Annotated in this window: 42 protein-coding genes, 1 tRNA gene and 2 pseudogenes (1 of these 45 running past the window's edge); 17 read left to right on the top strand and 28 right to left on the bottom strand. The window is 60.5% G+C overall.

Translation table 11 applies throughout. The features are described from left to right. A pseudogene (locus tag NKI10_RS26605) lies at positions 1 to 425 on the top strand (IS256 family transposase); the annotation flags it as partial. Positions 426 to 518: 93 nt separating this feature from the next. Here the strand turns inward: NKI10_RS26605 and NKI10_RS26600 are convergent. Beyond that, positions 519 to 1,103: a nitroreductase family protein gene (locus NKI10_RS26600; RefSeq protein WP_352862307.1), complete on the bottom strand. Its 585-nt coding sequence runs from the start codon at positions 1,101 to 1,103 to the stop codon at positions 519 to 521. A gap of 165 nt (positions 1,104 to 1,268) precedes the next feature. Between NKI10_RS26600 and NKI10_RS26595 the strand changes: the two genes are divergently transcribed. Both NKI10_RS26595 and NKI10_RS26590 read left to right on the top strand, forming a co-directional pair. Further along, complete coding sequence (locus tag NKI10_RS26595) at positions 1,269 to 2,231, top strand: RgsD C-terminal domain-containing protein (protein ID WP_352862306.1); 963 nt, start codon at positions 1,269 to 1,271, stop codon at positions 2,229 to 2,231. Between the two features lie 156 nt (positions 2,232 to 2,387). Continuing rightward, complete coding sequence (locus tag NKI10_RS26590; protein ID WP_352459103.1) at positions 2,388 to 3,278, top strand: ankyrin repeat domain-containing protein; 891 nt, start codon at positions 2,388 to 2,390, stop codon at positions 3,276 to 3,278. Between the two features lie 84 nt (positions 3,279 to 3,362). Here the strand turns inward: NKI10_RS26590 and NKI10_RS26585 are convergent. From NKI10_RS26585 to yidD, 5 genes and pseudogenes are all read right to left on the bottom strand, one after another. Further along, positions 3,363 to 4,300, bottom strand: a pseudogene (locus NKI10_RS26585) (lysophospholipid acyltransferase family protein). Between the two features lie 85 nt (positions 4,301 to 4,385). Further along, positions 4,386 to 6,359, bottom strand: a complete 1,974-nt coding sequence (thrS, locus tag NKI10_RS26580; RefSeq protein WP_352862305.1) for a threonine--tRNA ligase — start codon at positions 6,357 to 6,359, stop codon at positions 4,386 to 4,388. Between the two features lie 221 nt (positions 6,360 to 6,580). Then, positions 6,581 to 8,344 (bottom strand): tetratricopeptide repeat protein, encoded by a 1,764-nt coding sequence (locus tag NKI10_RS26575; RefSeq protein ID WP_352862304.1) that lies wholly within the window; start codon positions 8,342 to 8,344, stop codon positions 6,581 to 6,583. 134 nt (positions 8,345 to 8,478) lie between these two features. Continuing rightward, positions 8,479 to 9,294: a class D beta-lactamase gene (gene blaOXA / locus NKI10_RS26570; RefSeq protein WP_352862303.1), complete on the bottom strand. Its 816-nt coding sequence runs from the start codon at positions 9,292 to 9,294 to the stop codon at positions 8,479 to 8,481. A 154-nt stretch (positions 9,295 to 9,448) separates the two neighbouring features. After that, positions 9,449 to 9,817, bottom strand: coding sequence for a membrane protein insertion efficiency factor YidD (gene yidD / locus NKI10_RS26565; RefSeq protein ID WP_352787228.1), 369 nt, complete (start codon positions 9,815 to 9,817; stop codon positions 9,449 to 9,451). Positions 9,818 to 10,199: 382 nt separating this feature from the next. Between yidD and NKI10_RS26560 the strand changes: the two genes are divergently transcribed. Beyond that, positions 10,200 to 11,117 carry a LysR substrate-binding domain-containing protein gene (locus NKI10_RS26560; protein WP_352862302.1) on the top strand — a complete coding sequence of 306 codons (918 nt, stop codon included), beginning with the start codon at positions 10,200 to 10,202 and terminating at the stop codon, positions 11,115 to 11,117. Positions 11,118 to 11,204: 87 nt separating this feature from the next. Here the strand turns inward: NKI10_RS26560 and NKI10_RS26555 are convergent, their stop codons facing one another. Beyond that, a complete protein-coding gene (locus tag NKI10_RS26555) occupies positions 11,205 to 11,651 on the bottom strand; it encodes an iron-sulfur cluster assembly scaffold protein (protein WP_023821420.1) in 447 nt (148 codons plus the stop codon). A gap of 240 nt (positions 11,652 to 11,891) precedes the next feature. Between NKI10_RS26555 and folE the strand changes: the two genes are divergently transcribed. The 3 genes from folE to NKI10_RS26540 all read left to right on the top strand — a co-directional run bounded on the left by folE (position 11,892) and on the right by NKI10_RS26540 (position 14,077). Then, positions 11,892 to 12,527 (top strand): GTP cyclohydrolase I FolE, encoded by a 636-nt coding sequence (gene folE / locus NKI10_RS26550; RefSeq protein WP_023667622.1) that lies wholly within the window; start codon positions 11,892 to 11,894, stop codon positions 12,525 to 12,527. Between the two features lie 35 nt (positions 12,528 to 12,562). After that, the gene (gene hisI, locus NKI10_RS26545) at positions 12,563 to 13,021 is read left to right on the top strand and encodes a phosphoribosyl-AMP cyclohydrolase (protein WP_023821421.1); all 459 of its coding nucleotides are present in this window, start codon (positions 12,563 to 12,565) and stop codon (positions 13,019 to 13,021) included. An 84-nt stretch (positions 13,022 to 13,105) separates the two neighbouring features. Further along, positions 13,106 to 14,077, top strand: coding sequence for a patatin family protein (locus NKI10_RS26540; RefSeq protein ID WP_023667624.1), 972 nt, complete (start codon positions 13,106 to 13,108; stop codon positions 14,075 to 14,077). Between the two features lie 15 nt (positions 14,078 to 14,092). On the opposite strand, the gene recJ is transcribed toward NKI10_RS26540, so the two are convergent. The 4 genes from recJ to NKI10_RS26520 all read right to left on the bottom strand — a co-directional run bounded on the left by recJ (position 14,093) and on the right by NKI10_RS26520 (position 19,211). After that, positions 14,093 to 15,877: a single-stranded-DNA-specific exonuclease RecJ gene (recJ, locus tag NKI10_RS26535; RefSeq protein WP_352862301.1), complete on the bottom strand. Its 1,785-nt coding sequence runs from the start codon at positions 15,875 to 15,877 to the stop codon at positions 14,093 to 14,095. Positions 15,878 to 16,128: 251 nt separating this feature from the next. Continuing rightward, entirely contained in the window at positions 16,129 to 17,442 is a 1,314-nt protein-coding gene (locus NKI10_RS26530) for a homoserine dehydrogenase (protein ID WP_023825674.1), read from the bottom strand. A gap of 50 nt (positions 17,443 to 17,492) precedes the next feature. After that, complete coding sequence (locus NKI10_RS26525) at positions 17,493 to 18,710, bottom strand: LL-diaminopimelate aminotransferase (protein WP_023681615.1); 1,218 nt, start codon at positions 18,708 to 18,710, stop codon at positions 17,493 to 17,495. A gap of 90 nt (positions 18,711 to 18,800) precedes the next feature. Continuing rightward, positions 18,801 to 19,211, bottom strand: coding sequence for a hypothetical protein (locus tag NKI10_RS26520; protein WP_023667627.1), 411 nt, complete (start codon positions 19,209 to 19,211; stop codon positions 18,801 to 18,803). 97 nt (positions 19,212 to 19,308) lie between these two features. Here NKI10_RS26520 and phaC point away from each other — a divergent pair, with 97 nt between their 5' ends. The 4 genes from phaC to NKI10_RS26500 all read left to right on the top strand — a co-directional run bounded on the left by phaC (position 19,309) and on the right by NKI10_RS26500 (position 23,915). Beyond that, complete coding sequence (phaC, locus tag NKI10_RS26515) at positions 19,309 to 21,144, top strand: class I poly(R)-hydroxyalkanoic acid synthase (RefSeq protein WP_352862300.1); 1,836 nt, start codon at positions 19,309 to 19,311, stop codon at positions 21,142 to 21,144. A 360-nt stretch (positions 21,145 to 21,504) separates the two neighbouring features. Next, a complete protein-coding gene (locus tag NKI10_RS26510; protein WP_245275043.1) occupies positions 21,505 to 22,626 on the top strand; it encodes a D-Ala-D-Ala carboxypeptidase family metallohydrolase in 1,122 nt (373 codons plus the stop codon). 322 nt (positions 22,627 to 22,948) lie between these two features. Further along, positions 22,949 to 23,023, top strand: a tRNA-Glu gene (locus NKI10_RS26505). Between the two features lie 97 nt (positions 23,024 to 23,120). Beyond that, positions 23,121 to 23,915 (top strand): hypothetical protein, encoded by a 795-nt coding sequence (locus tag NKI10_RS26500; RefSeq protein ID WP_352862299.1) that lies wholly within the window; start codon positions 23,121 to 23,123, stop codon positions 23,913 to 23,915. A 443-nt stretch (positions 23,916 to 24,358) separates the two neighbouring features. Here NKI10_RS26500 and NKI10_RS26495 read toward each other — a convergent pair whose 3' ends face one another. Beyond that, positions 24,359 to 24,748 (bottom strand): hypothetical protein, encoded by a 390-nt coding sequence (locus NKI10_RS26495; RefSeq protein ID WP_352862298.1) that lies wholly within the window; start codon positions 24,746 to 24,748, stop codon positions 24,359 to 24,361. After that, positions 24,745 to 25,224: a hypothetical protein gene (locus tag NKI10_RS26490; protein WP_352862297.1), complete on the bottom strand. Its 480-nt coding sequence runs from the start codon at positions 25,222 to 25,224 to the stop codon at positions 24,745 to 24,747. The genes NKI10_RS26495 and NKI10_RS26490 overlap by 4 nt, the downstream gene beginning before the upstream one ends. 674 nt (positions 25,225 to 25,898) lie before the next feature. On the opposite strand from NKI10_RS26490, the gene NKI10_RS26485 reads away from it, so the two are divergent. Then, the gene (locus NKI10_RS26485; protein ID WP_352862296.1) at positions 25,899 to 26,057 is read left to right on the top strand and encodes a hypothetical protein; all 159 of its coding nucleotides are present in this window, start codon (positions 25,899 to 25,901) and stop codon (positions 26,055 to 26,057) included. Positions 26,058 to 26,061: 4 nt separating this feature from the next. Here the strand turns inward: NKI10_RS26485 and NKI10_RS26480 are convergent, their stop codons facing one another. From NKI10_RS26480 to NKI10_RS26425, 12 genes are all read right to left on the bottom strand, one after another. Next, the gene (locus tag NKI10_RS26480; protein WP_352862295.1) at positions 26,062 to 28,533 is read right to left on the bottom strand and encodes a hypothetical protein; all 2,472 of its coding nucleotides are present in this window, start codon (positions 28,531 to 28,533) and stop codon (positions 26,062 to 26,064) included. Then, the gene (locus tag NKI10_RS26475; RefSeq protein WP_352862294.1) at positions 28,533 to 28,910 is read right to left on the bottom strand and encodes a hypothetical protein; all 378 of its coding nucleotides are present in this window, start codon (positions 28,908 to 28,910) and stop codon (positions 28,533 to 28,535) included. The genes NKI10_RS26480 and NKI10_RS26475 overlap by 1 nt, the downstream gene beginning before the upstream one ends. Beyond that, positions 28,900 to 31,836: a hypothetical protein gene (locus NKI10_RS26470; RefSeq protein WP_352862293.1), complete on the bottom strand. Its 2,937-nt coding sequence runs from the start codon at positions 31,834 to 31,836 to the stop codon at positions 28,900 to 28,902. Before NKI10_RS26470 ends, NKI10_RS26475 begins: the two co-directional genes overlap by 11 nt. A 7-nt stretch (positions 31,837 to 31,843) precedes the next feature. Further along, positions 31,844 to 32,194, bottom strand: a complete 351-nt coding sequence (locus NKI10_RS26465; protein ID WP_352862292.1) for a phage upper tail fiber protein — start codon at positions 32,192 to 32,194, stop codon at positions 31,844 to 31,846. An 8-nt stretch (positions 32,195 to 32,202) separates the two neighbouring features. After that, positions 32,203 to 32,991 carry a hypothetical protein gene (locus NKI10_RS26460; protein WP_352862291.1) on the bottom strand — a complete coding sequence of 263 codons (789 nt, stop codon included), beginning with the start codon at positions 32,989 to 32,991 and terminating at the stop codon, positions 32,203 to 32,205. Between the two features lie 14 nt (positions 32,992 to 33,005). Further along, positions 33,006 to 34,508, bottom strand: coding sequence for a terminase large subunit domain-containing protein (locus NKI10_RS26455; RefSeq protein WP_352862290.1), 1,503 nt, complete (start codon positions 34,506 to 34,508; stop codon positions 33,006 to 33,008). Next, positions 34,505 to 34,897: a hypothetical protein gene (locus NKI10_RS26450; RefSeq protein ID WP_352862289.1), complete on the bottom strand. Its 393-nt coding sequence runs from the start codon at positions 34,895 to 34,897 to the stop codon at positions 34,505 to 34,507. Before NKI10_RS26450 ends, NKI10_RS26455 begins: the two co-directional genes overlap by 4 nt. 351 nt (positions 34,898 to 35,248) lie before the next feature. Then, entirely contained in the window at positions 35,249 to 35,758 is a 510-nt protein-coding gene (locus tag NKI10_RS26445) for a hypothetical protein (protein ID WP_352862288.1), read from the bottom strand. Positions 35,759 to 36,074: 316 nt separating this feature from the next. Next, the gene (locus NKI10_RS26440) at positions 36,075 to 36,269 is read right to left on the bottom strand and encodes a hypothetical protein (RefSeq protein WP_352862287.1); all 195 of its coding nucleotides are present in this window, start codon (positions 36,267 to 36,269) and stop codon (positions 36,075 to 36,077) included. Next, a complete protein-coding gene (locus tag NKI10_RS26435; RefSeq protein WP_352862286.1) occupies positions 36,266 to 36,466 on the bottom strand; it encodes a helix-turn-helix transcriptional regulator in 201 nt (66 codons plus the stop codon). The genes NKI10_RS26440 and NKI10_RS26435 overlap by 4 nt, the downstream gene beginning before the upstream one ends. A gap of 92 nt (positions 36,467 to 36,558) precedes the next feature. Then, entirely contained in the window at positions 36,559 to 37,077 is a 519-nt protein-coding gene (locus NKI10_RS26430) for a hypothetical protein (protein WP_352862285.1), read from the bottom strand. After that, positions 37,077 to 38,354, bottom strand: a complete 1,278-nt coding sequence (locus tag NKI10_RS26425) for a tyrosine-type recombinase/integrase (protein ID WP_352862284.1) — start codon at positions 38,352 to 38,354, stop codon at positions 37,077 to 37,079. The genes NKI10_RS26430 and NKI10_RS26425 overlap by 1 nt, the downstream gene beginning before the upstream one ends. Positions 38,355 to 38,866: 512 nt before the next feature. On the opposite strand from NKI10_RS26425, the gene NKI10_RS26420 reads away from it, so the two are divergent. The 3 genes from NKI10_RS26420 to NKI10_RS26410 are packed head-to-tail and all read left to right on the top strand — an operon-like array spanning position 38,867 to position 43,180. Next, complete coding sequence (locus NKI10_RS26420; protein WP_352862283.1) at positions 38,867 to 40,738, top strand: AAA family ATPase; 1,872 nt, start codon at positions 38,867 to 38,869, stop codon at positions 40,736 to 40,738. Further along, positions 40,735 to 41,199: a hypothetical protein gene (locus NKI10_RS26415; RefSeq protein ID WP_352862282.1), complete on the top strand. Its 465-nt coding sequence runs from the start codon at positions 40,735 to 40,737 to the stop codon at positions 41,197 to 41,199. The genes NKI10_RS26420 and NKI10_RS26415 overlap by 4 nt, the downstream gene beginning before the upstream one ends. A gap of 4 nt (positions 41,200 to 41,203) precedes the next feature. Beyond that, complete coding sequence (locus NKI10_RS26410) at positions 41,204 to 43,180, top strand: hypothetical protein (RefSeq protein WP_352862281.1); 1,977 nt, start codon at positions 41,204 to 41,206, stop codon at positions 43,178 to 43,180. 88 nt (positions 43,181 to 43,268) lie between these two features. Here the strand turns inward: NKI10_RS26410 and NKI10_RS26405 are convergent, their stop codons facing one another. The 3 genes from NKI10_RS26405 to NKI10_RS26395 are packed head-to-tail and all read right to left on the bottom strand — an operon-like array spanning position 43,269 to position 45,856. Further along, entirely contained in the window at positions 43,269 to 43,961 is a 693-nt protein-coding gene (locus tag NKI10_RS26405; RefSeq protein ID WP_352862280.1) for a hypothetical protein, read from the bottom strand. Positions 43,962 to 43,994: 33 nt separating this feature from the next. Beyond that, on the bottom strand, positions 43,995 to 45,440 hold the full coding sequence (locus NKI10_RS26400) for a terminase large subunit domain-containing protein (RefSeq protein WP_352862279.1): 1,446 nt from the start codon (positions 45,438 to 45,440) through the stop codon (positions 43,995 to 43,997). After that, on the bottom strand, positions 45,437 to 45,856 hold the full coding sequence (locus NKI10_RS26395; protein ID WP_352862278.1) for a hypothetical protein: 420 nt from the start codon (positions 45,854 to 45,856) through the stop codon (positions 45,437 to 45,439). The genes NKI10_RS26400 and NKI10_RS26395 overlap by 4 nt, the downstream gene beginning before the upstream one ends. Before the next feature lie 616 nt (positions 45,857 to 46,472). Here NKI10_RS26395 and NKI10_RS26390 point away from each other — a divergent pair. Both NKI10_RS26390 and NKI10_RS26385 read left to right on the top strand, forming a co-directional pair. After that, entirely contained in the window at positions 46,473 to 46,883 is a 411-nt protein-coding gene (locus NKI10_RS26390) for a hypothetical protein (RefSeq protein ID WP_352862277.1), read from the top strand. A gap of 278 nt (positions 46,884 to 47,161) precedes the next feature. Further along, positions 47,162 to 47,202, top strand: the beginning of a protein-coding gene (locus NKI10_RS26385; RefSeq protein WP_352862276.1) for a hypothetical protein. The gene runs 505 nt beyond the window's last position; 41 of the gene's 546 nt are visible here — the first part of the coding sequence; it begins with the start codon at positions 47,162 to 47,164; the stop codon falls past the right edge of the window.

Here is a 47,202-nt window from a genome sequence, read left to right as displayed (position 1 = left end):
TGCGGGTTCCGCAGGACCGGGCCGGGCGCTTCTCCACCGAGCTGTTCGAGCGCTACCAGCGTTCCGAGCGGGCCTTGGTGGCGACACTGGCGGAGATGTATGTCCAGGGCGTGTCGACCCGCAAGGTGAAGGCGATCACGGAAGAACTGTGCGGCCATGCCTTCTCGGCCTCGTCGATCTCGGCCATCAACAAGCGGCTGGACGAGAGCCTCGCTGCCTTTGCCAGGCGCCCCCTTCAAGAGCCGTTTCCTTACCTCATCCTCGATGCGCGCTACGAGAAGGTGCGTGAAGCCGGTGTTGTCATGAGCCAGGCGGTGCTGATCGCGGTCGGTATCGACTGGGACGGAAGGCGCCAGATCCTGGCCGTGGAGATGCCCAATCGCGAGAGCCGCTCGGCCTGGAGGGACTTCCTCGTCGGCCTCAAAAAAAAATCCCCATGGTCGATGCGCCGACCCCAACGCATCGCCGAAGCCGCTGTCTTAGCCTGTGTTTAAATAAAGGGGAATCGCTTTCGGGTGTCAGTCGTTCCACGGCCCCGCATAATCGGCATAGAGCTTTGCCGGATCTGGCCGCGGCCGTTCCGGCGCCGGTCCCTGATAGGAGCCAATATGGATAAACCCAACAACACGTTCCTGTGGCGCCAGTCCCAGCAGCGCCCGGCCCTCCGCCACGTCGGAATACCAGTTGCTGATCATGTTGGTGCCGTAGCCCAGCGCATTGGCTGCGATCATCAGGTTCATCGCCGCCATGCCGCCGGACAGGAACATTTCCCATTGCGGGATTTTTGGATTGTCCTTCGGAACCGACACCACGCCGATCACCAGCGGCGCGCGGGAAAACCGCGCCAGTTCCTGATTGCGGCGGTTTTCCGGCAGCGGCCCTTCGCACTGTTCGGCGAGCGCCGCCAGCTTCCTGCCGATCTCGAATCGCGCCTCGCCGCGATAGAGGATGAAGCGCCACGGCTCCAGTCGGCCGTGATCGGGCACACGGCTTGCAGCCGCGATCATGATCGCGATATCGGCATCGCTGGGCGCCGGTTCCTTCAATTCAGGAATCGGTGCGGAGTTTCGGGTCAGCAGGAAGTCGATGATCGGCGACGCCATGGGGGCCAGGTCTCCTAAAGCACTCGATTCTGAGCTGAAGCGCGCCATTGCGGATCGGGGCGGCTCGGGCATTGGCGCGGGCGCGCCGGACGAAAGAACCTGTTGCCAAGGCGGTCGGACTCTTAAGCCTTGAAATTGCCACCGCCTTGGGCTTCAACGCAAGGCATGTTTGAGGGGACATCGCGCCTTTTCCTGATTTGGCTCGCCGTAGCGCTGATTGCGCCGGCCTCGATGGCCATGGCGCAGAATGCCGACGGCATCGGCAATCTGAAACTCCCCGATATTTCGAGCTATGCACCGCCCAAGGGCGAGACGCCGCTGGCGCTCAGTGGCGGCGGCGCCATAACGCTGTCCGCGCAGTTGACCGACAAGGGCGCCGACATCACGCGCGGCATCGTCTGGCGCGTCTTCAAGCCCGAGGCCGCCGGCGACGGCAAGCTGCCGATGGTGGCTTCCGCGCATGGCGGCAGCGCCGTGTTCCAGCTCGAACCCGGCAGCTATCTGGTCCACGCCGCATACGGACGCGCCGGCGCCACCAAGCGCATCACCGTCGGTAAGGACGCCAGGCGCGAAAGCCTGGTGCTCGATGCCGGCGGCCTCAAGCTCGACGCGGTGCTGTCGGGCGGCGTGCGTATTCCGCCGAAAAAACTGCGCTTCTCCATTTATGAGGGCACCGCCGAGGCCAATGGCGACCGCGCTTTGATCATTCCCGATGTCGAGCCGAACAGCGTCGTGCGGCTCAACGCCGGCGTTTATCATGTCGTCTCCACCTATGGCGCGGTCAATGCCGTCATTCGCTCCGACATCCGCGTCGAGGCCGGCAAGCTGACCGAAGCCACCGTCGAGCATCGCGCGGCGGAGGAGACCATGAAGCTGGTGCGCGAGACCGGCGGCGAGGCCATCGCCGATACATCCTGGTCGCTGCTCAACGAATCCGGCGATCCGATCAAGGAGGCCGTCGGCGCCTTCGCCTCGATGGTGCTGGCCGAAGGCCAATACACCATCATCGCCAAGAACCGCGACCGCATCTACCAGAAGGATTTCACCGTCGTTGCCGGACAGAACCAGGAGATCGAGGTGCTGGCCACCGAGGCGTCGGCCATCGATCCCGAGGAAGGCGCCGACTAGGTTGTGGACTCATAAGCCCGAAGCCACAGCCGGTCGGATCGACCTTGCGATTCGTTTCTAGGCACCGGTTGGAGTGGCCACGATCCGGCATTCGTGGTATGTTTTTGCGGCCTTGAAAGCATGACCCGTACCGCAGTTTGCCTTGGGAGATGCCAAATGCGCATGTCCTTGCTTTTCATTCCACTACTGCTTGCACCGATTGTATCGCATGCCGCCGGCATTCACGACGCCGCCATGAAGGGCGATGTCGCGGCGATCACGGCAGCGCTCGACGCTGGTGCCGGCGTCGATGAGAGCGACGGGCGCACGACACCACTCTATCTTGCGGTCAAAGGCGGTCATTTTGCAGCGGCAAAACTGCTCATTGAACGCGGTGCCGACGTCAACGCCGTCCCGGACCCGCGTTTGGGTCCTGCCCTTATTCTGGCTTTGGCAAAACGCAGGACCGATTTGATCAATCTGTTGCTGGACGGGGGCGCAAATCCAAATTCGAAGCGCAGCCGCGAAAACGCTATCCACATCGCGGTCAATCTCGGTTGCCTCGATTGCGTGAAAGCACTGGTTGAGGCCGGCGCGGACGTGAATGCGAAGACAAAGGACGGCAAGACACCGCTCCATCTGGCAAAATTCAAGGGGCAACGCGAAGTTGCTGACTATCTCATGTCGCACGGCGTCGTGTTGCCAACGCCAGCTCCGATCTCGATGAAGTTGGCTGCTGCCGATGTCGAGAAAGGCCGAACCTACTTCACACACGTGTGCCACGGTTGCCACAATGCCGAGCCACAGGGAGGGATCAAAACGGGACCGAACTTATGGGGCGTCGTCGGCCGCGACAAGGCATCCATGGCAAATATGCGTTACTCCGACACCTTGCTGGCCTTAGAGGGTGTATGGACGTACGAGGACCTGAACACATATCTGCTTGAGCCCATGCTCACCACGCCGGGTGTTTACATGGAGGTGCCTGGCGTCCCGGACGAGACCGAACGGGTCAACCTGATCGCCTACTTGCGTACACTCAGCGACAAACCGCTCCCACTGCCCTAGGAGCTATTGAGCAAAAAGGCCGAGGTTGTCGAAAAGTTGACCGACTGAACGTCGTTTATGAGTACACGCCCTAGTTAGCGTCTCTCAGGCTGCCTTGCGCATACGGCGCGGCAGGAAGTGGACGCGGCTGCGCGGTGCGTCGGGCGCCAGATCGAAGACGCCGCGATGAAGGCGATCAAGCAAGGTCTTGCGGTCGCGCAGCGGCTCCAGCTCATCCCAGCGCAGTACGTTGCCGACGCGAACGTCGATCGCTTTGCCGGACAGCCGCGCGAATTCGCGGATGAGCATTGAAAGGCGCAACGTCAGCGACGCCTTGCCGACGAATTTCGCCAGCCTTCCTTCGCGCTCCCCCATGTTCATCGGGCCGCTGACCAGATGGAACAGCCGGCCGTTCTGCCCGGAAAAATGCATCGGCACCACCGACGCCTTGGCGTCCTGCACGAGGCGCGCCGGAAACATCTTCCACGGCAGGTCGCGCGCCCGGCCAAAGCCTCTCGGCGCGGTGGCGACGCCGCCGGCCGGAAATACCACTATGGTGACGCCCTCTTTCAACAGCCGCACTGCCTCGTGGCGCACCGCCATGTTGTTCTTCACCGCGTCCTTGGTCTCGGAAAAGTCGATCGGCAGCGAGTACGGTTCCATTTCGCGGACCTTCAGCAGATCCTTGTGGATCATGACGCGGAACGGACGCCCGAGCTGCTCGACCAGCGACAGCACTGCAATGCCGTCGCTAATGCCGAACGGGTGGTTGGCTACGATCACCAGCGGTGTGTCCGGCAGCTTTGCCGGCGGCCACTGATCGGTGCTGCGGACCTTGACGTCGATCAGCTGCAGCATGCGGCTGAACACCCGCTCGCCGGTCGGCGCCACCTGGCGGCGCCAGAAATCATAGAGCCGGCATACCGGTCGCGCCCCGACAGACCTTCAATGGAATGGATGAACCAGCGCGTCAGCGCCGGCTGGCTCGCATTGGCGTAGGAGAGTTCGGGAAACGGCCTTTCCCGTATCTTCAGCTTGAGCATGGGGGCTCGTTACAAGGTTGGCGTGACAGGCATGTGAAAATGGCGGTGGATCGCTCCACCGCCATTTCTCCGAAATATTGATTGCTCAGGCCGCGCTGCGCCTGCGGTCGGGCGAAACAGCCTCGTCGGAAAGCAGCTTCAGCGCGTCGGCCAGCTTGAGCGATTCCTGATCGCGCGAGCCGAGCCGGCGGATGTTGACCGTCTCCTCTTCCGCCTCGCGCTTGCCGCATACGAGGATCACAGGAACCTTGGCCAGCGAATGCTCACGCACCTTGTAGTTGATCTTCTCGTTGCGCAGATCCGGTTCGGCCAAAAGTCCTGCCGCCTTCAACTGTGCGACGACCTTTCGCGCATAGTCGTCAGCATCCGAGGTGATCGTCGCCACAACCACCTGCAGCGGCGCGAACCACAGCGGGAAATGACCGGAATAATGCTCGATCAGGATGCCGAGAAAGCGTTCCATCGAACCGCAGATGGCGCGATGCACCATCACCGGCTGCTTCTTTTCCGAATCCGAACCGATGTAGAAGGCGCCAAAGCGTTCCGGCAGATTGAAGTCGACCTGCGTGGTGCCGCACTGCCATTCGCGGCCGATGGCGTCCTTCAGCACATATTCGAATTTCGGCCCGTAGAAAGCGCCCTCGCCCGGATTGATCGAGGTCTTGATGCGGTTTCCCGAGCGCGTCCTGATTGTATCCAGCACGTTGCCCATGATCGCCTCGGCATGATCCCAGGCCTCGTCGGTGCCGACGCGCTTATCCGGCCGCGTCGACAGCTTCACGCTGACATCGTCGAAGCCGAAATCGGCGTACGTCGACAGGATTAGATCGTTGATGCGCAGGCATTCCGCGGCCAGCTGCTCCTCGGTGCAGAAGATGTGCGCATCGTCCTGCGTGAAGCCGCGCACGCGCATCAGCCCGTGCAAGGCGCCGGACGGTTCGTAACGATGCACATTGCCGAATTCCGCAATCTTTACGGGAAGATCGCGATAGGATTTCAACCCATGCTTGAATATCTGCACGTGGCCCGGACAATTCATCGGCTTTAGCGCGAACACGCGGTCGTCGTCGGTGTCGTCGCCGGCCACCGTCACCTTGAACATGGCATCGCGATACCAACCCCAGTGGCCCGACGTCTCCCACAGGCTCTTGTCGAGAACCTGCGGTGCGTTGACCTCCTGGTAGCCTTGCTCGTCGAGGCGGCGGCGCATGTAGTTGACCAGATTCTGGAACATCTTCCAGCCCTTGGCGTGCCAGAAGACGACGCCCGGCCCCTCTTCCTGGAAATGGAACAGGTCCATCTCGCGGCCGAGCTTGCGGTGGTCGCGCTTCTCGGCCTCTTCCAGCATCGTCTGGTAGGCATCGAGTTCAGCCTGCTCGGCCCATGCCGTGCCGTAGATGCGGGTCAGCATCGGGTTGTTCGAATCGCCGCGCCAATAGGCGCCGGCCACCTTCATCAGCTTGAAGGCGTTGCCGATCTGGCCGGTCGAGGCCATGTGCGGGCCGCGGCAGAGGTCGAACCATTCGCCCTGGGAATAGATCTTGAGATCCTGGTCTTCGGGAATGGTGTCAATCAGCTCGAGCTTGTAGCGCTCGCCCTTCTCGGCAAAGACCTTTTTCGCCTTGTCGCGCGACCAGACTTCCTTGGTGAACGGCTTGTTGCGCGCAATGATCTCGCGCATCTTCTTTTCGATCACCGGGAAATCGTCAGGCGTGAACGGCTCGTTGCGGGCGAAGTCGTAATAGAATCCGTTCTCGATTACCGGCCCGATGGTCACTTGCGTTCCCGGCCACAGTTCCTGCACGGCCTCCGCCAGCACGTGTGCTGCATCATGACGGATGAGCTCCAGCGCGCGCGGATCGGTGCGGGTGATGATCTCGACCTTGCCGGACTTGCCAAGCGGGTCGGAAAGATCGCGAACGGTGCCGTCGATGGCATAGGCGACGGCTTTCTTGGCCAGCGACTTCGAGATCGATTCGGAGAGGCCTGCACCGGTCATCGCCGCGTCATAGTCGCGAACGGAGCCATCGGGAAATGTCAGGGAAACGGAATTCAGCATTTGTATCTCCTATCCAGTCCCGCAAACGAGCGCGGGTGGTCGTGGTGTGAAGCCGCAGGCATCCGGCAGCGGGCGGGTTTTAGAGGCAGCACGGTGTGAGGTAAAGAGCGCTGGTAGTGTGTCAGTTTGAATTCCAGTTGGAACGTTGCCATTGGCCTCCCCGATCGGAACGACCAAGGACCGCCACTTTGCAGCCGTTCAAGGCTAGCGCGAGCTTTCACTCACTCGCGCAGGCCTGCCTTGCGCAAGTTCTCGCGAAGATGTTCCAAGTCACCTGAGTTCTTGTATGGCGCCATGTCCGAGGTCGTTCTCATCGTGATTGTGGCTCGCGGCTCCAGCTGCAAAATGTGCTCGATGACCTGCTGCGCTTCGTCTTCGCTCCCTAAAGCCGCGTAGCTCGCTGCCAGGTATAAGTGTTGGTATACGGTGTCGAGGGTTCGTAGACCTTCCAACGCCGCGATCGCTTCACGATATCTGCGAACGTCGTAGTAAATCTGGCCAATCTGTAGGATGTACCACTCGGGGTAGTGAGGGTTGAGACGCATGGCTTTTTGCGCCGTCTCAAGGCCTTCCTGTGCCCTCCCACAATAGCTTAGGCAGGAACCGTAATCCAACAGCACGTCGGCGTCATTTGGATTAAGCTCAAGGGCGCGTTGATACTCAACGATAGCGCGTTCGTATTGTCCGCAAAATAGGCAGTGCCCTGCGAGCGCATAGTGCCCCCATGCCTCGGCGTCGTCCCGTTCGATCGCCAAATTGGCGTATTTCAGGCCACATGCCAGTGAAGCCTCGGGATTCGCGCTCCAACCGTCGCTTGCGTCGATCATGTGCGTCCAAGCGAGCTTGGCAAACGCCTTTCCGAACTTCGGATCGAGTTCGCCTGCCTTCTCAAAGAGTTCCCGAGCACGCAAGTTGTCTTGTTTTGTGTAGCGGTTGAGAGACTCCATGCCGCGCACGAAATAGTCCAGCGCCTCAAAATTCCGCGTCCCCGCGACTTCCGGGCGCTCTTGCCACGCCTTTAACAGTCGGCCTCCGTACGCTGTGGCTAAACTGCCGATTATTCTTTCAGTGACATCGTCCTGCACGGCAAAGATGTCCTCGATGCCTCGGTCGTAGCGCTCTGCCCAAAGGTGCCGCCCAGTCTTGCCGTCAATGAGCTGGGCGGTAATCCGGACCCGGTCCTTTGACCTCTGTACACTGCCCTCCAAGATATAGCGGGCACCCAGCTCTCGGCTGGCATCCTGTATCTTCGTGGCTTTGCCCTTGTAAGCAAACGTCGAATTACTGGCGATGACGGAAAGATCGCGAAACCGAGACAATCCGGTGATGACGTTCTCTGTGATCCCATCCGCAAAGTAGTCCTGCTGACGGTCGTCGCTCATATTGACGAACGGCAGCAAAGCGATGGATGGCTTATCAGCAAGCGACGCCGGCGAAGTGGGGGCCGCTTCGGGACCGTCGAGGCGCACCGCATAAGCTCGCACGGGGCGTTGAATATTTTTAAGTATCTGCTCACCAATGTCGTCGAATTGCAGTTCAAGCCGGTTTCCGAGGTGATCTCGCACCGTGCCCGAAACCATAACACCTCCAACAGGAGCGATGCCTTCGAGCCTTGTCGCCACGTTCACGCCGTCACCCAACAGATCGTCATCCTCGACGATTACGTCACCGAGGTTGATCCCAACGCGGAATTGTATTCTTCGGTCCTCGGACAGTTTTGCGCTGCGACCCGACATGGCACGCTGCATAGCAACGGCACAAGCCACGGCGTTCACGACACTTGGAAACTCGGCGAGGATGCCGTCGCCAGTCGTTTTGAAGATGCGACCTTGGTGCTCGGCCATATTTGGGTCGATAAGGTGGGCCCGTATCTCCTTCAGATCGGCAAGTGTGCCGGCCTCGTCGCTGCCCATCAGGCGCGTATACCCCACCACGTCAGCGGCCAGAATTGCGGCAAGACGGCGTTGGACGCGTCCTTCGGTCATGTGGTGCATTGGTTTCAAGAGCAACAGGACCGGGATTGTAAGGGCGACGGCCGACAGAGTCCACGAGCCGGAACGTCGACTGATACATTTCCGCAGCGGTCATTGGCACAGCCGCCGGGATTTGTCGCGGCAACTCACTTCACCAGTTGCGGCAAATCCTTCAGGAACGCCGCGCGTGTCGCCGGGCCTTTCGGCATGTCGATCGGCTTGGTGTCGACGACCAGCCGGGCGAAGACGATCCGCCGGCCGCCCTTTTCGGCCCAGCCGACGAACCAGCCCAGCGCGCGCTTGTCCTTGCTGTTTCCCAGCCTGGTGCTGCCGGTCTTGCCCTGCACCGTCCAGCCGTCGGCCTGGAAACTCGGCAGGATGGCTCGGGTCATCTCATGTGCCTTGGCAGAAACCGGCATCTTGCCGGCGAGCAGCCGGCGCAGGAAGGCTGTCTGTTCGACCGGCGATATCTCAAGCGAGGAATTTATCCAGGACTGCGTGAGCCCGTTGTCCTTGTCGGCATCGCCCGAGACATCCATGTTGCCGTAGCCGAATTTCGAGACGTAGAGGGCAAAGCTTTTTGCGCCGAGCCGGCGCACGATCTCGCGCGAATACCATACGATCGAGTCGCGCTCCCAGATCGTCGGGTCGACGGCCTTGTGGTCGCGCTTCACGGCGTTGAACTCAGGCTTGTAATCCCAGCTCGGTGTATGCGCGTCGCTGAGGACACCGCTGTCGTAGCCGATCAGCGCCAGCGGCACCTTGAAGGTCGACGCCGGGCTGACGCGTTGGTCGCAGACGCCGCTTTGATAGAGCGTCTCGCCGCTCGCCGCGTCCTGGATAAGCGTGCAGGCGAAATCGCCAAGCGGCGCCGATTGCGCCCGCATCGGAAATCCCAGAAACCAGGCCAGCAGGAAGAGGACCGCGGCAATGATGAAGGGATGGGTTTCGATCCGACGCATGTGGGCTCTCCTGGGAATGACAGGAGGCGCTTAGCGAAGTGTCTTGGCCCGATTTTGACTCAAATGCGCAGTCTTTGTGCAGGTCGTTGTTAACCTTCGGATTGTAAAGAAATGCCGCGCTGGCGATCTGGATCAGGGACCAGCGCACCCGCCGTCAGGCCTCGCCGCGCTTCCTGCCGATCTGCCAATAACGCCATGGCGTGAACCAGACGTAGCGCGGGGCGAGCACCTCCGGCACGCGGTCGATGCCGTGCGTTCCGAACGGCCCGCAGCGCAGCACGCGAAAAAGCCCCATCCAGCTGCCGGCCCACAGGCCATGGCGGGCGATCGCCTCATGCGCGTATTCGGAACAGGTCGGCAGATGCCGGCAGGAATTGCCGACAAAACCGGACAATGTCAGTTGATAGAGGCGCACCAGCGACGTGCCGAAAACGCGGCTGGGTGTTTTGCGCCAGGGACCGGGCCAGTTGCGCCCGCGCTGGATCCGTCCGGCGGCATGCACATGCCGATGCTGGTCGCCCACCGCAGTCTCTTTCCGAACGCGACCCCGAAACCGGCTTCCGGGTCAGCTTGCGTTTCCAAACCGATAGATGTGAGCTTCGGCCGGCAAACGCAATCCCATTCACGCACTCGCCTCTATGTCGGCTTCAGGGTCTCGAGCGGCGAAACGGATGCCGGTCACCCGACGTCGACCAGCGACCGGGGCTCGCCGGCCCTTCTTCAATGCACGAGGTATGATGCCGCTTGTGGCCATGCCACTGAAACGTCGCGATCCGCATCACATCGCAAAAGATTTCCAGTAACTGGATCATGGCCGCATCTCCTTTGAGGCGGATTAGATGCCCGCTGGCCTTCGCTTCCAAACGAGTATAATTTCCGGTTCGGATAACTTCGGGTTATGCGAAATGAAGCGCGGACGGTTGCCCCTGACGGCGTTTCGAAGTTTCGAGGCAGCCGGCCGGCAATTGAGCTTTAGCCGGGCCGCCGAGGAGCTGTTCGTCTCCCAGGCCGCCATCAGCCGGCAGATCCGCGAACTCGAGCAGTTCCTGCACCAACCCTTGTTCCACCGTCATCACCGTCGCGTCGAGTTGACCGAGGCCGGCCAGCGCCTGCTCGATCAGCTGGTCAGGAGTTTCGATGACATCGACAGGCTGGTTTCGGACCTGGTGGCTGCCCCGGCGCAGTCGGTGGTCCGCGTCAGCGTCGAGCCGTCGCTGGCCTCGGTGTGGCTGTTGCCGCGGCTCAACCGCTTCAGCCAGTTGCGGCCCGATATCGACGTTTCCCTCGAAGTCGACCCAAGGCCGATCGAGTTCCGCAGCGATCAGCCCGAACTCGCCTTGCGCTTCAGCGCGCGCGCCACCTCATGGCCGCGCAGCGAGGCCGAATGGCTCGCCTCGACCGTCGATTCACCGGTCCTGTCGCCCACCTTGCTGGCATCGGGCCCTGCCCTCGAAAAGCCGCTCGACCTTGCCCGCTACACGCTGTTGCACGAGGAGAATCGTCAAGGCTGGGCGCGCTGGTTCGAGGCAGCCGGCGTGGCAGCCGACACCATTCCGGCGCGCGGCCCGATGCTGGCGGATGTGTCGCTGTCGAAGCAGGCGGCCCTGCTCGGCCACGGCGTGGCGCTGGGCGACCTATTGCAGATCGGCGAGGAGATTGCCTCCGGCGCGCTGATCAAGCCGTTCGACATCGACGTCGCATCCGGCGCCTACTGGCTGGTCGCCAGGAGTTTGAAGGACCTGGCGGAGCCGGCCAAGGCCTTCGCCGACTGGGTGAGAAGCGAATTTGCCGAAAGCAGACGGGCGCAGCAAACCAAGGCATGAGCCCGGTTACGTGAGAAGCTCCTCGACGTGTTCAGCGCCCGATTTTGACAATTCACCGGCTGTTGGAGGAGCCGTCATGTACCAACATCACGCCGCTTGTTCGGCGCGTTTCTTCTCGATCTGACCGATGGCATCGACGACCGCATCGAAGGTCAGCATGGTCGAGGCATGGCGCGCCTTGTAGTCGCGCACCGGCTCCAGATATCTCAGATCGGCAAAGCGGCCTTGCGGCGGCGCGCCGTTTTCCTTGAGCATCTTCAGCATGGTGTCGCGCACCGCCCGCAATTCGTCGGCGCTGGCGCCGATGACATGTTGAGCCATGATCGAGGACGAGGCCTGGCCGAGGGCGCAGGCCTTCACGTCATGCGCGAAATCGGTGACGACGCCATTGTCCATCTTGAGGTCGATGGTCACCGTCGAGCCGCACAATTTGGAATGGGCCTTGGCCGTCGCATCCGGATGATCGAGCCGGCCGATGCGTGCGATGTTTCCGGCAAAACCCAGAATTTTCGCATTGTAGACGTCGTCAATCATATTTTTCCAATCCGTCGCCGCCAAGCGAACAGCGTTTGCCGTTGTAGCGTCTTTCATTCGCTGCGTACGACCATATATAATGGTGGCAGTCGGGTATCGACAAGGCAACGCAAAGCCATCGTCCTTGCCCATTCGTTCACGCCGCTTGCGGGCTGGGAACCGGGCGAGTTTTCAGCACCCGAAAGGTCGTGGTCCGTTCAACTCGTTCCTCCTGAGAGAGGAACTACGGGAGACGCCTTTATGGATGCCGTCATCAAGAAAATAATGCCCCCTTCCGACTATCTGGACAAGCCGGTCACCGACAGGCCGAGCGAAGCCGAGGTCGAGGCCGCCGTGCGCACGCTGTTGCGCTGGACCGGCGACAATCCGGACCGCGAGGGCCTGATCGACACGCCCAAGCGCGTCACCAAGGCCTTTCTCGAAATGTTCAACGGCTATGACATGTGCCCGGCCGAAGAGCTCGGCCGCACCTTCGAGGAAGTCGCCGGCTATGACGATCTCGTCATCGTCAGGGACATCCAGTTCCACTCGCATTGCGAGCACCACATGGTGCCGATCATCGGCAAGGCGCATGTCGGCTACCTCCCGGATGGCAAGGTCGTCGGCCTGTCCAAGATTGCCCGTGTGGTCGATATCTTCGCCCATCGCCTGCAGACTCAGGAGGCCATGACCGCACAGATCGCCGGCGTCATCCAGGACGTGCTCAATCCGCGCGGTGTCGCCGTCATGATCGAGGCCGAGCATATGTGCATGGCCATGCGCGGCATCCGCAAGCAGGGCTCCACCACGCTGACCTCGACCTTCACCGGCGTGTTCAAGGACACGCCCGAGGAACAGGTCCGTTTCGTCACCATGGTGCGCGGCCTCGGGGCGTAAGCCCCTCGCCGGCATCGCTAGATCAAGGACCGGCGATGTCGGCACTAACATTTCCCAAGGCTCCATCGGACAAGAAGGCTCTCGAAGAAGGCGCGGTGTTTTCCCCGCGCTTCGATGCTGCCGGGCTGGTCACCGTCGTCGTCACCGACGCCGCTGACGGTATGCTGCTGATGGTCGCGCATATGAATGCCGAGGCGCTGGCGCTGACGCTCGAAACCGGCATCGCGCACTACTGGTCGCGCTCGCGCAAGGCGCTGTGGAAGAAGGGCGAAACATCAGGCAATTTTCAGACCGTCGTCGAGATGCTCACGGATTGTGACCAGGACGCCATATGGTTGCGCGTCAAAGTGTTGGGCCACGACGCAACTTGTCACACCGGCCGGCGTTCATGTTTTTATCGGACGGTGGGGCTAATCGGCGGCAAGGCAACGCTTGCCGACGATGGCAGCACGCCGCTGTTCGATGCGGAAAAAACGTATCGGAAGCCCGCGTGAACCATTCAACAGTCGCAAACCACTCATATTCACTATTCTCAAACGTCCTTCCTGTAGAACGGACGCGGGACAAGGGAGATCATGATGCTCGAGTGGGCGTCATTGCGTAGCAGACCGGACGTGCGGGAGGCCAATGGCCCCTCATCGTCCGGCGGCGTGCCTGACCCGCAACCCGCGGGCAAGACAGGCATTTCGCTCGCGCTGGGCGGCGGCTGCGCACGCGGCTGGGCGCACATTGGCGTGCTGCGCGCGCTCGACGAAGCCGGCATCGAAGTCTCAATGATCGCCGGCACCTCGATCGGCGCGCTGGTTGGCGGCTGCTATCTCGCCGGCAAGCTGGACGAACTCGAGGAGTTCGCCCGCAGCCTGACCAAGCGGCGCATCTTCGGCCTGCTCGATCTCAATCTGCGCGGCAGCGGCCTGTTCGGCGGCATGAAACTGGACGTCAGGCTGCGCGAGCACATGGCAGGCATCCGCTTCGAGGATCTGACGAAACCCTTCGTCGCCGTTGGCGCCGAAATTCGCACCGGCCATGAGATCTGGCTGTCCAGCGGTTCGCTGATCACCGCGATGCGGGCTTCCTATGCGCTGCCCGGCGTGTTCGAACCGGTGAATTGCAACGGCCGCATTCTGGTCGACGGCGCGCTGGTCAACCCGGTTCCGGTTTCGGTCTGCCGCGCCTACGAGCAGCCGCTGGTCGTCGCGGTCAACCTTCACTACGATCTGTTCGGCCGCGCCGCCGTCATCAAGCACAGCGCCGGCGAACTGCTCATCGAGAAGGACGCGCCCCGGCCAGGCCAGGCCAGCCCCGACCACCAGCCGCACCAGAGCCGTCTCGGCATCACCGGCGTCATGGTCGAAGCCTTCAACATCATCCAGGACCGGATTTCACGCGCAAGGCTGGCGGGCGATCCGCCCGACATGTCGCTGCAACCGAAACTCAGCCATATCGGCTTGACCGAATTCCACCGCGCGGATGAGGCGATCAGCGTCGGTTACCAGGCGACGATGGCGCAGATCAGCGAGTTGAAGCGGCTGCAGACGGTTCTCGCTTAAACCAATTCGGCAATGTCAGGCTTTGGCCGCATCGGTGATGCGGAACTGCACCGTACGGTTGCCGTTCCAATAATTCCCCGACAGCGAGCCGGCGACATGGATCGTGTTGCCCCTGTTCTTGAACAGGAATTCGCCCAGCGCGGTATCGACGGATCGAAAGGCGATGCCCTGGATGCGGCCGCCGCTTTCCGACTGCAGATCAGCCCGGATGTGGTTGGTGCCGACGGCCCGCGCGTCGGCCAGCCGATGGCGCGGCAGCGCGAACACCGGCGCGACATGGCCGGCGCCGAAAGGCCCGGCCTTTTCCAGCGCATCGAGCAAAGCAATCGTCGCGCCCTCGGCGGCGAGCGCGCCGTCGACGGCCAGACTTTCTTCGTCCTGCAGCCGGAACACTTCGGCCGCCGCGCGCTCCTCGAAGAAAGCACGGAGTTCGCCGAGCTTGCCGCGTTCCACCGTGATGCCGGCGGCCATGCCGTGGCCGCCGCCCTTGACGATCAGCCCGGCATCGGCGGCTGCGCGCACCAGCCGTCCGAGATCGAAGCCCGACACCGAACGGCCAGAGCCGGTGCCGATGCCATTGGCGTTGAAGGCGATGGCGAAGGCCGGCCGCCGCGCATGGTCTTTCAGCCGCGAGGCGATCAAGCCGACAATGCCGGGATGCCAATTGGTGCTGGCGGTGAGGATGATGGCCGGCCCGTTGCCGCCGGCAAGTTCGGCGTCAGCCTCGGCGCGCGCCGCTGCCAGCATCTCCAGCTCCATCTGCTGGCGTTCCTGGTTGAGCCGGTCGAGTGTCTCGGCAATGGTCCCGGCTTCAACCGGATCGTCGGTGGCGAGCAGCCGGCTGCCGAGTGCCGCATCGCCGATGCGGCCGCCGGCATTGATGCGCGGCCCAATCAGATAGGCGAGATGAAAGGTGCTTATCGGCTCACCGATGCGGGACACCCGCGCCAGTGCGGCGAGCCCCTCATTCTTCTGCTGCCGCGCCATCTGTAGTCCCTTGACGACGAAAGCGCGGTTCACGCCGATGAGCGGCACCACATCGCAAACCGTGGCCAGCGCCGCCAGGTCGAGCAACGACAACAGGTCCGGTGGCGCTGCGTCGGGCAATCGGCTGCGCAGGACCCTCGCCGTCTGCACCAGAGTGAGGAAGACGACACCGGCGGCGCACAGATGGCCTTGCCCGGAAAGGTCGTCCTCGCGATTGGGATTGACGACTGCGGTCGCCTCCGGCAGCGGGCCGCCGACCTGATGGTGGTCGAGCACCACCACATCGGCGCCTGCGGCCTTGGCGGCATCGATGGAGACAGCGCTGTTGGTGCCGCAATCGACGGTGACGATCAGCGTCGCGCCGCGCGAGACCAGTTCGCGCATAGCCTCCGGATTGGGGCCGTAGCCCTCGAAGATGCGGTCGGGAATGTAGATCTCCGAAGGCACCGAGAAATGTGTCAGGAAGCGCTTGAGCAACGCCGAAGAGGCGGCGCCGTCGACATCGTAGTCGCCGAAGATTGCCACCTTCTCCTTGGCCATGACCGCTTCGGCGATGCGGGTCGCAGCCTTGCCCATGTCGGTCAGCGAAGCCGGATCCGGCAACAGATTGCGGATCGTCGGATCGAGGAAGCGCTCGGCCTGGTCCGCGGTGACGCCCCGCCCGGCGAGCACGCGCGCCACAATGTCGGGCACGCCGTGGCCCTGCGCTATGGCCAGCGCAGTCATGTCCTGCCGCTCGCTCAACCGGTGTTCCCAGGAAACACCGGTCGCCGACTGCCTGACATCGAGGAAGAAGCGTTTGTCGCCCGTCATAGGAGGCGTAGTCTACAGATTGTCATTTCCGGCAATATGCGACGGCTAAACAGGAAAGTCTCAAAACTTTTCCACATCCTGGTGACGCGCCTTGATCTCGCGGCTCACGCCTCCGCCCGAGCCCGATGATGATTGGTGGGTTCGACCTGAAATCTCAATCCGGCTCCAAATCAAAGAGATAGAGCATTTATGGCGTCTGAACCACTTTTCAGCAGCAGCATCAATCGGTTAAAGGAGAAAAATGACTTGGCTTAGCCCGCACGCTCGATGCGGATAACCTGCGGCTTGTCTGTGAGGTGGCCGTCCTTGGTGATGCCGTCGACAGCCTTGCGCACGGCTGCTTCCGTGGTCTCGTGGGTGACCAGGATCACCGTCTTTTGCGCGTCCGTCTCGCCGCTGACGGCATGCTGGACGATCGATTCCAGCGAAATATCATTGTCGGCCATGCGCTTGGCGATCGCGGCAAAGACACCGATGCGGTCGTGCACGGTCAGCCGGATGAAATAGCCGCCGGCATGGCTGCGCATCTGCGCCTTCTTGTAGGGGCGCAGTTCCTTGGCCGGCAGGCCGAACACCGGACCGTGCTGGAAGCCCGGCCGGCTCTTTGCGATGTCGGCGATATCGCCGACCACGGCGGACGCGGTGGCGTTGCCGCCGGCGCCCGGGCCGGAGAGCAGCAGTTCGCCCAAAATGTCGGTTTCGATGGCCACCGCATTGGTGACGCCATGCACCTGTGCGATCACCGACGCGGTCGGCACCATGGTCGGGTGCACGCGCTGCTCGATGCCGCTGTCGGTGCGCTGCGCGACACCGAGCAGTTTTATCCGGTAGCCGAGATCGGCGGCAGCGCGGATATCGGCCTGGCTGATATTGGAAATGCCTTCCATGTAGATGTCGTTGGCGGCGATCTTGGTGCCGAAGGCCAGGCTGGTCAGGATCGACAATTTATGCGCCGTGTCATGGCCCTCGATATCGAAAGTCGGATCGGCCTCTGCATAACCCAGCCGTTGCGCGTCCTTCAGGCACTCGTCGAAGGAGATGCCCTCGGCCTCCATGCGGGTCAGGATGTAGTTGCAGGTGCCGTTGAGGATGCCGAAGACGCGGGTGACCGAATTGCCGGCCATCGCCTCGCGCATCGTCTTGATGACCGGGATGCCGCCGGCAACCGCCGCCTCGTAGTTGAGCAGCACGCCCTTCTTCTCGGCGATTTCGGCAAGCGCCACGCCGTGCTTGGCCAACAGCGCCTTGTTGGCGGTGACGACATGACGTCCGGCTTCAAGTGCTGCCTTGACCGACGCGCGCGCTGCCCCTTCGTCGCCGCCGATCAGTTCGACGAAGAGGTCGATATCGGCGGTCTGCGCCATCTTGATCGGATCGTCGAACCATTTGGCGGCGCTGAGGTCGACGCCGCGGTCGCGCTTGGCATTGCGAGCCGAAACAGCGGTGACGATGACATCGCGTCCGCACTGGCGCGTCAGTTCCGCTGCCTTGTCGCGCAGCACGCGCGCCACCGAGGCGCCAACCGTACCCAGACCCGCAATTCCAACACGCAACGCTTCAGCCATGCCCGGCGACGCCCCTCAAAAAATCTGCTCGAATAAGATGTGCGGCGACTTTAGCGATGCGCGGCGAGCGGCACCACATTGTTCGGCTGCTTGGCGCTGGACGCCAGGAAGCGCTTGATGTTGCGCGCCGCCTGCCGGATCCGGTGCTCGTTCTCGACCAGCGCGATGCGGACATGATCGTCGCCATGCTCGCCAAAGCCGATGCCCGGCGCCACCGCCACGTCGGCGTGCTCGATCAGGAGCTTGGAAAACTCAAGCGAGCCGAGATGCTTGAACGGCTCCGGGATCGGCGCCCAGGCGAACATCGAGGCAGCCGGTGCCGGAATGGTCCAGCCGGCGCGGCTGAAGGCGTCGACCATGACGTCGCGGCGCTTCAAATAGACCTCGCGCACTTCGGCGATGTCGGCGCCGTCGCCATTCAGCGCATGCGCCGCCGCCACCTGGATCGGCGTGAAGGCGCCGTAGTCGAGATAGGACTTCACCCGCGTCAACGCCGAGATCAGCCGCTCATTGCCGACCGCAAAGCCCATGCGCCAGCCGGGCATGGAGAAGGTCTTCGACATCGAGGTGAACTCGACGCAGACATCGATGGCGCCCGGCACTTGCAGCACCGAAGGCGGCGGATTGCCGTCGAAATAGATCTCCGAATAGGCAAGGTCCGACAGGATGATGATGTCGTTCTTCTTGGCGAAGGCGACCACGTCCTTGTAGAAATCGAGCGAGGCGACCAGCGCCGTCGGGTTCGACGGATAGTTGAGGATCAATGCCAGCGGCTTCGGGATCGAATGACGGACACCGCGCTCGAGCGCCGGGATGAAGCCGTCATCCGGCTCGACCTGCAGCGAACGGATAACGCCGCCCGACATGATGAAGCCGAAAGCATGGATCGGATAGGTCGGGTTGGGGCACAGGATCACGTCGCCCGGCGCGGTGATCGCCTGCGCCATATTGGCGAAGCCTTCCTTCGAACCGAGCGTCGCCACCACCTGCGTGTCGGGATTGAGCTTCACGCCGAAACGGCGCTGATAATAGGCGGCCTGGGCGCGGCGCAGACCTGGGATGCCGCGCGAGGAGGAATAGCGATGCGTGCGCGGATCGCGCACCACTTCGCACAATTTGTCGACGATCGCCTTCGGAGTCGGCAGGTCGGGATTGCCCATGCCAAGGTCGATAATGTCAGCGCCGCGCGAACGGGCGCTGGCCTTCAGCCGGTTGACCTGCTCGAACACGTAGGGCGGAAGCCGGCGGACCTTGTGAAATTCTTCCATGTCAGTTCCAGACGATTTAAGATTGGCTTCAGCACAGTTGGCTTGGCTAGGCGCCCTTGGCAAAGACCGCTTTCGGCGCGCGATATAGCCTTATTTGCAGGTAGGGTCGAGGGCGGGATCGCATTTGGCTTCGATCTGCTTCAGCGTGTCCTTGCCATGGTTCTTCGCCAGCGAATTCAGCGCCGCCGGGCTGGTGGACGGGGCACCGCCGCCGCCCTTGGCCACTTGCCCCTGCTGTTCGCCCTTCAACTGAGCAAGCTTGGCCTGCGTCTCCTCAGGGGTGAGTTGCTTTGCCGCCACCTGCGGTGGGATGTTGAGATTGGGATAAGAGCCGGTGTCCTGCGCGCCCTGGGTCAGGCCGACATTCATCCCGTTGCCGGTGTTGGCGCTCGTGCAGCCACTTGCCGCCAGCAGCCCTGGCGCCAGACAGGCGATTGCAACCGCGATGCGGCAAAAGCGGCCTGCCCCCGAAAAAATGGTCTCGCCGGTGTTAATCGTCATATTGTTTTCCTGGCAGCCGGGGTACAGCGCATTGGACCCGGTCAGATGTCCCATGATAATATGTCAAGAAAACGCCTCGGGAGGAACCCCGCGAGCCATGTCCAAAACACCTGATTCGAGCAAAGCGGAAGATGATCAATCTTCGACCGTCGAGCAATATCTGGTGAAAGACCCGGAACGCTTCGCGTTGAACATGGCGCGTATGGTCGAACAGGCCGGCAAAGCCGCCTCCGCCTGGGCCGAGCCGCGCGAAAAGGGCGAGGTGCGCGATCATGTCGCCGAACCCGTGGTCGACATGGTAAAAACCTTTTCCAAGCTCAGCGAATATTGGCTGGCCGACCCGCAACGCGCGCTGGAAGCGCAGACGCGACTGTTCGCCGGCTACATGACGGTCTGGGGCAACGCCATCCAGAAGGTTAGCCCGAATGCCGAGGCGCCCGACGATGCGGTCAAGCCCGAGCGCGGCGACAAGCGTTTTCAAGACCCCGAATGGGGTCGCAACGCTTTCTTCGATTTCCTCAAACAGGCCTATCTCGTCACCTCGCGCTGGGCGGCCGACCTGGTCGAGCACGCCGAAGGCCTCGACGATCACACCCGCCATAAGGCCAGCTTCTACGTCAAGCAGGTGTCCAATGCCATCTCGCCGTCGAACTTCATCCTGACCAATCCGGAGCTGTTTCGAGAAACCGTTGCCTCGAATGGCGAAAACCTGGTGCGCGGCATGAAGATGCTGGCCGAAGACATCGCCGCCGGCAAGGGCGACCTGAAGCTGAGACAAGCTGACTATTCGCCCTTCGAGATCGGCAAGAACGTCGCGACATCTCCCGGCAAGGTGGTCGGGCGCAGCGATGTCGCCGAAATCATCCAGTACGATCCGACGACGGAGACGGTGCTCAAGCGCCCGCTGCTGATCTGCCCGCCCTGGATCAACAAGTTCTACATCCTCGATCTCAACCCGCAAAAGTCCTTCATCCGCTGGGCGATCGAGCAAGGCCATACCGTGTTCGTCATCTCCTGGATCAATCCCGACGAGCGGCACGGCGCCAAGGGCTGGGAAGCTTACATACGGGAAGGCCTGCAATACGGCCTCGACACGATCGAGAAGGCGACCGGCGAGAAAGAGGTCAACGCCATCGGCTATTGCGTCGGCGGCACGCTGCTGGCGGCCGCACTCGCACTGCTGGCACAGGAAGGCGAGAACCGCATCAAATCGGCGACCTTCTTCACCACGCAGGTCGACTTCACCCATGCCGGCGACCTGAAAGTCTTCGTCGACGAGGACCAGGTGGCAGCGGTCGAGAAATCGATGAACGAAAAGGGCTACCTCGACGGCACCAAGATGGCGACCGCCTTCAACATGCTGCGCTCGGGCGACCTGATCTGGCCTTATGTCATCAACAATTACATGCGCGGCAAGGATCCCCTTCCCTTCGACCTGCTCTACTGGAACGCCGATTCCACCCGCATGGCGGCCGCCAACCACTCCTTCTACCTGCGCAACTGTTATCTCGAGAACAATCTGACGCGTGGCGTGATGGAACTCGCCGGCCGCACTTTGTCGCTGGCCGACGTCACCATCCCGGTTTACAACCTGGCGTCGAAGGAAGATCACATCGCGCCGGCCCTTTCCGTGTTTCACGGCTCGCAATATTTCGGCGGTGAGGTCGAGTTTGTGATGGCTGGTTCCGGCCACATTGCCGGTGTCGTCAACCCGCCGGCAGCCAAGAAATACCAGTACTGGACCGGCGGCAAACCGACAGGCGATTTTGACCAGTGGCTCGCCTCCGCGGTGGAGCATCCCGGCTCCTGGTGGACGCATTGGCAGCACTGGATCGAGACCCAGGACGACACCCTCGTTCCGGCCCGCAAACCGGGCAAGCACATGAAAACCCTGGGTGATGCCCCCGGCACCTATGTGAAGGTGCGTGTGTAACGGCGGGCACCTTTTGCAGGTGCCTGTGTGTAACGGAATGTAATGTCTGGTGAGTTGACGAGCCGGCAAAACGGGGCGAAATGGTGTCGTCAACCTTCAAGAAGCCTCAATTGGCCTCCAACGAGCAAATAATTCAGAGGCTTGCAGAATTGACACAAGTCTCGTTTCCGGTTTGGGAACACAAGGTTATTGGATGTGAACGTTTCGACGCCGCACCAATAGCAGGCCGACCGGACACCGAGGGGGAATTTAGTTTTGAAATCAGCAGGATCGCGTCTCGCGGGGAGAGAAGGTCGCACTATAGCGGCAGCGCTTTTCTCCGTGCTTCTGGCGTCCTGCACCTCCGCTGGCGACCCCACAATGTCCGTCGGCATGCCTGGCTACAACGCGACCGCTTCTGACATCTCCGCGGCTTCCGGCGCCAGCCCTGCGGCGCCGGGCGATTCGACCGTGCAGGTCACATCCACCGGGCCGCAGATGATGATGACGGCAGCGGGCGATGCGACACTGCCCGAGCAGGTCGCCTATGTGCCGGTGGCCAAGCCCGGCACCGGCTTCCCGGTCAATGTTCCCGCCGGCTCCGAAACCATTGTCGGCCAGACGCCGCAGTCGCTGCAGCAGTCAGCACAGACCGCGGCGGCAACGGACGCCGTGGCGCAGAAGATCGCCGCCGCCGATGCCGGCGTGACCGCACCGAAAGCGACGGCAGCGGCACCCGCGACCAACGAGGTCTACGTGACCGCCGCGCCCCAGCAGATCGACACGCCGAAGAAGGGCTTCCTGGCCTCACTGTTCAGCACCACGCCAACCTCGGCGGCACCTGCTCCGCTGGTCAACTCGCGCTCGGGCGAACAGCCTGCGGTTGCTTCCCAGAAGGCCGCCCCGGCAAAGCCGATCATCACGCTGGCGTCAGCCAATTCCGCCGACAAGCCCTTGCAGCTTGCCTCGCTTGGCAACGAGAGCAACCACATCACCGGCAGCGATGCCTTGCCCGGCGTGCGCCAGACGGCGCTGTTCGAGATCAAGCGCAAATCCGGCCTCGACGACGAAAGCGACGTCGACCTGAACGAGGACGAGGGTTCGGGCGGCGCCTATCAGGTGGCCTCCGCCGCCGGCCTCGCCCGGCTGGCGCCCAATGGCCTGTTGAAGCAAAACGAGAGCGTCGACGTCGCCTGCCTGAAGCCGTCGCTGGTGCGGGTGCTGAAGACCATCGAAGGCCATTACGGCCGCAAGATGATGGTCACATCAGGCTACCGCGACCCGGCCCGCAACCGCCGCGCCAACGGCGCCAAGAATTCGCTGCACATGTATTGCGCCGCCGCCGACATCCAGGTTCCCGGCGTCTCCAAATGGGAACTGGCGAGCTACATCCGAACCATGCCCGGCCGCGGCGGCGTCGGCACCTACTGCCATACCGAATCCGTTCACGTCGACGTCGGCCCCGAGCGCGACTGGAACTGGCGCTGCCGCCGGCGGGGGTAGCATCCCCATTCGGCAAACGGGCCGAGGGGCTGTTAGCAGCCCGCCGTTTTTTCCGATTAGCTATCAGCGACGTTCGAGATTAGCCGAGGCACCCGCGACTTCGTCATCCTATGGCGAAGCAAGGAGCGCAGCGACGCAGCGCAGACCAAGGATGACGACTGCGCGGCGCGTTCATCCAAAGATGTGCAACGACGCGAGGCCAGAAACCTGCGCTGGCTCACCAAACTGGCTTTTCTTGCCCCTCTTGAAAAAAGTTTCCGCATCTTGCGGCTGATGGGTTGCCGGTTGGCAACAACGCAATTATAAGCCGCTTCGTCTGAGCGCGCCCATCGTCTAGCGGTTAGGACACCGCCCTTTCACGGCGGTAACAGGGGTTCGATTCCCCTTGGGCGTACCAGATCTTTCAAGCACTTAGCTGAAAACACTTCGGCAGTGTCCAATTTTTGGCCAATATCTCTCCGAATCCTCCGGTTCGTAACAGGCAACAAAGCCCGATGGCGACAGATCAAAAGACCGAATACGCCCACCAACTGACCAGCGTACATCAGCCCATCTACAACCTTGCGATGATGCTGATGAACTCTATCCCGGCTGTAGGACCGGCGATCGCATGGGGCGCAGCCGGTGTCTTTCCAGACCCAGGACTGGCCGCGCGCGATCAGTTCATAATCGGGTTGGCGGAAAAGATAGATGCGTTTCTTGAACGAGAGCAGATAGAGACAGCTTTGCGGCAGGAGCCCGCCCCAGCCCTTCTGTCGTATGCGATGAGCATAGCCTCTCGCTCTTTTGGACAGGAAAAACTCGAAGCCCTTCGGAACGCAACGGTGAATGGGGTCTTCCATTCGCCGCAGAACGTCAATTTGACAGCGTTGGTTTTTGGAATCCTGGACAGATTGACGGATGGCCACATTTCAATGTTGAAGGAAATCGGCTCACAGGCAAACGCCGCTAACAACTACGTCCCGTGGGACCGTGTTAAAATGCTTGGTGTTGTTGTCAGGTCGTCGCCCGACGGAATGAAGTCACCGACGAATGTGCTGCCGATCGACGGAAAAGAGAGTTTCGTAGACGGGCGTGACATCGAGACGAACGAAATATTGTTGGCTGACATGGCCAGCCTGGGGCTCATCGAGGAGCGCATCGCGGCTGTTCCTTCCGTTCAAGAATGGTCAACTGACGCATCCAGAAATTTGCCCGGATATGCAGTTGTGACACCAAAGGGTCGATTGGTCTTAGAACACATTTCGGATGAGACAACGTGGTCAGCGCCAAAAAGCCCGCCACCGTGAGGCAGCGGGTTCTCTTTCGGAAATGATGAGCCGCCTTTTACCGCCGGCCTTCATGGGGCGGGGTTTCGGATGTCTCTGCCCGGACATTCGACGTCATTGAAGCGAGGCACTCCTCCAGACGTTCCAGCCGCGCCTTCTTGCAGCGCAGTGTGTTTGCGACGTCGTGAAGCCTAGATTGACCCTTGGAATTTGCGGCGGCGATCAAGTCAATTTCGAGCCGACCGATAGCGCTCCGCAACTCGCAAGCCTCGGCCTCCCTTATACCCTTGATCCATCCAGCCCCGCGCATCGCAAACCCCATCCACCGACACTAGGTGGCACGATAGCAGCGAGTTTGATAACAACCATGCCATGGACCTTCTCGAATTTTATGCATTGCTAATATAAAAGCCCGCCACCCTCGTGAGGCAGCGGGCTCGAACAGCGGAAAAGTTTGCCGCCGTTTACAGCGAAGCAAGCACTTCCTGCGATTTCAGATCGTCGGGCCACATGATCGTCTCGCCGTAATCTTCCGGGCAATAACCCTCAGCGTCCGCGCCGTCCTCGTCGTCGGCGTTGTCTAGCTCAAGATCGCATGTGTCGCCGGCCGGCAGGTTGGGAGCGGTTCCGGACAGGAATGACTGCCCGCCGTTATGCGCCCAGCCCAGAGACGGCTCGTCGTCTGCCGTTTCCTCCAGATCGCAATCCGCCTGCATGAGATCCAGTGCCGTTATCAGGCTCATGGCACGGTCTAGGAGGTCGTTGAGGCGCTTCTCGACCGACTGGCGCCATATGCGCGGGTCCGTTCCCTTGGGCATGCCGTAGGGCTTCAGCATCCTGATATGGGCGGTCATGACACGCGCTCCTGATCGAGGAAGGCCAGCGCCGATATCAAGATGGCTTCTGCCACCCGATCAATCAGCGAATGCTCTTTCAAGGCATATCGGATCGCTTCAGCCACGCCCCGATTGCTCGTTGCCGGCGGCGTTGCGTGCCACAGCTTGTCATCCAGCGGCCCATAGGTTGCCGCGACGAGGGCATCCTCGTTTTCCCTCGTGATCGCGCCGTTCGGAATTGCCATGAACTCTGCCATCTTGGCATAATATTCGGCGATGGTGTCGGCGAGCGGGTCGGAAGCCGGCTGATCCAATCGCGCCCTCCAGTCGGGGTTCCACTCGTCCATTGCCTCGGACAGGGTCGCAGCGATGCGCCTGACGCGTTCATCTATGCTTTCGACCGGAAGCACCGAAAGTGCTCCCATGCCCGCCGCTGTTGCCCCTGTGCCCAGCAGCAAGCGCCGCCGGTCGATGGTTGTTGCCTGTGATGTCATGTGAAGTGTCCCCAGGTAAGGGCTTACTAAGGCCCGCACCGCGCATCGGGCGCGGCAGCCGGGGGTTAGTAACTTGCCTGGAAGACAAGCCGGATCGCTTTTAAGGTTTCCCTCTGGACATGGCGTCCGCCCCCGGCCATAAAAGCCGAGTTGGGACGCCCGCCAAGGCGCACCACATACGCACAGAAGCCGTGCAGGCTTCCTACGCTATTCGGTGAAGCCGCCCCGCCAAGGGTTGCGCCGCCGTATCCAGGTCCGGGTTACTAAGCCCACGGACAAGATGCGCTTATTCGTATAACAGTTCAAGCACGCCCTTACGGGGCGAAGCTATGGGGGGATCGAATGCTCTTGTTTTCTGCCGGCTTTGTGCTGGGAATAATCGCGTGCGTCGGCGGCATTCAAGCGTTCGCTTGGTGGGTAGACCGCACAGCAGACCGTGCAGTGGATTAAAATCGGCATCTTGGTGAGTGGGCTCGCACCTACCGGCGAGGCCGATGCGAGCCCGGCCGAGTCTTGCGGGACCTCGACCGGCAGCGAACACCCACTCGCTGCCGTTCTATCAACAAGCCCCCAAATTTCAGGTTCCGCTGATGTACAAAAAAGCCCACCACCGTTCAGGTAGCGTGCGACGATGGGGGATTCACATCGAATCCGGTTCGATCTAGAATCAGGCCATGGAAACGATCTTTGACGATCTCTCCCAAGCCCTCACAGAGCCCCGCCAGGACGCGTGGCGCCCTGTACGGGCCTTCGCCCTCGATATGGCCGGCAAGCTTGTCCTAGGCCTTGCTATCGGCCTAGGCGTCGGCCTTGGAATGGCGATCGCCGGCTGATCCCTTACGGCACCATCACCGAAAGCCCCGGCAGATTAGCGTCATCCTGCGGCGGCAACAGGTAGAACTTGCGGATGAAGCAGGCATCGTAGCTCTCGTCTGGAAAGGGAAACCCACCGAATGCCGCAACCACCATCGGGTTGAGCGTGGTGTTTGGCGTGGTGTTGGTGTCGACCGCGCTGCCATCGGTCGAAATGCTGACTTTCGCATTGGTGCGTGTGAACGCCGCCTTGTGAACGCCGCTGCGATACTCACCGACATTTTCGATCTGTCGGACCACGAACCCGGAATCGTACCCCTGCATGGAGTTGTAGACGTCGAAACCGATCGTATGATTGACGTCGACATCGCCCAGGAACAGCAGTTCGGCAAGGGTGTCTATGGCCACCTTCTCGAACTCAATGACGACAGTCCAATCGGCAGTGATCAAATCGGCCAGCAAGTCACCTACGATCGAGACCGACCCGTTTACGTCGTTGTCGAGGATTTCCAGCCCGCTTGCGCCGACGCGCTCCGGCTTGTCGATGATGTCGGCCAGCATGACAGTTTCCCCAAGACGGGTGTAGGTCTCAGCCAAGAAGTCGAGAACCACCAGAGCATCGACGGCGGGGTCGATAGGATCGGGAGGATCATCCGTATCTGGATCTGGGTCACCGCCCCAGTCGGGACCGTCGAAGGTAAGTTCCTCTGGAGTGTAGCCAGCCAGAGACATGATCTTGGTGAGCATCCACCTGACGCTTACCGCGCCGGGAATGGTGTTCGGCTGCCTGTGGACGGTCCACACATATTCGCCAAGGGCGCTCATCCAGAGCGCTCGGCCCTGGTCGGCGATCAGGTACGAAAATCGGGTGCCATCTGTAAACGGCGGCACCACTTCATCGGCGAAGGTGGAAATCGTCTTCGACTGGATGTCGAGGGAAAGGATTTGATAAACAGGATCGTCGCTATCACCGTCAGACCAGAGCATCAGCACATAGCCTGGCTGACTGATCAGGCGGTTGTGTAAGCGGGGGAGCAAGAAAGAAACATTGTTCCCCATAATCGAGGTGTCGAAGGTGTCGATCACCGACCCGTCTTCAGGGTCCATGTAGAGCCATCGATTGATCGAGCCATCCAGAGCGGAGCCGACCACGAGATACCCGGTTGCCGGATCGAACCAAAGCACGCTCGCCGACAAGCCGGACAGTCCCGTGAGCGAGTGCAGCAGCGTTGAGGTCCACGCATCACCGTCGAAGCGCAGCTCGTAGATGTCTGCATCGCCCGTAAAGCTGGACGTGGCGGCAAAGAAGGATGTGAAGCCGGTTGTCACCCGGCCGTTGACGATCAGGTAGCCGCCGGGGAAACCTTCAGGGTCGACATCGAATAAACCGGTGGCGGGGTCGAAGACGCCCGTGACACCCATGCCCGCATCGAAATTATGGCCCACGAACACCCAAAGTTGGCCGAACTGCTGCACCGTCAGCCATTCCATGTTCACGGTGTCGAGATACGAGGCGACGAGGTGTCCAGTCGCGGAATCGTAGATCGCTGACAGCCGAGGCGTAGCCGGCGCTCCGCTGAGTTGGACCATGAGCAGGCCGGTGGCCGCCATGGCGATCGGGATACTCAACTGGTAATCAATGACGTCTCGGCCGACCGCGTAGGGTTCGGACCCTTCGAGCGGCACGCGATAGCGCTCCTCCAATGTATCGACCTCAAGCACGGCCAAATAGATGTGGCTGAGGCCTGGAATGTCGGTCGGCTCAAGGATCTGATAGATCACGCCCTCGGCCGGGTCATAAGCCGACCCATTTGGAAAAGCATCGAGCACTCCGCTTGGCGCCGGCCCGTTCCAGTCGATATCTCCGCCTGTGCCCGTCTCCGTTGCCGCGTTGGAAATCACGGCTCTGACCTTCGGCTGGCTGGTTGCCGGAAATCCATCCAGGAAGATCAAAGCGAAGTTTTTCCACGCTCCGGCGTTGGCACCAATGACAGCCTTGGTGATCGGGTCGGCTTCGGTCTGTGTTCCGCCATAGAAGCGGAAGTTTTGCGAAGCGCCAATGCCGTGTTCGGCGTCGTAAACGACCTCATCGTTGACTTCGAGGCGGATCAGCTTGTAGCCGTCGCCGAAGGGATCATAGGCGAGCAAATAGCCAAGCGCGGCGACTTGCGACGTGGCGTATGTCGGGATCAGCGCATCCGCCCCGGCGAAGCCGTTGTGAGTAAACGTGGTGCCCGGAGGATAACCGCCTTCCGGTCCCCATCCGATATGCTCGGTCGTGTAGCCGGTTGGCGTCTGAACCGTCTTGGCGCCGCCGATGACCGGGATACCATCCACCGCCCCTGTCCCAATGACAATCGGGATAGGCCGGCCAAGAACCTTGGAGACCGTGAACGGACTGTCAGCAGAGACAGGCTCCACGGGCTTGACGGTGTCGGCGGTTGGACCGACATGGTAGGTCGGCGCGACCCATCCAATGCTTTCGGCGCGCGCCATCAGGCGGCCACTCGGAGCAAGCGCTGATCGCCATCCGGTGTCCGTACAGCAAAAGCCCGATGCATAGCCACGATGTCGGTTCGCTGGATTGTCGCCGTTGCCATGGGGTTGAGCATCATCACGGTGATACTGGCGTCGTCCTGGGTGAGCAGGATTTTCATGACGCAGGCTTCGCCGCGCGCCACGCGGTGGCCGATGCAGTCGCCTTCCGTGCCGTCCGAAAAGCGGCCGGGCACAAGCCACAACGCGACGATATCTCCCAGCCTGGGTGCTTCTATACCTGACACCGACCACATGGACCCTGCTAACACCGGCCCCAAGCAATCGCCGACGCTCTGCACGTTGTAGGTCTGCGGGAAAGACCGCTCAGCGACCATTGATAGACCTCGCCATGTCGCGACCGATCGCAGCGAACTGCGCCCTTAGCGCGGCCTGGCTTTCCCTGCTGACGTTGCCGCCCTGCGCATCGATGCGAACGTTGAACGTCTGCACGATCGGACGCTGATCGGCGCCGGCAGTGGTCGTGTTGGAATTTCCTGGCCGCACGTCAGCGAATTGATCGGGACGGGCAATGATGACCTTCTCGCCGGGGCTCTTGAAGAACTCGACATGTTCAGTGTCGCTGCTGTCGATGCCGCCCGTAGCGAAGCCGTAGACTTGGCGACGGGCGATCTGCTCTGGTGTAGCGGCCAACCGGTCCAGCCCGTAGCCAATCGGCTGGACGCCACCGATAGCGGCATAGTTGGACCGCCATGTTGCGAGGGCCTTCATATAGGCGGCGTGGAGCGGGTCTGCATCGGCGGCAGATGAAGCACCTGACGAGCCACCGCCGGACGACAAACCGCTGCCAAACCCGGAGCTTGCGCTCCTAACCTTGATGTCATCGAGAAGCTGAGAGGTCTTGCGGGTGTTCGCCTCGATGTTCATCTGGACGGTCCACATGCGGTCGGTCTCGCGCGTGGCTACCTGTCCTGTGAAGGCGGATTGCGGGTTGGCAAGAGCCACTGATTGAGCGTTCGGGATGACGGTTCCGGCCGACTGCGGCATGACAAGTTCGGGACCACGCTCGCCAACCCAATAGGGCATGTGGGCCGAGATCGGACCGCCCGCCGCGCGCTGCGGATACATCGCTGCAACTTGCGCCAGCACCCTTGGATCTTGATAGGTCGTTGGCTGCGTGTATCCCCACGAGTTGGTTGAGGTGTTGAAGATCGGGGTCGAGGACAACTGCGAGCCGGTCGATGAAAACCGGGTGACACCAACTGTGGACGTACCGCCTCCACCGAAGCCACCTTGGCTTCCGTACCCTGTGCGAGGCACTGTGGTTGACGTCATCGATGGGCCAGACTGTGAGCCTGGTGCGGCGCCGTAGCGCGTGACACCAACCGTGCTGCCTCCTCCGACATCGTACAGCGATTGTGTGCCCGAGCCGACCTGACGAGTGACAACGGTGATAGTGACCGTCTTGTTCGGCAGGTTCGTTATGCTGTCGTGAAGAGTGTTGACGGTCGAATTGAGCTGCCTGACCTTGATCTCCCCGCTGACAATGCTGTCGAAGAACGCATTGATGGCAACCGGGTCTCCACCCTGCGCGAGAAGGGTCTGTCGCAGCATGTCGAGACTGTTCTGGAAGTCGCGCAAGGTGCCGGCATTGCCGGTACCGTAAGCCGCAAACAGCCGGTGGATGGCATTGACGTTGCGCTCGACGGCTTCTGTGGCTGCATTGGTGTCACCAGCGAAGCCCTTGCCGAACACGTCAGCAATCTTGGCTTGCGATGCCGCAGCGAGGGTCTTCTGAAGCTCGGCTGCTTCGCTCTGCGCTTTGTGCAATTCGTTGGTGGTGCCCTGAATCTGCGCCATCTGCGCCAATTTGGCATCCGCGAACGCGCGGCTAACATTGACCACTTGCTGGCTCATGCCACCGAACTGAACGGTCACGCCGTTGGCTGCGCTGCCAATGCCGCCGATCGCCGAGCTGAAGCCATTGGCGCCGGATGTCGCATTGCCGAAGCTTATGTTTTTGAGCGCGTCGAGACCTTCAAGTGCGTGATTGGTGGCGATCTGATCGACAACATCGCTGGCGAATGTGCGCAGCGGCGATGACTTCATGATCCGCTCGATCTCCGCGTTGCGGTCCGCAACCTCCTTTTTCAAGTTGTCGAGATACTTGTTGTTGAGCGGCTTGATGGCTTGGTCGCCGGCGTTGAGCAGCGGAATGTCAACGCCTGGGATGTTGTTCAGGGCCTTTGAGATTTCGTCAACCGCGTCGCTTGCTTTCTTCACCAGCATATTCAGAGCGGCAATGCCGTTGTTGGCGGCGCCCACGAAGAAAGCCCCAAGCTGGTCGGGGAAACTCCTCCATCCGGCAACGATGTCGACGTATGCAGCATGGAAGGAGTTGATAACCAGTTCGGCGATGTCGACGGCAGCCGAGCCGAGCTTCTCGAAGGCATAACTGGCGCCGTCCGCAATCATATTGAAGACGGTCCCGAGCGAACTGCTTTGGATGTACCCGCCAATGGTCTGGAAGATGGCCTTGAACGTCTCCCCGAACCCAACCGTCCGATGTTCGGCCTCACTGGCTGCATCGCGGATAGAGTTGAAGCCAAGCACCAGACCGCCCGTAGCAATGCCTGCCAGCGCACCCGCTGCCCCGGCAGCCAATCTACTGAAGCTGGCCAGGATGCTCCCCACCATGCTCCCCATTTCGCCAACGGCAGCCCTGAGCCCACCCTTGCCCATGAATATCTGACCGATCTGCGCGAACTGGAAGCCGAGGTTTTGCAGGAAGTAGAGCGGCGATTGAAACGCCATCGGGATCGATTGCGCGATGTCGATCATCTGGAATTGAAGGTTACGCAGTTCGAACGATGCAAGCTTGCCGCCCGCGCTCAATTGCGCGTTTGATGCGGCAAATGACTGGTTTACGCTAACCGCACGCTGCAAACTGGCGGAAGCGGTGCTGACTTCCGACGCGATCTTGCCCACGGACGAAGCCGCCGCAACTGTGCTGGCATTGACACCCGAAATCGCTGCGCTCGCATGCGTAGCATCCCCGGCCAATTTGTTGAAGGCTGCAGCCGATGTGCCGGCGGCACCCGTCATCTTGGTCAGCAATGCATTGGTCTGCTCGACGCCCGCCGCGATCTTGGCCAAGCCTTGGGACACACCGGCGCCACTCAACTGCGCGCTGATCTGCGCATCGAACGTGGACGCCTGTTGTTTTGCGCGCGCAAGCGCCGCCTCAAAGGCTGTCGTGTTGGCCGTAATTTGGATTGTGACGGAACCGGCTTGGTCGGACATGGTGATGCTACCCTACAATCAGATAAAGCGTCGTCGCGTCGGCCGGCGACAGCGCGTCATATTCGGCCTGCGAAAGCGTGGTGATGCGCTCGATCGCCGATGTCACCGCAGGGAAATCCGCCGGGGCAGTGTCATAGGTAAAAGGGGTCATCGAACATCGGAGGGCGTGCCTGGTCGGTACGGCAAACGGGCCTACCGTCGTGCTGGCATTGAGCGCCGTCGTCCCCAGCGATGCCTCGCCAGGGTTATTGCCAAGACGCTCAATGGTTCCCGCCCCGGCTCCCGAAATTGCAATCGAGAGCGATGTGTAAGCCGGGAGGCTGACAACGGTTTGTTCGTTGGTTGCGAGCGCCTTCATTTGCCCCCCTAAGCCGCTACCTGGAAGATATGGAAGCCGTCTCTAACCACCTCACCGTCCTGGAACCGGTAGCTTGGAACGGAGAGCGCTTCCGCTGCAGTCGGAGGGGTCTCATATCTGGATTTTTCGGCGGCGATCTCACGCTCGACTTCCGCGCTGGCGGTCGCCAGCCATGCACCAAAGACATGATCGCTATCGAAGGCCCCTTCGGTCTTCACCGCGCTCACCGCCATTTCGACGGCAGCCTGGGTTAACTCCACCGCTTCCTTGGCGCTGTTGATAGCCTCGGTCGCCGGCCCATGGGCTTGCTCGATCATGCGTCGTTCGAGTTCGGTGCGAAGATCTTCCGACAGGCCGGAAAGCGCTGCGGGGCCTTCAAATGCGGCGGTAAGGTATGTCGGATCTGACATGATCAACCCGATACGCTCACCGTTTTCCATGCCTCGCAGCATCGAACGGATTTCGCCCCGCAGCATTGCCCCAGCGACATCGGTCTTGTCGTGCTGTCTTGGCACTGCCAGCCGAGAAAGCTCGTTCTTGAGTCCGTTCGCCGTCCTTTCGGTCTCCCACATTGCCCGGCGGAGATCGGGGACCACCTTTTCTGCCGCATGAGCTCTTACGGCCTCGCGCAGCCCCTTGTCCGATAGCGTGCCCGGCCCAGCTAGCTGTGAGCGGCTTTTCGGTACGGTGTCGACGAAGTAGAGGGCCTTGTTGAAGGCGGCTTTGAGCCGCGACAGATCGGACCGGTCCGACCACTCAGGGCGCCAGCGGGATTCCAGGGTTTCAATGCGGTTCATGGTGTACGTGTTCCTTATCGCTGGGTTGATTGCGCAAGGGCGCGGTCTAGCGTTTCATAGGGGTCATTTCCGCCCACCCGGATGGAATAAGCCGATGAACGGCCGCCTCCAGAGCTGGTGAATGCGACTGAATAGGGGGTGGGCGCCGGCTGTTTCGGCTCAAGCAGCGAAACAAGGCCAGCAACACTGTTCGCGATGTCGTCGTGAGCGTTTGGACCGTGGTCGATCGATTCTTTGCCGCCGCGCGCCACCCGACGCTCCAGGCCGACGATCTGATTGACCAGCTTGTCGTCGTCCAAAAGCTCAACCGTGCGGCTGTTCAGGACCGGCAGAAGATCCCGATACAAATCCGAGCGCGGCTTGTCGGCAACCACATAGGCAATCCCGTGCTTGCGGAATTGTTCACGCGGCCATTCGCCGGCATATCGATCGCCGGTCACCGACGAGATACCGTAGGATTTGAGCAGCGCTGCGAAATCCGACACGACGCCCTCGGGCGAGAAAGGCGGCTTACGCTCCCGAGTGGCATCAAGGACCGCCTTGCCGTCTGCCCTGTGGCCAATGGCCAGGGTCATCGAGTCGTTGCTGCCGCCGGATGGGTCGACAAAGGCTTTGTAGGCGATGCCATTAGCCCGAGCGCGCTCCGTCACGTTCAAGGTGACGCAAGCCTCGACCGTTTCTCTCAGAACAAAGGCCTCAATGTCCGCGCGCCATTCAGCAAGCCACTCTGCCGAAGCCGCTGCGTGATCCCGTTCCAAGGCTGCGTCCACGACGGATTGCCGAACGGTGGGGTTCATCTCCCGCGTCGTGGCCTTCCAGACGAGCGGGGTTCCATCCTTGCCCCAATGGCGCTTGTAGGCGTCCCACAACGCACCCTTCCGGGCATAGGGTGACGAGGCACAGAGCAACATTGCATTGGGGACAGTCGCCATGCCGGGCCGGACTGCATCAAGAATCGCAAAATCAGGTTCGGCTGCATCATCGGTGCGCCAGAACGCGATCTCGTCGGCCAGGACCGCTGCGTAGGTGTAACCACGCGTCGAGCGGAATGATGCCGTTCCAACTTCGATGGTGACTGAGTTGGTCAGGTCGAACGAGTCGGCCGTTTCCCGATCGATCAGCAGCGCGAGGCTGGGGATCTTGGTCAGCATGGCCTTGATGTAGCGGATGATGACTCGGGCTTGCCGGCGGTCAGCCGCGATCACCAGGACCGTCGCGCGTTCACCTGGTGCGAGGTATTGGCGATACTCAAAGAAGCAGGCCAGGAAGACGGCCACGAGGGCCATCACAAACGACTTGCCACCACGGCGCCCGACGATCAGCCAAGCCTCGCTGCCGGCCTCTGTGGGTGCCTCTGTGCGCCCCGTATGATGCTTGAACGTCGCCAACTGGTCGTCCGACATAGGCAAGCCAAACAGAGCGGCGAGGAATGCGAACCACGTGGCATATGCATCCCGGTTCTTGGTGAACCAAGGGGCAAAGAGCCGTGGGCTTTCACATGCCTCAAGGATATTCATGCGGCGCGGCCCGCAATGATGTCCTGAAGCGTAGGCGTGACGTCACGGGCTCGACGCTCCAGGCCGACATCAGCAAGCAAGCGGCGTTGCGCGTTGGTCAGGGCCATGAACTCGCCAAGGTCGACAGGATCGCCTGACAGGTACGTTGCACCGGCATCCTTGATCATGGCACCGAGCAGTGCTGCACCGTCCACGATCTCGCGCTGCATAGCCGACAGGCGATCGATGCCGCCAAGGTCTTTGGCTATCTGGTCGCGGAGCTCGAACGTGGCCTGTGCTGCCCTGGTCCTGCGGTCGAGATCATCAAGCGTACGCAGCCTAGCTTTCGCACCCTTCGACGGTGCAACAGCCTGGCTTTCGGTGTCTATCGGGTCGGCATCTGCAAGCAATTTGAGCCTCTTATGGTCCATTTGTTGGACATCATAGCCGAAACGCGGCGCTACAGCACTGTATTTATTGCTCTATTTCCGTCTAACGCTGTACAAGTTACCGCCCTGAAGAGGCGTCAACGTGGCTTCTGGGCTTGTCAGCGAGGAAAAAGACAGCGTGTTCGGGAATGCGTCGGTGAAGTTTCTCGGGAATGAAATCGGCTCCTGAATTTCTCCAGACACCCCTTCACTCAAAGCGGAGGTCTCAAGTCTCTCTTTTCAGTTTCAGTATGAAGGTATGGTTTCAGTCTCAGTTTCCCTCTCCGTCTCTGTCTCCGTATATCGATAGTCATTTGATACCCTATCCATGCCCTATCGACCCCCTTGCATGATTCGGCTGTTCAGCAATCGGCTGCCGGCATTGGCTGGTGACGGTCTCTCGCTGGTCCGCTCTGCACCGTCGGCCTCTACGGCTGCCTCGCCCATTGGTGTTGCCATAAAGTCTTCCTCGGCCTTCTCCCGGATCGGGTCGGATTCGATCTTGGAGATTTGGCCCTTGATGGACTTGGCGTACTTCCATGAGCCCTTGGCGTGATGCTTGAACCAGCGCTCGATGTAGATTTCGTCGGTGTCGGCATCGAAGGCGATCAACTCGGCATCCAGAAGCGCGGCGCGGTATCGTACGAACTTGGCGGCATCCCATGAGCCAAGATCGGCGGCGGCGTAGCCAGGCTTGATCTGGGAACAGCCGCAGCTTGTCTGGTGCGGTCCGGTCAACACGTAGTGAAACAGTGCCCTGCCGCTGTCATCGAGACTGAGGTAACGCCGCGAGCTGTGAAGCCCGGGCGCAACCATGGTGAAGGGGCGAGTGTTGCCGCTCATCCTGTGGCCTCGCATTTCAACCGGCGGTGTTCCCGCTTATGGTGAAGCCGACAGAACCAACGGACATCCATCGGCCGGTCGTAATCATCGTGATGCGCTTCCGCGATCGAGGCGCCGCAAACTTCGCAGGGCTCCTGAATCACCAATCCCCTGTTAAGAGCGCTCCGGAGAGCCTGGTGAGCCCAGACGGCCTGCGGATTAGCCGCGGCCCACCGTGCTTGCGGGGTCATGTTGGAAAGCGTAGAAGTGCGTGTGGACTTTTCTTCTTTGCCGCTCTCGGATGCCAGTCCGGGGGCGGTTTCCATTTCTAGCTGGCTCATGCTGCACGCTGACCGCGCATGTTGGCTTCTCGCACCGCGAAAATCGCCTCGGTGATCGTCAAGCCAAAGGTCGCCCTCAAGGTCGGGATGATCGGCCTATTGATCCGGTTCCGGGGATGCTCGCGAAGCCATTCGGCCGCCAGTGTGATGGCTGCGGAATGCTCATGCTCTGGAGGGGTGAGGCTGTTCATGCCGCCACCGTTTCGCAGGCCTTTTCGCAGGCCTTGCGCCAATCGGTTGCTGCTTCTTTCGAAATCAGGACACGCCCGCCCACCTTCATGGTCCGTGGCGCGGTGCCGGCGGTGATGAGGTTGTAGAAGGTCGCGCGGCTTATCCTATGCGCGGCGCAAAATTCAGGAATGCTGTAGGCTTCGAACGTGTAGTCCATTGGGGTTGCTCCTGTTGGAAACAACGCCAAAATGGACGGTCGCAGACTTTCTCTCTACGGTTGTGGGGGTGCGGAGCAAGGGGGTAAAGGGTTCAACCGTGAGATTGGCTCCCCCCGTCCATAGCTTCAGGAGGTCTAACTGCTGTGGCCATTGCCTCTGCCATTCTGGTTGAGACCTTTCTGCCTCCCGGCAACGTTTGTCCCTCAAAGAAATGCACAAGAGTTTTGACGAGCGGAGGCGGTCCATCGGCCCGAATGTCGAATTTTCTGATCGCCTCGACCATCAACACCATGAATGGCGACAGATAAAGATCATCAAGGTTCGGTGCCGGCCGCTGCTCCGGTTTCGGCTTCGGGTTGGCGATCAAAATTGGCTCACCCCAACCCCAAGGGTCTCTCGTGTTCGTACTAAACTTTCCACTTTCCAACCACCTCGTCGCGATCGCCTTTGACCAGTCTTCCTGGAAAATCTCGTAAAACCTGCCTTCGGCCTCGTTGTAACGAAACGCCTGGAGTTCTCCCGCAAAGAGCTTGTTGCGCACCGTCTCGGCATCGTGCCGGGCGACGACCGTGTGAAGCTCTGAATAGCCTGGGGGGACAAAGCTGACCATCACATGCCCCCCTCGATGCGAACAACGTTGGATGGCTTTACCGTTCCAAATCGTGGCGCCCCTGCCCTCACTGCGTCGGCAACGTAGGATGGCGATAGGTGCCCATAGTGCTTTTCAACCATCCTCGTGTCGGTGTGGCCTAGGTTCTTGGCAACGACCATCAGCGGCATTCCGTTCATGACCGACAGGCTCGCCCATGTATGCCGCAAGCCGTGAAAGCCGATCGCGGGAACAATCTTCGCGTTTTTGCAAGCCTCGACCATCGGCCGGAACTGATGCGACTTCTCCCATATGCCGCCGGCCTCGGTGGTCAGGAGCAACTGGCCGTGATGCTTACCATGGGATAGTTGCTGGAAAAGCTCGCTGCCCTCATCTGTCAGGACGACATGGCGCGCCTTGCCGGATTTGCTTTCCCGAATGGTCAGGGTGCCCACGTCAGCATTGAAATCTTCGACATGAAGCCGAGCGATCTCGCTGTATCGGGCACCGGTTTGAAGCGCGGCCTGTACGAGATCCCGAAAGTTACCGCTTGAGGCGTTCACCAGCCGTTGCGCCTCGGCGATCGTCAGATAGCGGACGCGGGCGCTCTCGACGTCTTCGAACGGCTCGACGCGGCGCCATTCCTTGTCCGACGTCACCTTGCCTTCGCGCCAAGCGTAGTTCAGCGCAGCCTTGAGGATGGTAAGGACACGATTTGCAGTGGCGCGGCGCTGCCGGATCGATTCCGCATCGGTCCCGAGTTCCTGGAACCTTTGCTCGGCATCCTTCTTGCTGCGGAGACGCGGCGCGGTCGCGGCAACCTTGCTATGCCATTTCCGGATCTGGGTGGCTGTGAGCTTGGAAACATCGATGCTGCCGAGTTCTGGCAAGATCAGCGCCTCGGAGCGGTAACGAGCGTCTCTGGAGGATTTCCGGTTCCCCTCCATCCAAAGCAGATAATCCGCCATGGCCTTTTCAACGCTGTAGACGCCGGCAACTTCCCCGCTGTCGCCCGAGAGCCGCTTGTGGAGCTCCCTGGCCTTGTCCTGGGCCTGCCAGAAGGAAAGGACCGTGTTGCCGTTTGCATCCAGCTTGTCGTCGGCATCGGCGATGGTCTCGACGCGGTAGTCCTGATCGCCGACATACAGGCGAACAACCCACCGGCCAGCCTCTTTGCCCTTACGGTAGCCGACATGAAGACCCGGACCGATGCTCTTATAATAAGGCTTGCCGCGCGGTTTCAGTTTTGCCCGCGCATCCTTGCTATCAAGCGTAGCGTCACGAACTCTTTTTGCCATGTCCCTGCCCTGCCGTGTCCAACTATTTGTCCAATATACAGGCGTGGACTGCGTTGGACAAGCACAAACGCAACTGGGCACAAACCTTACGGGAAAAGGAGCTGATCAAATGTGGCTAGACAGGGCTGGACGGTTTAGAAGCCCTTTCACGGCGGTAACAGGGGTTCGATTCCCCTTGGGCGTACCAGATATTTCTAAAAAAATCAGCATGTTAGGTTTTCACCTCGGTGTCTTTAGACGCCTCCGGGTTAAAAACGGGGTAATAGTGCGGATTCGCCTTTGGCGAGAATCGGGCAGCCTATGCTGGTCGCTGGGGCCGCTACCCCCTTCATCTGCGGACCGTCCGCAGACTTGTTGCGCCGAATTGCAGCCAGCAGGGGCATCGCTCATATTGAGATTGAGAACCGTCTGTTTCAGGTGGAGCGTCTCCGGTCGCCCTTTTCTTGGCGCTACAGTATCCTTATAGAGACTCGGCCGCTCGTGGCGCGAAACAACGAACATCCGAGGCCATTTTGCAAACTCTCGAATCCTATCTCAGCGATGGCATCCAACGCGATCGGGAAGATATTGCCGCAATCGACCGCGTGCTGGCAGAAACTGGAAAGACGATCACTGAAACGTTCGATCCTAAGAGCAAGAACTGGCCCTACGAGATTCCTGACCTCCGAATAGACAAAGCCCATATCTCCCATAGCACCATGACAATGATGATCCGCGCAATCGACCTTCTGCGCGAATCGAAGCGCGAAGGTGCCGCGCGTCCGGCCTATGCATTCGATATCGGCAAGCCATACCGGACAACCCTAGATAAAGCGCGGAATGAGGCGTTTGAAACGCTGGCTTCAAAGCTAAAAGGGGATGACACCCAGCCGAATACAGATGAAGTCCGGAAAATAACGTACTCTCCTTCCTATGGCACTAACGACCCGCTAACTTTGTCGTTTCTCGCTGAGGTTCTGTCGGCCACATCCGGGGACACTGATGACCTATCAGCCGATGCCAAGGCGGTCGTAAAAAAGCTCACGGAGATTGATCCAGTCAATGACTTCGCCGATTTCTTTAAGAAAGATACCGAGACCAAATCGAAAACCGTAGCCAATGCATTCGTCCCATTGTTAGCCGTACGCGCGGCACAATCGCTGAAACAGGAAACATTTGAAAAAAGGGCAACTTACCTCCGGTATTTTGAGAGTACTCTCCACGATCAACTTTCCTATTCGCATATTCCAGACAGTCGCTTCGATCCGGCCGAGTTGATCTTTTCCCTAGAAGGTGTGTTGCGCCTATCGGAGCAAGCTATCGATGTACGCCTCTTCGATCGTATCCTCGATGTCCTCGAACAGGCGCAATCAACCAGCGCACACTGGCGCCCGAGCAAACCCTTCCTGCGCACCGAGAAGGGATTTGCCCTCTTTCCAATAAGCGTGGAGGCGGCCAATTCGTTGCTGTGGTGCTGCGAGCGGCCTGACAGGGACGAGCCGTTCCACAGTCGCTCCGAACGCTACATCGCCCTGTTCCGTCGTTTCTGGAACTGGCTCGCTGCGAGGCGCGTGACAGTTCCTGTCAATAAGGGATCGCAGTCGCGAGTTTCAGGCTGGCATTCAGACCACGTCGCCGATCCAAACTCGGTTCAACTTTGGGACACTTCTCAAGTAGTCGCTTTCCTTCTCGGATACCGACGCAGCCTCTACAACCATATCGCCCGCACCACACTCCGCCTGTCCCGCTTCGATGTACGCAAGCCTGAACGCGCTGAACAATCGTGGAGCAGCCAAACCCAGGACGGGCAGCGAGCCCGAGCGACAGTGACAGCCGAAGCAGCAGATGACAAAGTTTCGCTGCGAGAAAGCTTTGAGCCGGTCAAGCTACTGGGTCCATACTTCGAGACCTATCGAAAGGTCGAACAGGAATTCCTGATCCCTTGGCTTGAGGGTATTCCCCGCAGTTATTCGATGCTGCTTTATGGCCCGCCCGGCACAGGCAAAACCAGCGTAGCCAAAAACCTGGCCAATGCCCTCGGCTTTTCGCTCATCACAATCACCGTCAGCGATTTTTTAGCAGGCGGTGGAGGTGAGGTGGAAGCGCGGGCTAAGATGATTTTTGAGGTGCTGGAGGCGCAGGCGAATGTCGTGATCCTCTTCGATGAAATCGACGAGCTCGTCTTGGATCGAAGCTCGAAGCGGCACGGGCAGCAAGAAACTGTGTTTAAGTTTATGACACCTGGGATGCTGACCAAACTCAACAACCTGCGCGGTGCGAAGCGCTGCATTTTCATCATGGCCACAAACTACGCCTATCGCATCGATCGGCGATCCGTAGAACTGGGCGTATCGATGAAAATTATTTGCTTCTCCCACCCGATTCCGACTCAAGGCAGAGGATGATCTCAGAGTTCCTTGGCAAGCAGAACTTATCCCCCGAACATCCGCTGCATCCCGACATAATAGAGCAAAGAAAACTTTGGGAGCCGCTAAAGAAGGCGTCGTTCTTCTTGGGCTATAAGGACATCGAGGCGGCCGTGGCGCGCGTCATGCGCCAGACCAGCAGTAAGCAAAGCGCGGAAGAACTTGAACGCGAGTTGCGGGACTGGGGGCGCACCACGACGTTACGCCTGTACAACGGTGCATTTGATGAAACAGATGATTACGACGCAATCAAACGCGAGTTCTTTCCTCTCGTAGAGATGGCGGCGCGCGAGGGCATGCTCCTTGAGGGGGGGCTGAAACTCGACAACAAGCCTTTGTTCACGGCTGATAAGAAGACTCGCAGACCGGCTGTGTTCGCTAGCGACATTGAGCTCCAAGAGGAAGCCTCGAATTTCGTAAAAGGGCGGGGCCCGGAATAAGGAAATGACATCCCAACTCCCACAGCCCCTAAGTGCGCTTCGCCAAGCTTGGCGTTCTGCCTTCGGATCACAGAAAGTCACCTATCTCAGCGGTCCAATCACGACAGGGCTGCGGTTCATCGAATGGTGGAGCGAGACTGGACATCAGCTCAAGCCCGATTCCAAAGCGTATCGGGCTGAACTCGTTGAACAAGTCATCGCCCCGAATGAGAATCAGCTCAAGGTCACGGCCGAACTGCTCCGCTCCAGAAGCTCGGAGCCTGTAGTCGAGCCAGCCAGCTTGTTTGTCAGCGGCTGGTCGCAGCAGGACTATCTTGAGCTATGGCAACAGTTCATCCCAGATCACGCGTGCCGCATTCTACTGATGGATGGGTGGGAATATAGCGCAGGCAGCGCGTCCGAATTCTGCCGCGCGCATCTCGAAGGTATCCCCACCGCTCGCGTTGACGGATCGCCAATCGTTACACGAGATGGTGTCGCCGCGATCGACCGTGCGCTCGCGCGCATCGAGGCGCTACCCCGGCCGCCGATCGTTCTCCGGGACACATTGCGCGCTGCATATAACAAACTCGAAGCAACTCTCCCAACCATCGTCTATGTACCTGGCGGTGGGGTTCCGCGAAAGGACGCTTCGCTGGATAGCCTTGCCGAACTGATCAACGTAGCGCAGTTCGTCAGTTACGAACCTCATCGCGGCAAGGCGAAACAGGCGTATTCGCGCGTCCTTGGAGAAGAGCCAAACCGAACATTCTCCGGCGTTACCGAAGTTGCAGAGACACTTCTCGCGCGCAGTGCTGACGGCTCCGTCAATGTGCGAAGCTTCACACCCGAAAGCCCTCTCAGCCGCGAATTCATCTATGGCTTAGCACGGACCAACGATGTCGTGGATGCCGTTGCGCGCCTGACGCGCGAGGGTCTGCATACCATCGTCAATGAAACGGTCGATATCTACGATGGCGGCGTTTCCGGGGTTGTGCTTGGCAAGATAATCGAATTTGCGCCCGACGACACACCCCGCGCGGTGGAAAAGGCAGGCGCCGCCTCGCTACCTCTAGGTTGGGGACTTAGGCTTCTCGCGACGGTCTACGGTTTCGAACCCGATCTGGCAGTCCCCGAAAACACGCGCCTGGAATTCAGCCTTCATCCCCGGCCACGCGGTTGGCGTCACACGCACACGTTGGGATGGGAAATTGCCGAGCACAACAAGTTAGATTTGCTGCCTGTGGTCCAATGGCCCAACAGATTTAGCAAGATGATTGGTGACAAGGTTTTTGGGCTTCTCGTGGCTCATCATCTCGGGCTGCCGGTACCGCGTACGACTGTGATCAATAGGCGTGTCGCGCCGTTTATATTCGGCCAGGCAACGGGTTCCTCTGAGGTCTGGTGCCGGACTGCACCTATCGAGCAGGTGCCAGGCAAGTTCACGACAACGCGGGGCTGGAGCGACCCTTTTAGGATCATGCAAGAGCAGGATCCGGAGCATAACGCGATCGCTTCGATTCTGGGACAGGCAAGCGTCGAGCCGCTCTATTCCGGTGCGTCTATCGTACTCCAGACCGGGGAGATCGCGACCGAGGGGCTGCGCGGCGCAGGCGATCGTTTTATGCAAGGCGCAGCCAAGCCAGAGCCACTTCCGAAATCGATTTTAGCCGACGTCGAACGCCTACATGACCAAGCGGCCGAATTAGGTCCGTTGCGCTTTGAGTGGGTTCACGATGGCGATCGGGCGTGGGTGGTGCAGATGCATCGCGGCGCAACTAGGAGCTCGGCCGACATGCTTGTGCCGGGGGAAGCCGAACATTGGACAGTCTTTGAAGTTTCGCAAGGGCTTGAGAGGTTACGCGAACTCATCGCTAACCTCGAACCGGACCAGGGCGTCGAATTGCAAGGCGAGGTTGGTCTCACTAGCCATATCGCGGACGTAATTCGTAAGGCGAATGTGCCAGCACGTATGAAACCGCGCGACCGTAACGCGGCTTAGTTTACTATGCCGCGCAAGCCCAACCACCCCGTTCCGGCGATGGAGTCGGACGGCCAATTCCCCTGACGGCAGCCGACGAGATTTCCTTTCAAGCCGCTAATCCACCCGGCACCGGATCCCGAATGCCCCGGACCTTATCGTCCCGGTCGATCCGAGTTTCCGTTCTGGCAAGGATCATCCGTTGGGCCGCAGCTATCCCCTTTCGAAGGACATCGAGAGCCTCTTCAGCCTCCTTGCGATACAGAACTTGCTCGGGGTGCAGAGCCGATCTTGCGCGATCTCTAATTACGTTAAGTCCCTCGTCCCTAAGCCCGGAGAGGAAGCCGGGGGCATACAGCACAGCCCCCACCACTCGCACGTCGTCTAGATGGCTCAACACGAAACCGGCCGGATTTTCCTGTGCACGGATATGGGTGCGAAGCTCCTGTGCGAGAGCAACTTCAGCGATGCCGGCCGGGGCCTTTGGAAGGTCGACCATCCCCGACTCGAATAGCGAAACGGCGCTGCTAACTGCAGCCTCGGCAGAGCGGAGCGGCGTGAAGTCGGAAAGTTCTCCGACAGCACGACGACCAATCTCCGCGCGCTTCCTATAAATTCCTTCGGGACTTAGATCACTGTCTTGCTCCACCGCGCGACAGTTCGCATCAACGGCGGTGACCAGCGCACGCGCGGCGGCGACAGCCTCCTTCAACCTTTGCCAATGGATGGCGGTGCTGGGCCACCGAACTGACCCGGCTGCAATTCGAGCCTCGATTTCAATATCGGTGAGTTGTTTTGGCATTTGGATTCCTTTCGTAACGACTCCAATCGAAGTCTAATCGCCTCCAACTTCGCGCCACGAGATGGGGCCGCTGCCACCGTAGCCCCCGATCGCACCCACGAGCACAACGGCCCTCGCAGCCAAACTCGCCAGTGCCACGGCTCCTGCAACCGCGTTCGCCAGATCGTCGTGACTGCTAGGAGCGTGGTCCACGATGTCACGCCCGCTCCGGCTAGTCCGCCGCTCCAGGCCGACCAGTTGGCTCTCCAACCGAGTTAGATCGAGAAGGTCCACGCGCCGCGAATTGATCGCCGGGACGAGTGCGAGATAGAGGTCGGAGCGGCTCCGGTCGGACAGACAGTAGTCGACGCCATGCCGACGAAACAGCTCGCGCGGAAACTCGCCGCCGTAGCGGTCACCTGTGACCGAGCGAATGCCATAGGAGCGGATCAGGGCCGCGAAAGTTGAAACGACAGCCTCGGGAGAGAAAGGTGGCGTCACCTCGCGGACGGCATCCAGAACCGCGTCGTCGCCTTCGGCATGCGCGATGGCCAGGGTCATGCTGTCCGCGCTACCCCCAGAAGGATCGACGAAGGCCACGTACCGCGCCCGTGCCACGGGCGGGCGCTCCCGCACGCCGGGGGAAACGCATGCCGCGACTGACTCGCGAGTGAGGAGCATCTCCATGTCGGTTCGGAACTCGGCCATGTATTCCGCACGAGCGGATGCCGCGTCGCGCCTCATGGCCTCATCAATGACCGAACGCGGCACCGATGGATTCATTTCGAACGTAGTGGCTCGCCAGATCAGCGGGCCGGCCTCCTGCCCCCAGTTGAGACGATATGCGTCCCATAGTGCACCGCGCCGGGCATAGGGGCTTGACGCGCACAAGAGCATGGCACCGGGTATGGTCGCCATGCCGGGGCGGATGGCATCGAGGATGGCGTAGTCGGGCTCAGCGCTGTCCTCGGTTCGCCAGAAAGCAAGCTCGTCACAAAGCACGGCGGCAAACGTGTAACCGCGCGTAGAGCGATGAGATGCAGTTCCCACCTCGATGGTCACGGCGTTGTTCAGGTCAAAGGCCTCAGCCGTTTCATTCTTTACCGTCGTGCACAGGATCGGGATGTTGGTTAGAAGGCCCCGAACGTAGCGCATGATCGTCCGCGCCTGTCTCCGGTCGGCAGCAATGACGAGGATCGTGGCTCGCTCCCCGGGCTGAAGGTGCTGTCGATACTGGCGAAAGCAGGCGAGGTAGACGGCGATGAGTGCCATCACGAAGCTCTTGCCGCCGCGTCGACCGACGACGAGCCAACTCTCAGTCGCAGGGTCGGACGGCGGATTCAGGCGCCCCGTATGGTGCCGAAACAGTGCGAGTTGGTCGTCGTTCAAAGGCAGTCCGAACAGCACTGCCAGATAGGTGAACCACACACGCCAAGTCTCTGGGCGGCGGAACCACGGGCCGAAGAGATTGGGATCGGCGCACACCTGCAGAATGTTCATGCGACTGCCTGCTGAGCGACGGTGCGCATGTACTCTTCGATCGTCGGGGTAACGTCGCGCGCCCTTCGCTGCAGGTCGGTCATGTCGAGAAGACGGCGCAGTGTGTTCGCCAAGCGCGAGTACAGGTTCAGCGCATCGAGGTCGGGGCCTGCGTCCCCGGCGAGCGCGAAGACACGCTCCAGCCTCTCCATCTCGACCGTTATCGCGGCGGCTCGCCGAACGATACTCTTCTCAGCCTCGCTGCATGCCTCGACACCCCCCAGGTCCGAAACATGGAGCGCCATCACATCACGCATCCGGCGGACCCAGAAGGTGCGGCCATCGACGCCCGGAAGCAGGTCCTTGCCGTTCGTGATGCGGCTGCGATGAGTGGCGGGATATACCGGCCTCACGCCCGATGCGGCGGCCTTCGTCACTTGGGCGTCCAACTTGCAGCCTGAAACGCTATCAAGCCAGCCCTATGGCTGCTGACAAGTTGCTTTAGCGCTGCTCGAAGGTCCCCTACCTCGTCAGCGAATGCCCCGACCGTCATGCGGTCGCGGTAAAAGCGGACGGCACGGGGACGCAAGACGCGGATGAGATCGTCGGCGCCGACACCCGATATCTTCATCGCAAGGCCCTCGGCCGGGGGAGAGCGAAGAGGCGACGAGCTGTAGCCTTTGCCCGGTCCCACTCGGGGGCGAACGGAGGGGTAAATAGGCGCCATATTAACCTCCATATTAACTGACGGAGGCTAAGTATAACCTAAAATCGTCTCTAAGTATTTGATTATCTTAGCTTTTACTGGCTAAGGCGGGCTTTCGTTTCCGCCGCGTAGGGGCGGAGGGTTCTGCTCCAGCTGACCCGTATCGTTGGGGTGTAGGTGTCGCGTGCGACGGTTCGGATAGAAGCGAGAAATCACGAGAGTCCAGTTTTCGTCGCTTGGGCATACCTTTTCCTATCTGCCATACTTAGCAGGTCAGTTGACAAAATTTCGCATAATTGGCATATTTCGACTTTAAGAAGCACGATTTCACCTCTGGGAGTTACGCGATGACCATCGTACGACGCACGTTTCCACATCAAACCGGCCTTGATGGCGAACTTGACGAGAACATGAAGAGTCGTCTGCAGGCGCTAAGGGCGAATGGCCGGTTAAGCCTCAATGAATTGGGGCGCGAGCTGCAACTCAGCGGAACGTTTCTCAGCAGCCTCCTTAGAATTGGGGCGCGGATTCGCAGCGTTCATATTCCTCGAATTGCAGCAGCGGTGGAGCGTCTCGAACGACAGTACGCTACTCAGGGGGCGCCCGTTGATACCGCTGCCCCGCTTGTTGATGCCCCCGTGTCGCCTCCTGCCGCTCCAGAAGGTCTTTCCCTAGAGGCGTTAGTTCGTCATGCCAACAGCCGAGGATTTGCGGTTACCTTCACCCCAATTGAGTGGAGAGCGGCGGCTCCCGTGTGAATGATTTTGGGCCGGGGGGCGATTATGCCGCTTGGCGAGGTCTTCCCAAAACTGCGTCACGTCACAACCTCCGGCCGCAAGAGGTGCGAACCGGCTGCTTATTTGCTTTTTCGGCGACAAGAGCTCTGATCGCAAGCACCCCATAACGCCATACCCTCATTGTATTAGCCCCCATTTCCCGCAAATATGCAGGACCGGGACTATGAGCGATTGTTCCGCGCACGGAGGTAGAGTGACCGAAGCGTACGAGCAAGATTTCAAACCAGTCGACGAAATGCTTGCGTCAGTTCACGAAAACGCAAGGCGTGGATGCATTTTC

It is taken from the genome of Mesorhizobium sp. M0802 (assembly GCF_040320115.1).
Taxonomy (GTDB): Bacteria; Pseudomonadota; Alphaproteobacteria; order Rhizobiales; family Rhizobiaceae; genus Mesorhizobium.
The sequence above is the reverse complement of the archived record's forward strand: the minus strand, read 5'-3'. Positions and strand labels throughout refer to the sequence as shown.

Excerpts from the sequence above, each read along its gene's own strand:
- NKI10_RS26445 (WP_352862288.1), bottom strand. The coding sequence starts at position 35,758 with ATGAGCGGCAACACTCGCCCCTTCACCATGGTTGCGCCCGGGCTTCAC.
- folE (WP_023667622.1), top strand. The coding sequence starts at position 11,892 with ATGGATGCCGTCATCAAGAAAATAATGCCCCCTTCCGACTATCTGGAC.
- thrS (WP_352862305.1), bottom strand. The coding sequence starts at position 6,359 with ATGCTGAATTCCGTTTCCCTGACATTTCCCGATGGCTCCGTTCGCGAC.
- hisI (WP_023821421.1), top strand. The coding sequence starts at position 12,563 with ATGTCGGCACTAACATTTCCCAAGGCTCCATCGGACAAGAAGGCTCTC.
- NKI10_RS26560 (WP_352862302.1), top strand. The coding sequence starts at position 10,200 with ATGAAGCGCGGACGGTTGCCCCTGACGGCGTTTCGAAGTTTCGAGGCA.
- NKI10_RS26440 (WP_352862287.1), bottom strand. The coding sequence starts at position 36,269 with ATGAACAGCCTCACCCCTCCAGAGCATGAGCATTCCGCAGCCATCACA.
- NKI10_RS26555 (WP_023821420.1), bottom strand. The coding sequence starts at position 11,651 with ATGATTGACGACGTCTACAATGCGAAAATTCTGGGTTTTGCCGGAAAC.
- blaOXA (WP_352862303.1), bottom strand. The coding sequence starts at position 9,294 with ATGCGTCGGATCGAAACCCATCCCTTCATCATTGCCGCGGTCCTCTTC.
- NKI10_RS26430 (WP_352862285.1), bottom strand. The coding sequence starts at position 37,077 with ATGGTCAGCTTTGTCCCCCCAGGCTATTCAGAGCTTCACACGGTCGTC.
- NKI10_RS26540 (WP_023667624.1), top strand. The coding sequence starts at position 13,106 with ATGCTCGAGTGGGCGTCATTGCGTAGCAGACCGGACGTGCGGGAGGCC.
- NKI10_RS26425 (WP_352862284.1), bottom strand. The coding sequence starts at position 38,354 with ATGGCAAAAAGAGTTCGTGACGCTACGCTTGATAGCAAGGATGCGCGG.
- NKI10_RS26495 (WP_352862298.1), bottom strand. The coding sequence starts at position 24,748 with ATGACCGCCCATATCAGGATGCTGAAGCCCTACGGCATGCCCAAGGGA.
- NKI10_RS26475 (WP_352862294.1), bottom strand. The coding sequence starts at position 28,910 with ATGGTCGCTGAGCGGTCTTTCCCGCAGACCTACAACGTGCAGAGCGTC.
- NKI10_RS26400 (WP_352862279.1), bottom strand. The coding sequence starts at position 45,440 with ATGAACATTCTGCAGGTGTGCGCCGATCCCAATCTCTTCGGCCCGTGG.
- NKI10_RS26485 (WP_352862296.1), top strand. The coding sequence starts at position 25,899 with ATGGAAACGATCTTTGACGATCTCTCCCAAGCCCTCACAGAGCCCCGC.
- NKI10_RS26520 (WP_023667627.1), bottom strand. The coding sequence starts at position 19,211 with ATGACGATTAACACCGGCGAGACCATTTTTTCGGGGGCAGGCCGCTTT.
- NKI10_RS26500 (WP_352862299.1), top strand. The coding sequence starts at position 23,121 with ATGGCGACAGATCAAAAGACCGAATACGCCCACCAACTGACCAGCGTA.
- NKI10_RS26595 (WP_352862306.1), top strand. The coding sequence starts at position 1,269 with ATGTTTGAGGGGACATCGCGCCTTTTCCTGATTTGGCTCGCCGTAGCG.
- NKI10_RS26460 (WP_352862291.1), bottom strand. The coding sequence starts at position 32,991 with ATGAACCGCATTGAAACCCTGGAATCCCGCTGGCGCCCTGAGTGGTCG.
- NKI10_RS26590 (WP_352459103.1), top strand. The coding sequence starts at position 2,388 with ATGCGCATGTCCTTGCTTTTCATTCCACTACTGCTTGCACCGATTGTA.
- NKI10_RS26465 (WP_352862292.1), bottom strand. The coding sequence starts at position 32,194 with ATGAAGGCGCTCGCAACCAACGAACAAACCGTTGTCAGCCTCCCGGCT.
- NKI10_RS26575 (WP_352862304.1), bottom strand. The coding sequence starts at position 8,344 with ATGACCGAAGGACGCGTCCAACGCCGTCTTGCCGCAATTCTGGCCGCT.
- NKI10_RS26525 (WP_023681615.1), bottom strand. The coding sequence starts at position 18,710 with ATGGAAGAATTTCACAAGGTCCGCCGGCTTCCGCCCTACGTGTTCGAG.
- NKI10_RS26415 (WP_352862282.1), top strand. The coding sequence starts at position 40,735 with ATGATCTCAGAGTTCCTTGGCAAGCAGAACTTATCCCCCGAACATCCG.
- NKI10_RS26530 (WP_023825674.1), bottom strand. The coding sequence starts at position 17,442 with ATGGCTGAAGCGTTGCGTGTTGGAATTGCGGGTCTGGGTACGGTTGGC.
- NKI10_RS26600 (WP_352862307.1), bottom strand. The coding sequence starts at position 1,103 with ATGGCGTCGCCGATCATCGACTTCCTGCTGACCCGAAACTCCGCACCG.
- recJ (WP_352862301.1), bottom strand. The coding sequence starts at position 15,877 with ATGACGGGCGACAAACGCTTCTTCCTCGATGTCAGGCAGTCGGCGACC.
- NKI10_RS26510 (WP_245275043.1), top strand. The coding sequence starts at position 21,505 with ATGTCCGTCGGCATGCCTGGCTACAACGCGACCGCTTCTGACATCTCC.
- NKI10_RS26390 (WP_352862277.1), top strand. The coding sequence starts at position 46,473 with ATGACCATCGTACGACGCACGTTTCCACATCAAACCGGCCTTGATGGC.
- NKI10_RS26405 (WP_352862280.1), bottom strand. The coding sequence starts at position 43,961 with ATGCCAAAACAACTCACCGATATTGAAATCGAGGCTCGAATTGCAGCC.
- NKI10_RS26435 (WP_352862286.1), bottom strand. The coding sequence starts at position 36,466 with ATGGACTACACGTTCGAAGCCTACAGCATTCCTGAATTTTGCGCCGCG.
- NKI10_RS26410 (WP_352862281.1), top strand. The coding sequence starts at position 41,204 with ATGACATCCCAACTCCCACAGCCCCTAAGTGCGCTTCGCCAAGCTTGG.
- NKI10_RS26455 (WP_352862290.1), bottom strand. The coding sequence starts at position 34,508 with ATGAATATCCTTGAGGCATGTGAAAGCCCACGGCTCTTTGCCCCTTGG.
- NKI10_RS26480 (WP_352862295.1), bottom strand. The coding sequence starts at position 28,533 with ATGGCGCGCGCCGAAAGCATTGGATGGGTCGCGCCGACCTACCATGTC.
- NKI10_RS26470 (WP_352862293.1), bottom strand. The coding sequence starts at position 31,836 with ATGTCCGACCAAGCCGGTTCCGTCACAATCCAAATTACGGCCAACACG.
- NKI10_RS26490 (WP_352862297.1), bottom strand. The coding sequence starts at position 25,224 with ATGACATCACAGGCAACAACCATCGACCGGCGGCGCTTGCTGCTGGGC.
- phaC (WP_352862300.1), top strand. The coding sequence starts at position 19,309 with ATGTCCAAAACACCTGATTCGAGCAAAGCGGAAGATGATCAATCTTCG.